The organism is Actinoplanes sp. NPDC023801 (genome assembly GCF_040639655.1).
GTDB lineage: Bacteria > Actinomycetota > Actinomycetes > Mycobacteriales > Micromonosporaceae > Actinoplanes.
In genome coordinates this window covers 1-53,271 of the sequence record NZ_JBFAAI010000024.1, presented here as the reverse complement: position 1 = coordinate 53,271, position 53,271 = coordinate 1, and the positions used below count along the sequence as shown (strand labels likewise).

General features: G+C 69.9%; 63 protein-coding genes and 1 pseudogene (1 of these 64 only partly in view). 27 read left to right on the top strand and 37 right to left on the bottom strand.

Annotated features, from left to right (window positions below; genetic code table 11):
• From AB0G04_RS32635 to AB0G04_RS32625, 3 genes are all read right to left on the bottom strand, one after another.
• Positions 1-569: the 5' portion of an anti-sigma factor gene (locus AB0G04_RS32635; RefSeq protein ID WP_360990644.1), read on the bottom strand. It extends 166 nt beyond the left edge of the window; 569 of the gene's 735 nt are visible here — the first part of the coding sequence; the start codon lies at positions 567-569; the stop codon falls past the left edge of the window.
• Positions 569-1,183 (bottom strand): ECF RNA polymerase sigma factor SigK, encoded by a 615-nt coding sequence (sigK, locus tag AB0G04_RS32630; RefSeq protein WP_360990641.1) that lies wholly within the window; start codon positions 1,181-1,183, stop codon positions 569-571. Before sigK ends, AB0G04_RS32635 begins: the two co-directional genes overlap by 1 nt.
• Before the next feature lie 121 nt (positions 1,184-1,304).
• Entirely contained in the window at positions 1,305-1,574 is a 270-nt protein-coding gene (locus tag AB0G04_RS32625; RefSeq protein WP_360990638.1) for a hypothetical protein, read from the bottom strand.
• Here AB0G04_RS32625 and AB0G04_RS32620 point away from each other — a divergent pair.
• Positions 1,564-1,863, top strand: coding sequence for a hypothetical protein (locus AB0G04_RS32620; protein WP_360990635.1), 300 nt, complete (start codon positions 1,564-1,566; stop codon positions 1,861-1,863). The genes AB0G04_RS32625 and AB0G04_RS32620 overlap by 11 nt on opposite strands.
• Positions 1,864-1,872: 9 nt before the next feature.
• Here the strand turns inward: AB0G04_RS32620 and rph are convergent, their stop codons facing one another.
• Positions 1,873-4,413: a rifamycin-inactivating phosphotransferase gene (gene rph, locus AB0G04_RS32615; RefSeq protein ID WP_360990632.1), complete on the bottom strand. Its 2,541-nt coding sequence runs from the start codon at positions 4,411-4,413 to the stop codon at positions 1,873-1,875.
• Positions 4,414-4,646: 233 nt separating this feature from the next.
• Here rph and AB0G04_RS32610 point away from each other — a divergent pair, with 233 nt between their 5' ends.
• Both AB0G04_RS32610 and AB0G04_RS32605 read left to right on the top strand, forming a co-directional pair.
• On the top strand, positions 4,647-5,006 hold the full coding sequence (locus AB0G04_RS32610; RefSeq protein WP_360990811.1) for an ankyrin repeat domain-containing protein: 360 nt from the start codon (positions 4,647-4,649) through the stop codon (positions 5,004-5,006).
• Positions 5,007-5,061: 55 nt separating this feature from the next.
• On the top strand, positions 5,062-6,549 hold the full coding sequence (locus tag AB0G04_RS32605; RefSeq protein ID WP_360990629.1) for a M1 family metallopeptidase: 1,488 nt from the start codon (positions 5,062-5,064) through the stop codon (positions 6,547-6,549).
• Between the two features lie 51 nt (positions 6,550-6,600).
• Here AB0G04_RS32605 and AB0G04_RS32600 read toward each other — a convergent pair whose 3' ends face one another.
• Positions 6,601-7,800 carry a CU044_5270 family protein gene (locus AB0G04_RS32600; protein ID WP_360990626.1) on the bottom strand — a complete coding sequence of 400 codons (1,200 nt, stop codon included), beginning with the start codon at positions 7,798-7,800 and terminating at the stop codon, positions 6,601-6,603.
• A complete protein-coding gene (locus AB0G04_RS32595) occupies positions 7,793-8,392 on the bottom strand; it encodes an RNA polymerase sigma factor (protein WP_360990623.1) in 600 nt (199 codons plus the stop codon). The genes AB0G04_RS32600 and AB0G04_RS32595 overlap by 8 nt, the downstream gene beginning before the upstream one ends.
• 113 nt (positions 8,393-8,505) lie before the next feature.
• Between AB0G04_RS32595 and AB0G04_RS32590 the strand changes: the two genes are divergently transcribed.
• Positions 8,506-9,426: an alpha/beta fold hydrolase gene (locus AB0G04_RS32590; RefSeq protein WP_360990621.1), complete on the top strand. Its 921-nt coding sequence runs from the start codon at positions 8,506-8,508 to the stop codon at positions 9,424-9,426.
• A gap of 16 nt (positions 9,427-9,442) precedes the next feature.
• Here AB0G04_RS32590 and AB0G04_RS32585 read toward each other — a convergent pair whose 3' ends face one another.
• Positions 9,443-9,595: a hypothetical protein gene (locus AB0G04_RS32585; protein WP_360990619.1), complete on the bottom strand. Its 153-nt coding sequence runs from the start codon at positions 9,593-9,595 to the stop codon at positions 9,443-9,445.
• A 205-nt stretch (positions 9,596-9,800) separates the two neighbouring features.
• On the opposite strand from AB0G04_RS32585, the gene AB0G04_RS32580 reads away from it, so the two are divergent.
• A complete protein-coding gene (locus tag AB0G04_RS32580) occupies positions 9,801-10,772 on the top strand; it encodes a carboxypeptidase-like regulatory domain-containing protein (RefSeq protein WP_360990616.1) in 972 nt (323 codons plus the stop codon).
• A gap of 69 nt (positions 10,773-10,841) precedes the next feature.
• Entirely contained in the window at positions 10,842-11,129 is a 288-nt protein-coding gene (locus AB0G04_RS32575; protein WP_360990613.1) for a YciI family protein, read from the top strand.
• 6 nt (positions 11,130-11,135) lie between these two features.
• On the opposite strand, the gene AB0G04_RS32570 is transcribed toward AB0G04_RS32575, so the two are convergent.
• The 7 genes from AB0G04_RS32570 to AB0G04_RS32540 all read right to left on the bottom strand — a co-directional run bounded on the left by AB0G04_RS32570 (position 11,136) and on the right by AB0G04_RS32540 (position 17,690).
• Positions 11,136-12,227 carry a hypothetical protein gene (locus AB0G04_RS32570; RefSeq protein WP_360990611.1) on the bottom strand — a complete coding sequence of 364 codons (1,092 nt, stop codon included), beginning with the start codon at positions 12,225-12,227 and terminating at the stop codon, positions 11,136-11,138.
• Positions 12,227-12,724 carry a sigma factor-like helix-turn-helix DNA-binding protein gene (locus AB0G04_RS32565; protein ID WP_360990608.1) on the bottom strand — a complete coding sequence of 166 codons (498 nt, stop codon included), beginning with the start codon at positions 12,722-12,724 and terminating at the stop codon, positions 12,227-12,229. Before AB0G04_RS32565 ends, AB0G04_RS32570 begins: the two co-directional genes overlap by 1 nt.
• A 51-nt stretch (positions 12,725-12,775) precedes the next feature.
• Positions 12,776-13,141 carry a hypothetical protein gene (locus AB0G04_RS32560; protein ID WP_360990605.1) on the bottom strand — a complete coding sequence of 122 codons (366 nt, stop codon included), beginning with the start codon at positions 13,139-13,141 and terminating at the stop codon, positions 12,776-12,778.
• A gap of 52 nt (positions 13,142-13,193) precedes the next feature.
• Complete coding sequence (locus AB0G04_RS32555) at positions 13,194-14,759, bottom strand: polysaccharide deacetylase family protein (protein WP_360990602.1); 1,566 nt, start codon at positions 14,757-14,759, stop codon at positions 13,194-13,196.
• A gap of 221 nt (positions 14,760-14,980) precedes the next feature.
• The gene (locus AB0G04_RS32550; protein WP_360990599.1) at positions 14,981-16,858 is read right to left on the bottom strand and encodes a PAS domain S-box protein; all 1,878 of its coding nucleotides are present in this window, start codon (positions 16,856-16,858) and stop codon (positions 14,981-14,983) included.
• A gap of 115 nt (positions 16,859-16,973) precedes the next feature.
• Positions 16,974-17,507 carry a hypothetical protein gene (locus AB0G04_RS32545; protein WP_360990597.1) on the bottom strand — a complete coding sequence of 178 codons (534 nt, stop codon included), beginning with the start codon at positions 17,505-17,507 and terminating at the stop codon, positions 16,974-16,976.
• Positions 17,508-17,516: 9 nt separating this feature from the next.
• Complete coding sequence (locus AB0G04_RS32540) at positions 17,517-17,690, bottom strand: hypothetical protein (RefSeq protein WP_360990594.1); 174 nt, start codon at positions 17,688-17,690, stop codon at positions 17,517-17,519.
• A 107-nt stretch (positions 17,691-17,797) separates the two neighbouring features.
• Here AB0G04_RS32540 and AB0G04_RS32535 point away from each other — a divergent pair, with 107 nt between their 5' ends.
• Positions 17,798-18,688: a S41 family peptidase gene (locus AB0G04_RS32535; RefSeq protein ID WP_360990592.1), complete on the top strand. Its 891-nt coding sequence runs from the start codon at positions 17,798-17,800 to the stop codon at positions 18,686-18,688.
• On the opposite strand, the gene AB0G04_RS32530 is transcribed toward AB0G04_RS32535, so the two are convergent.
• Together AB0G04_RS32530 and AB0G04_RS32525 are read right to left on the bottom strand one after the other, a co-directional pair.
• Positions 18,678-19,121, bottom strand: coding sequence for a VOC family protein (locus AB0G04_RS32530; RefSeq protein WP_360990589.1), 444 nt, complete (start codon positions 19,119-19,121; stop codon positions 18,678-18,680). The genes AB0G04_RS32535 and AB0G04_RS32530 overlap by 11 nt on opposite strands.
• 168 nt (positions 19,122-19,289) lie before the next feature.
• A complete protein-coding gene (locus AB0G04_RS32525) occupies positions 19,290-20,126 on the bottom strand; it encodes a DUF6209 family protein (protein ID WP_360990586.1) in 837 nt (278 codons plus the stop codon).
• Between the two features lie 459 nt (positions 20,127-20,585).
• Here AB0G04_RS32525 and AB0G04_RS32520 point away from each other — a divergent pair, with 459 nt between their 5' ends.
• On the top strand, positions 20,586-21,656 hold the full coding sequence (locus AB0G04_RS32520; RefSeq protein WP_360990584.1) for a DUF6209 family protein: 1,071 nt from the start codon (positions 20,586-20,588) through the stop codon (positions 21,654-21,656).
• An 86-nt stretch (positions 21,657-21,742) separates the two neighbouring features.
• Here AB0G04_RS32520 and AB0G04_RS32515 read toward each other — a convergent pair whose 3' ends face one another.
• The 3 genes from AB0G04_RS32515 to AB0G04_RS32505 form a co-directional block, all read right to left on the bottom strand.
• Complete coding sequence (locus AB0G04_RS32515; protein ID WP_360990581.1) at positions 21,743-22,315, bottom strand: hypothetical protein; 573 nt, start codon at positions 22,313-22,315, stop codon at positions 21,743-21,745.
• An 11-nt stretch (positions 22,316-22,326) separates the two neighbouring features.
• Entirely contained in the window at positions 22,327-23,475 is a 1,149-nt protein-coding gene (locus AB0G04_RS32510; RefSeq protein ID WP_360990578.1) for a zinc-dependent alcohol dehydrogenase, read from the bottom strand.
• Positions 23,476-23,574: 99 nt separating this feature from the next.
• Entirely contained in the window at positions 23,575-23,886 is a 312-nt protein-coding gene (locus AB0G04_RS32505) for a ribosomal protein L7/L12 (RefSeq protein ID WP_360990576.1), read from the bottom strand.
• A gap of 597 nt (positions 23,887-24,483) precedes the next feature.
• Here AB0G04_RS32505 and AB0G04_RS32500 point away from each other — a divergent pair.
• Positions 24,484-24,633, top strand: coding sequence for a hypothetical protein (locus AB0G04_RS32500; RefSeq protein WP_360990574.1), 150 nt, complete (start codon positions 24,484-24,486; stop codon positions 24,631-24,633).
• Positions 24,634-24,689: 56 nt separating this feature from the next.
• Here AB0G04_RS32500 and AB0G04_RS32495 read toward each other — a convergent pair whose 3' ends face one another.
• The 3 genes from AB0G04_RS32495 to AB0G04_RS32485 all read right to left on the bottom strand — a co-directional run bounded on the left by AB0G04_RS32495 (position 24,690) and on the right by AB0G04_RS32485 (position 27,498).
• On the bottom strand, positions 24,690-25,553 hold the full coding sequence (locus tag AB0G04_RS32495; protein ID WP_360990571.1) for a hypothetical protein: 864 nt from the start codon (positions 25,551-25,553) through the stop codon (positions 24,690-24,692).
• A gap of 185 nt (positions 25,554-25,738) precedes the next feature.
• Positions 25,739-26,278 carry an NUDIX domain-containing protein gene (locus tag AB0G04_RS32490; RefSeq protein WP_360990569.1) on the bottom strand — a complete coding sequence of 180 codons (540 nt, stop codon included), beginning with the start codon at positions 26,276-26,278 and terminating at the stop codon, positions 25,739-25,741.
• A 662-nt stretch (positions 26,279-26,940) separates the two neighbouring features.
• Positions 26,941-27,498 (bottom strand): SUKH-4 family immunity protein, encoded by a 558-nt coding sequence (locus tag AB0G04_RS32485; RefSeq protein WP_360990567.1) that lies wholly within the window; start codon positions 27,496-27,498, stop codon positions 26,941-26,943.
• Between the two features lie 278 nt (positions 27,499-27,776).
• Here AB0G04_RS32485 and AB0G04_RS32480 point away from each other — a divergent pair, with 278 nt between their 5' ends.
• Both AB0G04_RS32480 and AB0G04_RS32475 read left to right on the top strand, forming a co-directional pair.
• Positions 27,777-28,229 carry a hypothetical protein gene (locus tag AB0G04_RS32480; protein WP_360990564.1) on the top strand — a complete coding sequence of 151 codons (453 nt, stop codon included), beginning with the start codon at positions 27,777-27,779 and terminating at the stop codon, positions 28,227-28,229.
• 429 nt (positions 28,230-28,658) lie between these two features.
• On the top strand, positions 28,659-29,429 hold the full coding sequence (locus tag AB0G04_RS32475) for a transposase (protein WP_360990561.1): 771 nt from the start codon (positions 28,659-28,661) through the stop codon (positions 29,427-29,429).
• Between the two features lie 162 nt (positions 29,430-29,591).
• Here the strand turns inward: AB0G04_RS32475 and AB0G04_RS32470 are convergent, their stop codons facing one another.
• Positions 29,592-30,188, bottom strand: a complete 597-nt coding sequence (locus tag AB0G04_RS32470; protein ID WP_360990558.1) for a TetR family transcriptional regulator — start codon at positions 30,186-30,188, stop codon at positions 29,592-29,594.
• 84 nt (positions 30,189-30,272) lie between these two features.
• Between AB0G04_RS32470 and AB0G04_RS32465 the strand changes: the two genes are divergently transcribed.
• Entirely contained in the window at positions 30,273-30,749 is a 477-nt protein-coding gene (locus tag AB0G04_RS32465) for a RidA family protein (RefSeq protein WP_360990555.1), read from the top strand.
• 146 nt (positions 30,750-30,895) lie between these two features.
• Positions 30,896-31,498, top strand: a complete 603-nt coding sequence (locus AB0G04_RS32460) for a hypothetical protein (protein WP_360990552.1) — start codon at positions 30,896-30,898, stop codon at positions 31,496-31,498.
• A gap of 114 nt (positions 31,499-31,612) precedes the next feature.
• Here the strand turns inward: AB0G04_RS32460 and AB0G04_RS32455 are convergent, their stop codons facing one another.
• The 3 genes from AB0G04_RS32455 to AB0G04_RS32445 form a co-directional block, all read right to left on the bottom strand.
• Positions 31,613-31,942: a DHCW motif cupin fold protein gene (locus tag AB0G04_RS32455; RefSeq protein WP_360990550.1), complete on the bottom strand. Its 330-nt coding sequence runs from the start codon at positions 31,940-31,942 to the stop codon at positions 31,613-31,615.
• Between the two features lie 400 nt (positions 31,943-32,342).
• Complete coding sequence (locus AB0G04_RS32450; protein WP_360990809.1) at positions 32,343-32,681, bottom strand: carboxymuconolactone decarboxylase family protein; 339 nt, start codon at positions 32,679-32,681, stop codon at positions 32,343-32,345.
• Between the two features lie 64 nt (positions 32,682-32,745).
• The gene (locus AB0G04_RS32445) at positions 32,746-32,961 is read right to left on the bottom strand and encodes a hypothetical protein (protein ID WP_360990548.1); all 216 of its coding nucleotides are present in this window, start codon (positions 32,959-32,961) and stop codon (positions 32,746-32,748) included.
• A gap of 56 nt (positions 32,962-33,017) precedes the next feature.
• On the opposite strand from AB0G04_RS32445, the gene AB0G04_RS32440 reads away from it, so the two are divergent.
• Positions 33,018-33,776 (top strand): NAD(P)-dependent oxidoreductase, encoded by a 759-nt coding sequence (locus AB0G04_RS32440; RefSeq protein WP_360990545.1) that lies wholly within the window; start codon positions 33,018-33,020, stop codon positions 33,774-33,776.
• A gap of 7 nt (positions 33,777-33,783) precedes the next feature.
• Here AB0G04_RS32440 and AB0G04_RS32435 read toward each other — a convergent pair whose 3' ends face one another.
• Both AB0G04_RS32435 and AB0G04_RS32430 read right to left on the bottom strand, forming a co-directional pair.
• Positions 33,784-34,221 (bottom strand): GNAT family N-acetyltransferase, encoded by a 438-nt coding sequence (locus tag AB0G04_RS32435; protein ID WP_360990543.1) that lies wholly within the window; start codon positions 34,219-34,221, stop codon positions 33,784-33,786.
• Entirely contained in the window at positions 34,190-35,434 is a 1,245-nt protein-coding gene (locus AB0G04_RS32430; protein WP_360990541.1) for an MFS transporter, read from the bottom strand. The genes AB0G04_RS32435 and AB0G04_RS32430 overlap by 32 nt, the downstream gene beginning before the upstream one ends.
• 275 nt (positions 35,435-35,709) lie before the next feature.
• Between AB0G04_RS32430 and AB0G04_RS32425 the strand changes: the two genes are divergently transcribed.
• The gene (locus tag AB0G04_RS32425) at positions 35,710-36,597 is read left to right on the top strand and encodes a GNAT family N-acetyltransferase (protein ID WP_360990538.1); all 888 of its coding nucleotides are present in this window, start codon (positions 35,710-35,712) and stop codon (positions 36,595-36,597) included.
• 148 nt (positions 36,598-36,745) lie between these two features.
• Here AB0G04_RS32425 and AB0G04_RS32420 read toward each other — a convergent pair whose 3' ends face one another.
• Both AB0G04_RS32420 and AB0G04_RS32415 read right to left on the bottom strand, forming a co-directional pair.
• Entirely contained in the window at positions 36,746-37,348 is a 603-nt protein-coding gene (locus tag AB0G04_RS32420; protein ID WP_360990535.1) for a MarR family winged helix-turn-helix transcriptional regulator, read from the bottom strand.
• A gap of 127 nt (positions 37,349-37,475) precedes the next feature.
• A complete protein-coding gene (locus AB0G04_RS32415) occupies positions 37,476-38,024 on the bottom strand; it encodes a carboxymuconolactone decarboxylase family protein (protein ID WP_360990533.1) in 549 nt (182 codons plus the stop codon).
• Between the two features lie 111 nt (positions 38,025-38,135).
• On the opposite strand from AB0G04_RS32415, the gene AB0G04_RS32410 reads away from it, so the two are divergent.
• Positions 38,136-38,876, top strand: a complete 741-nt coding sequence (locus AB0G04_RS32410; protein ID WP_360990531.1) for an MBL fold metallo-hydrolase — start codon at positions 38,136-38,138, stop codon at positions 38,874-38,876.
• A gap of 230 nt (positions 38,877-39,106) precedes the next feature.
• Here the strand turns inward: AB0G04_RS32410 and AB0G04_RS32405 are convergent, their stop codons facing one another.
• Positions 39,107-39,412 carry a hypothetical protein gene (locus AB0G04_RS32405; protein WP_360990528.1) on the bottom strand — a complete coding sequence of 102 codons (306 nt, stop codon included), beginning with the start codon at positions 39,410-39,412 and terminating at the stop codon, positions 39,107-39,109.
• Positions 39,413-39,469: 57 nt separating this feature from the next.
• Between AB0G04_RS32405 and AB0G04_RS32400 the strand changes: the two genes are divergently transcribed.
• The gene (locus tag AB0G04_RS32400; protein WP_360990526.1) at positions 39,470-40,090 is read left to right on the top strand and encodes a hypothetical protein; all 621 of its coding nucleotides are present in this window, start codon (positions 39,470-39,472) and stop codon (positions 40,088-40,090) included.
• Positions 40,091-40,229: 139 nt separating this feature from the next.
• Positions 40,230-40,745 (top strand): hypothetical protein, encoded by a 516-nt coding sequence (locus AB0G04_RS32395; RefSeq protein WP_360990524.1) that lies wholly within the window; start codon positions 40,230-40,232, stop codon positions 40,743-40,745.
• 103 nt (positions 40,746-40,848) lie between these two features.
• On the opposite strand, the gene AB0G04_RS32390 is transcribed toward AB0G04_RS32395, so the two are convergent.
• Entirely contained in the window at positions 40,849-41,157 is a 309-nt protein-coding gene (locus AB0G04_RS32390; protein ID WP_360990521.1) for an STAS domain-containing protein, read from the bottom strand.
• Between the two features lie 184 nt (positions 41,158-41,341).
• Between AB0G04_RS32390 and AB0G04_RS32385 the strand changes: the two genes are divergently transcribed.
• Together AB0G04_RS32385 and AB0G04_RS32380 are read left to right on the top strand one after the other, a co-directional pair.
• The gene (locus AB0G04_RS32385) at positions 41,342-41,920 is read left to right on the top strand and encodes an RNA polymerase sigma factor (RefSeq protein WP_360990518.1); all 579 of its coding nucleotides are present in this window, start codon (positions 41,342-41,344) and stop codon (positions 41,918-41,920) included.
• A gap of 55 nt (positions 41,921-41,975) precedes the next feature.
• Positions 41,976-42,773, top strand: a complete 798-nt coding sequence (locus tag AB0G04_RS32380; protein ID WP_360990515.1) for a hypothetical protein — start codon at positions 41,976-41,978, stop codon at positions 42,771-42,773.
• Between the two features lie 5 nt (positions 42,774-42,778).
• On the opposite strand, the gene manD is transcribed toward AB0G04_RS32380, so the two are convergent.
• Both manD and AB0G04_RS32370 read right to left on the bottom strand, forming a co-directional pair.
• The gene (manD, locus tag AB0G04_RS32375) at positions 42,779-43,987 is read right to left on the bottom strand and encodes a D-mannonate dehydratase ManD (protein WP_360990512.1); all 1,209 of its coding nucleotides are present in this window, start codon (positions 43,985-43,987) and stop codon (positions 42,779-42,781) included.
• A gap of 13 nt (positions 43,988-44,000) precedes the next feature.
• Positions 44,001-45,005 carry a LacI family DNA-binding transcriptional regulator gene (locus AB0G04_RS32370; protein WP_360990509.1) on the bottom strand — a complete coding sequence of 335 codons (1,005 nt, stop codon included), beginning with the start codon at positions 45,003-45,005 and terminating at the stop codon, positions 44,001-44,003.
• Positions 45,006-45,133: 128 nt separating this feature from the next.
• Between AB0G04_RS32370 and AB0G04_RS32365 the strand changes: the two genes are divergently transcribed.
• Complete coding sequence (locus tag AB0G04_RS32365) at positions 45,134-45,619, top strand: SigE family RNA polymerase sigma factor (protein WP_360990506.1); 486 nt, start codon at positions 45,134-45,136, stop codon at positions 45,617-45,619.
• A gap of 2 nt (positions 45,620-45,621) precedes the next feature.
• On the top strand, positions 45,622-46,854 hold the full coding sequence (locus AB0G04_RS32360; protein WP_360990503.1) for a hypothetical protein: 1,233 nt from the start codon (positions 45,622-45,624) through the stop codon (positions 46,852-46,854).
• Positions 46,855-46,873: 19 nt separating this feature from the next.
• On the opposite strand, the gene AB0G04_RS32355 is transcribed toward AB0G04_RS32360, so the two are convergent.
• Positions 46,874-47,845 carry a 2-dehydropantoate 2-reductase gene (locus AB0G04_RS32355; protein WP_360990500.1) on the bottom strand — a complete coding sequence of 324 codons (972 nt, stop codon included), beginning with the start codon at positions 47,843-47,845 and terminating at the stop codon, positions 46,874-46,876.
• A 120-nt stretch (positions 47,846-47,965) separates the two neighbouring features.
• Here AB0G04_RS32355 and AB0G04_RS32350 point away from each other — a divergent pair, with 120 nt between their 5' ends.
• Together AB0G04_RS32350 and AB0G04_RS32345 are read left to right on the top strand one after the other, a co-directional pair.
• Positions 47,966-48,580 (top strand): TetR/AcrR family transcriptional regulator, encoded by a 615-nt coding sequence (locus AB0G04_RS32350; protein ID WP_360990498.1) that lies wholly within the window; start codon positions 47,966-47,968, stop codon positions 48,578-48,580.
• Positions 48,581-48,616: 36 nt separating this feature from the next.
• Positions 48,617-48,781: pseudogene (locus AB0G04_RS32345) on the top strand (XRE family transcriptional regulator); the annotation flags it as partial.
• Between the two features lie 37 nt (positions 48,782-48,818).
• On the opposite strand, the gene AB0G04_RS32340 reads toward AB0G04_RS32345, so the two are convergent.
• On the bottom strand, positions 48,819-49,223 hold the full coding sequence (locus AB0G04_RS32340) for a VOC family protein (RefSeq protein ID WP_360990495.1): 405 nt from the start codon (positions 49,221-49,223) through the stop codon (positions 48,819-48,821).
• 217 nt (positions 49,224-49,440) lie between these two features.
• Between AB0G04_RS32340 and AB0G04_RS32335 the strand changes: the two genes are divergently transcribed.
• The 3 genes from AB0G04_RS32335 to AB0G04_RS32325 all read left to right on the top strand — a co-directional run bounded on the left by AB0G04_RS32335 (position 49,441) and on the right by AB0G04_RS32325 (position 52,388).
• Positions 49,441-50,805: a hypothetical protein gene (locus AB0G04_RS32335; RefSeq protein ID WP_360990492.1), complete on the top strand. Its 1,365-nt coding sequence runs from the start codon at positions 49,441-49,443 to the stop codon at positions 50,803-50,805.
• A 96-nt stretch (positions 50,806-50,901) separates the two neighbouring features.
• Positions 50,902-51,726 carry a MerR family transcriptional regulator gene (locus tag AB0G04_RS32330; protein ID WP_360990489.1) on the top strand — a complete coding sequence of 275 codons (825 nt, stop codon included), beginning with the start codon at positions 50,902-50,904 and terminating at the stop codon, positions 51,724-51,726.
• 71 nt (positions 51,727-51,797) lie between these two features.
• Positions 51,798-52,388: a GyrI-like domain-containing protein gene (locus AB0G04_RS32325; protein ID WP_360990487.1), complete on the top strand. Its 591-nt coding sequence runs from the start codon at positions 51,798-51,800 to the stop codon at positions 52,386-52,388.
• Here the strand turns inward: AB0G04_RS32325 and AB0G04_RS32320 are convergent.
• Complete coding sequence (locus AB0G04_RS32320) at positions 52,381-53,169, bottom strand: aminotransferase class IV (RefSeq protein WP_360990484.1); 789 nt, start codon at positions 53,167-53,169, stop codon at positions 52,381-52,383. The genes AB0G04_RS32325 and AB0G04_RS32320 overlap by 8 nt on opposite strands.
• Positions 53,170-53,271: the final 102 nt, after the last annotated feature.

The following is a 53,271-nucleotide window of genomic DNA, read 5'->3' as shown; positions in this document are numbered from 1 at the left end:
TGGATGGTCCACATCTGATAGACCCGTCCGGTGCCGGGCGCGCTGTCGGCTGCCAGCAGGATCACACCGGCGTTCTGCAGGCGCGAACTGGCGACGGTGACCCGGCCGCCGCTCTTCAGCTGCTCGGAGCGGGTCTGCACGTCCGGCGCGCCGAGGATCGACCGGACCCGGGCCTCGCTCGCCCGAGCGGCTTCGAGGCGGGACTGCGTCTCGCGTACGCGCTGGTCCTGGATCTGATAGACGGCGGTGACCGCTCCGGTCGCGACGACCACCGCGGCGGCCGCGGCGACCAGGCGCAGCCCGCGACGGGACCTCGGCTGTGACCGGGGCGGGACCACCGGCGGCAGCTGGCGGGTGCCGGTTATCTCGGCCAGGACATTGTCCCGCAACCGGGGCGGCGGCACCGACCAGGCACCGTCAGCGAGCCGGGCGGTCACCTCGAACAGCTCGTCCGCCTCCTGCCGGCAGACCTCACAGTCGCGCAGATGCCTGTCGAACGCGGCCCGGTCGATGTCGTCGAGCGCGTCGAGCACGTAGGCGCCGATCAGGGAGTGCACATCGTCGGTCATCAGGCCGCCACCTCCGGCGTGAGGCAGTCGCGCAGGCGGATCAACCCGTCCCTCATCCGGCTCTTGACCGTGGGTAACGGGACCCGGAGCAGCTCGGAGACCTGCGGGTAGGAGTGCCCCTGACAGAACGCGAGCGTCACGGCCTGGCGTTGCACCTCGGTCAGCACCTCCAGGCAGTGCCGCACCTGCTGGCGTTCCAGGCGGGCCGCCACCTCGTCGGCGACCTCGTCGTACGGGGTGTCGACCGAGGCGGCGCCGACGCGCGCGGTGCGGTCCCCGGCGGCCTGCTCGGCGCGGACCCGGTCGACCGCCCGCCGATGCGCGATCGTGAAGATCCAGGCGGTCGCCGAACCCCGCTGCGCGTCCCAGCGTGCCGCCGTCCGCCACACCTCGACCAGGACCTCCTGCGCGACCTCCTCGGCCTGCGCGGGATCCCGCAACACCCGGCGGGCCAAGCCGTAGACACGGGGGGCGACCAGGTCGTACAGCCGCCCGAAGGCCTTCTCCTCGCCGCGGGCCACCGCCGCCAGCAGCGAACCGGCATCCGGCACCGTCTCCGGGTCCGGCACCGGGGTCAGGTACTCCGGCCGGTCACCGGTGCCACGCTCCGCCATCGTTCTCCATCCACCGCGCGTCGATATCGTCCGGCTGGGGTTCGGAGCCGTTCCGGTCGCGGATGGGTGACTCCCGCGGTTCATCTTTCACCGCTGCCGGTGACGTGGCCAGCGTCATTCATCAAGCCGCATCGCCCGCCGCCCGCGATGTGCCGGCCGTCTCATGATCAAAAATAAGTTCGCGGTGGTGCGCGCCCCGGCTACCCTCATGGGCTGTTGAACAGCGGAAAGGCGCAATGATGTCGAAGAAGTGGCCGGTTGTGGCACTGGTGGCGGTTCTGTGCGGATCGGCGGGCTGCACGTCGTCCGGTTCGTCCGCCAAGCCCGGAAAGACGTCCACGACGAGGAAGGCAGCGCCCGCCGCGGCCAAGACCACGAAGGTGACGGTCAAGCCCACCGCGACCGCGACCGCGACGCGGGTGAGCGAGTTCCCCCGCGTCGTCCGCGACCGGCTGCCGGAGATCGCCGAGGGCCGGCAGGACCCCGAACTGCAGGCGATCGCCGATACCGCCTGCGACGATCTGGCCGCCGGGAAGAGCGCCGGCGCGATCATCGTCGTCACCCGCACCCTGGGCACCCTCGACGCCGAGGCCACCGACCACGCCACCGCCCGTGAGCTGGTCAAGCTGGCGATCGACACCACCTGTTTCGAGCAGCGCGGCCGCGTCGACGAGTTCTGAGCCGCACCGTCAGGACAGCAGTTCGACGTAACCGTCGGTGGCGTTCACCCGGATCCGCCGGCCGTCAGCGATGAGGCCGGTGGCGCCGGCCACCCCGACCACGGCCGGCAGGCCGTACTCGCGGGCGATCACGGCGCCGTGCGTCATCAGGCCGCCGACCTCGGTGACCAGGCCCGCGATCGCGACGAACAGCGGTGACCAGCTCGGATCGGTGTAGGCGGTGACGAGGATGTCACCGGCTTCCAGGTCGGCGTCGGCCATGTCGAGGATGACGCGGGCCCGGCCCTCGACGGTTCCGGCCGACACCGGCAACCCGACCAGCGCCCCGGCCGGCGCGTCGTCACGCCGGTACGCACCGGTGAGGGTCTCGCCCTCGGAGGTGAGCACCCGCGGCGGCGTGAGGGCCTGGTACGCCCGGAACTCCGCACGGCGCCGCGGGAGCAGACCCTTGTCGAGCCGTCCGGTCCGTACGACATCGTGAAGTTCCGCGAAGGTGAGGAAGAAGGCGTCCTCCACCGCGTCGAGCACACCGGCCCGGACGAGTCGCCCCGCCTCGGCCGTCAAGGCCTGCTTGTAGAGAAAGTATCGGCAGATGATGGCGTACTTGGGATACTCGCGGTAGCCGATGAAGGTCCGGACCCGGTCGATCATCCGCTCGGTCTCGGCGGCCCGCTCCTCGCCGTCCGGCAGCTCCCGCAGACGCCGCAGCACTTCACGCCGCTTCTCCTCGGCCGTCCGCAACCCCTGAGCGAAGCGGCGCTCCGCGGCGCCCGGTGGGAACAGTCGCACGTTGTCGAGGATCAGCGGTACGAGCGTGGCCGGCTGCTCGCTCCACCGCGGCCGGGTGATGTCGATCTCGCCGGCGCAGCGCATGCCGTACCGGCCGAGGTAGCCGGTGATGGCGTCGCGGGCCTCGGTCCCGCCGGGGATCTCCGGCAGCCGGCCGAGGAGATCGCCGGAGCCGGGGTTTCGCAGGAACTCGACGACCTCGGGGTGGGGCCGGATCGCGTCGGCGACATCGAGCAGCGCGAGCCCCATCTCCGAGGTGATGTTGCCGGGCGCGGAGAGGGTGAGCGTGTCCGCCGCGTTCTTCTCGCCCAGCCAGTCGAGCAGTTTCTCGTTGAGCCACCAGCTGGCGTCCATCCCCGCCATGATCACCTGAATGCTCAGCGGGTCCCGGAGCATGCGTTTGTGTTCCTCGAACGCCTCGAGCAGGAAGTCGAACAGTGCCGTCCCGGTCTTCCCGCCGATGTCCCGCCGCAGCTCCTCGATCGACGCCCGGCTGCGTTCGACCAGTTCCGTGACGGTGGCCGGGTCGGTCTCGATCGGGGTGGGCGGGTGCCCGGCCGGCGTCCGGCCCGGACCGGCGTCCGGAGCGGGCGGGAGGAAGCCGTCGCGGTCCAGCACGGTCTGCAGGGCGTCGCGGACCAGCGGCTCGGACCTGCCGAGCATCTCCAGGAACCCGTCCCGGACCGCCGGGTCGGACAGGTGGCGGGTGGCGTCGACGAACAGCCGGCCGCCGGCCTCGTGCATCGGTGCCATGGCGGTCAGCTGCCACATCGACCAGCCGAGCGGTTTCATGGCGTCGGTCATCATCTGCTGGTGGCCGACCGAGACGTAGACGTGGGCGGCGCCGTCGCCGGCGGTCGCCGGGATCGGGTACAGGGTGGTGATCGGCCGGCTCTGGACGATCCGGAATTCGTCGCCGGTCAGGCACCACTCGATGTCCTGCGGCCGGCCGAAGTGCTCCTCGATCCGCCGGCCGAGTGCCACGAGCCGTAGTACCTGGTCGTCGGAGAGGGCGGGCTGTTCGCGCCGTACCGGCTCGATCGGCAGCGTCCGCGTCCCGCCGCCGGGCACGGCACGGACCGCGACCGTCTTCACGGCGATCGACCGGTCGGCGACGACGCCGTCGCGGACCTTGAACACGTCCGGGTTCACCAGGCCGGACACCAGCGCCTCGCCGAGGCCGAAACCGGCGTCGACGGCGGACACCCGGCGGTTGCCGGTGACCGGGTCGGCGGTGAACAGGATGCCGGACGCCTCCGGGAATACCATCTCCTGCACCACGACGGCCATGTGGACCCGGTGACTGCCGAACCCGTTGCGCCGGCGGTAGATGACGGCCCGGTCGGTGAACAGCGAGGCCCAGCATCGGCTGACGTGCCGCAGGACCGACTCGGCGCCGACCACGTTGAGGTAGGTGTCCTGCTGCCCGGCGAAGGACGCGGCCGGCAAGTCCTCGGCGGTCGCGCTCGAGCGGACGGCGTAGGGCGTGTGCTCGCCGACCGCCGCGGTGATCGCCGCGGCCACCTCCGCGGGCAGGGGAAGGTCCTCGATCGTCTGCCGGATCCGGGCCGGGTCGAGAGTGTCGTCGATCGGTACGCCGGCCAGGGCCCGCTGGAACGCCTCCGTGGTCACGCAGAATCCGGCCGGTACCGCGATGCCGTCGATCCGGGACAGTTCTCCCAGGTGGACGCCCTTGCCGCCGCCGAGCGCGACCTGGTCTGCGCCGATGTCGCGGAGATCCAGCACGTACTGGTCAGTCATTCTCAGATTCCTCCGCGGCGGCGTTTCCGTCGAATTTGCGATTGACCGGCCTCCGCATTGTCTCCGCGGTTCCGGCCCACGGCCGACGATTCTGCGCCGGTACCCCGGCCTTGCCGCAAGCCCCCCGCCCCGCGATAGGTTGGAGAAGGGCAGGCAAACCCACGCGTGAAATCGAACGATAGGCTTCGGGCGTGGCAGAACTGGATGAAGAGACGATTCGATTCGCGCATCGCATGTTCGACCTGGCACGCTCCGGCGGCACCGAGGAGCTGATCGTCAACGTCGTTGCGGGCCTGCCGGCCAACCTGACCAACGACAAGGGCGACACGCTCCTGATCCTGGCGGCCTACCACAACCATGTCGACACCGTGACGGCCCTGCTGGAGCAGGGCGCCGATCCCGACCGGGTCAACGACCGCGGCCAGACCGCGCTGGCCGCGGCGGTCTTCCGGCAGAACCACGAGACGGTGAAGTCGCTGCTCGCGGCGGGTGCCGATCCGCACGGCGGCTCCCCGTCGGCGGTGGCCACGGCCGAGTTCTTCAAGCTCCCGGAGATGGCGGCGCTGCTGACCGAGGGCCCACTTAATCGATAGTTATAAATAAATTGGTAGGTTTCCCGGCAACGGCAACCCCGTGAAGGGAGACTCCATGCTCCGCAGAACCATCACCGTGACCGCGGCCGTCCTCGCCGTCGTCCTCACCGTCCAGACCGGCTCCCGGGCCGCACCGGCGCCCGGAAGTCCGGGCGCCGGTGACGTCTACTACCCCGAGTACGGCAACGGGGGGTACGACGTCGGGCACTACGACATACGCCTGCGCTACCACCCGGACACCGACCGCCTGACCGGCGCCACCACCATCCTGGCCACCGCGACCCAGGACCTCTCCCGCTTCAATCTCGACTTCGCCCTGAGGACCACGTCGGTACGGGTCAACAACCGTCCCGCCACGTTCGCCAGGCAGGGCGATCACGAGCTGGTCGTCACCCCGGCCCGGCCGATCACCAAGGGCACCCCGCTGACCGTCGTCGTCGAGTACGACGACATCCCGTCCACGGTTGTGGCGGCCGGCTTCACGTCGTGGAACCGCACCGACGACGGCGCGCTCGCCGTCGGCGAGCCGGAGATCGCCTGGTGGTGGTACCCGAGCAACGACCATCCCACCGACAAGGCCAGCTTCGACGTGTCGGTCCTCGTCCCGGACGGCGTCGAGGTGATCTCCAACGGCACGCCCACCCGATGGGCCACGCCCGCGTTCGCCGGCTGGGACCGCTGGTCGTGGCGCCAGGAGAAACCGCAGGCCACTTACCTGGCGTTCCTGGCGATCGGCGACTTCGACACCTACCAGGACACCTCGGCCGACGGCAGCCCGATCGTCACCGCCTACAACACCCGCCTGGACCCGGTCACCGCCGCGGCGGCGCGCGCCAGCGTGGAACGCAGCGACGAGATCACCGACTGGGCAGCGGGGCTGTTCGGGCCGTACCCGTTCGGAGCGCGCGGTGGCGTGGTCACCGGCGCCGGGGACCAGGGCTTCGCCCTCGAGACCCAGACCCGCCCGGTGTACGACGGACGCTCGTTCCTCCGCGGCACGAACAACTCCCTCGTCGTCCACGAACTCGCGCACCAGTGGTTCGGCGACTCCGTCGCGCTCGGCCAGTGGAAGGACATCTGGCTCAACGAGGGCTTCGCGACGTACGCCCAGTGGCTCTGGTCCGAGGAACAGGGTGAGGGCACCGCCGCCGAACTCGCCCACTACGTCTGGTCCGAGGTGCACCCGGCCGGCGACCCGTTCTGGCAGGTGCTCCCCGGCGACCCCGGCCCGGACCGCCTGTTCCACAGCGCCGTCTACGACCGGGGCGCGCTCACCGTGCACCATCTGCGCGAACTCGTCGGTGACGAGAAGTTCTTCGCGATCCTGCGGGCCTGGACCGAGACCAACGAACACGGCGACGGTACGACACCCGAGTTCCAGGCCCTCGCCGAGCAGATCTCCGGCCAGGACCTGGACGCGTTCCTGCAGACCTGGCTCTACACCCCCGGCCGCCCGGAGATCGGCCTGTCCACCCTGGCCGCACCCGCCGAGCCGAAGTCCTGGCAGCGGATCGTGGCCGCGCACGAGGCCGCCCATCCCTGACGGCGCCGATGCCGTCCACCGCGCGGGTCACGGTGGACGGCATCCCCTCGATCAGCAGGTGGCCGGCTCCTGCACGTCCTCCGGCAGCGCCCCGGTCGTGTCCGGCGGGACGTCGTCGGTCCACCGGGAGCGCAGGACGGCCTCGTAGTCGAACACCGCACCGGCCGGAACCCAGGACAGGTAGTCGGCCGGGCGCAGCACCCGGGTCTCCCATGCCAGCGGCTGCCCGGACGCCGGGTCGAAGACCAGACGGACCTCGCGTGCACCACCGGTGTCGGCCTGCCGTACGCCCGGCTGCTCCTCGTTCGTGACCAGGGTGACCGCGTTGCCGGGCCGGCCCTTCGGATCGGTGACCGGCCCGAGGTCACGCAGGCCGGGCAGCACCGCCAGCAGGCGGTAGGCGGCGGCCCGGACCGCCGGGGTGCCGGGCGCCTGGTACAGCAGGTTGATCATGGAGTCGAAGATGCCCTGTGACAGCTCGGCGGCGGTCAGATCCGGGTTCCCGCGACGCAGCGAACCGACCAGCCACGCCTCCAGCCGTACCGGATCCGTCGGCAGTTCCCGCACCTGGGCCGCGGTGAGGTAGCCCCCGCCGATCAGGAAGGTGCTCGCCTCCGGCTTGCCCACCACCGTGCGCGTCGAGCCGGCCCCGGCCGTGTATTCGCCGGAGGTCTCCGGGCACGCTTCGTCGATCGGCCAGCCGGCCGGCGAACCGGCTCGCCGCCATGCGGCCCGGTCGGCGTCCGAGGCGGGCGCGGCCCCGGCCCATCGCAGGTAGTGCACGGCCCGGTCGTCACGGCGGACCGAGTACCAGGTCGTCTCCTCGGTACGGCCCATGATCGCGTAACGGTTGCCGTCCCGGCCGACCTGCAGCAGCGTCCCCGACTCGACCTCGGAGACCCAGTAGCGGCCGCCCGCCGGGTTCTCGCCCATCGTCCGGTCCGCGGCGGCCAGCAGCAGATTCCGCAGTCTCTGCGGCGGACGTGGCCCCGCCTCGGCGAGGTCGACGTCACCGCGACCCGGGTCGGCCGGGCGCCCCCACGACGACGACAGCACCATGAGCAGCGCGAACGCCGCGGCCACCGCCGGGATCAGACCCCAGCGGAACACCCGGCGCGCCGGGGCGGCGGTCCTCCCGGCGGGCATGCCGGAGTCCATCAGGTGGAACAGCCGCGCCCGGGCAGCCGCCGTCGTCTCGGCGGCCGGCGGCGTCACCGGCCGTGCGGTGGCCAGCAGGTCGAGCTCATCCATGGTTGGCTGTCCTCTCGGCCGGTCGGGTCGGGTCGACGTCGTCCAATGCGGCACGGATCTTGCGGCGGGCCCGGTTGAGGCGTGACCCCACCGTCCCCACCGGCACGCCGAGGGCGGCGGCGGTCTCCTCGTGCGACAGTTCGCCCCACACCACGAGCAGCAGGGCGTCCCGGTCCCGCGCCGGCAGGCCGGCGAGCGCAGCGACGATCCGGCCACGGGCGGCAGCCGCCGCGACCCGATCAGTCGTCTGCTCCTCGTGCCGCGGATCGGCGGGCGGACGGGCCGCTGCCCGCGCGTACGCCAGATATCCCTGAGCCTCTTCCCGCCGCCGCGCCCGGATCAGGTTCGTGGCGATCCCGTACAGCCACGCCCGCACCGAACCCCGGTCCGGATCGAACCGGTCCCGCTGCCGGAACGCGATCAGGAACGTCTCGGCGGCCACATCGTCGCCGCCGGCCCCGTCCAGCCGCCGCGAGGCGTACCCGTGCAGGGCGGCGAAATAGCGCTCGAACAACTCCGCGAAGCAGTCCGGCTCACCCCGCGACCGCAGCAGCACAGCGACATCGTCGCCGCCGGTCCTAACTCCACCCATCGTTACCTCTCGTAGGCCGGTGTCCTTCCTGATTGGCGAATCCCGATGTTGATCTTCACGCCTGCGGGCAGTTTCAGCCTTACCATGAACGTCGATCCGGATGGGGAGGTACGGTGCCTGGACGACAAGGGCGGACGGCTCGCGCAGTGATCGCCGCGGCGGCGGCCATGGCGATGACGTCCTGCGGTTCGGCGGATGCTCCCGCGCCGTCACCCAGCGCTTCAGCGGGCCTGCCGACCGGCGGCACCGGCACCGTCGAGATCGGTGGCCGGCCCGTCACGGTGCACGTGCCGGACTCGATCGATCCGGGCCGCGCCGCACCGCTGGTCGTCCTGCTGCACGGATACTCGTCCGACGCGAGGGAACAGGAGTCGTATCTGGGGCTCACCGCCGAATCGGACCGGCGGGGATTCGTCTACGCCTATCCGGACGGATCCGTCGACGGCCGGGGCAACCGGTTCTGGAACGCCACCGACGCCTGCTGTGCGTTCGACAGTCCGCAGCCCGACGACTCGCGGTACCTCAGCGAGCTCATCTCCGCGCTGAAAGCCTCGTACCGGATCGACCGGGTCTATCTGATCGGGCACTCCAACGGCGGCTTCATGGCGTTCCGGATGGCCTGCGACCACGCCGACCAGATCACCGCCATCGCGTCACTCAACGGCGCGAGCTGGAACGACCCGGCCCGGTGCCGGCCGTCCGAGCCGGTGAGCGTCCTCGCCGTGCACAGCAGCGCCGACGAGACCATCGCGTTCACCGGAGGCGCTCTCGGCAACAACGCCTACCCGTCGGCGGCCGCCACGGTCAGCCAGTGGCGCGACTACAACGGCTGCACCGACGCGGGCCGCGACGCCCCGGCACTCGACCTCGTCACCGTCCTGCCGGCGGCCGAGACGTCGGTGCGTACCTTTGAGCGGGGCTGTGCCGGCGGGTCGGCCGTCCAGGCCTGGACGATCAACGGTGGCCGGCACATTCCCGCGTTCAGTTCCGCCTTCGCCGCGGCAGTGACGGACTTCCTGCTCGCCCGGACCTGACCGGGCCGCGCCGGTCTCAGTCGGGCGGGCCGACCGGGCTGCCCTGTACGGCGGGGCTGTCGGCGGCGCGGCCGGGCACACCGGGTCCGCTGCCGCCGGCGTGGTGCTGACGGTCGTCCCGTTCGCCCGGATCCTCGTGGCCGGCTTCGGTCATGGCCTCGGGATCCATGGAGCCAGGATCAGCGACGGTGCTCAGATCATGATTCGGAAGTGTCATGCCCACCGGCATACCCGCCACCGGCGGTGGCCTCCCGCGATCCCGGAATGTTCTCGAAGCCTTCACCTCCACGCCCGGGTCGCGCGATTCGCCCCGGCAGGGCATAGTGGCCCGCGGTGTCATCGACCGATGCTGCCTGTCCCGGAGAGGGTGGGAAATGACGACGCGCTTACGTGCCCGATGGACTCGGGCCGCCGCGTTGATCACGCTGGCCGGGGCGATGCTCACGGTGACAGCGACACCGGTGGCGGGCGCGCCGGCACCCGTTCGCATCCTCAGCGTGTCGGCGGAGAACGTGAAGCCCGGCGACACGGTGCGCGTGCGCTTCCGCGTCACGAACACCGGGAAGACAGCCGAGTCGGCCGTCGTGGTGGTCGGCGGCGGCCTGAAGTGCAACACCGGATGCCGGGCGGAGCCGAACCTCGGACCCGGCAGGAGCCGCGACTTCGAGGCCACACTCGTCGCGCCCCGGGCGAGCGCGGGTGAGGTGAGCGGCCTCAACATCTCGGTCGCCGTACGACTCGGCGGGCAGAACACCTTCGACCACAGGACGGTGTACGTCCACGGCCCCGGCACCTCCACGCCAGGCGCGGACAAGCCGCCGGCCCAGGTGGAACGGGTCTCCGGCCGGGTCCGCGACGCCGGCGGAGAAGCGATCGGCGGCGCGGCCCTGACCGTCCGGGACAGCGCCGGGCACGAGTACCGTACGACGAGCAACCGGGACGGCCGGTTCTCGATCAGGCCGAACGCCGGTAAGCCAATCGCTGAGGGCCCGATCACGGTCGCGGCGGCCATGGACGGCTACCGCACCGCCCGGAAAACCGTCAAGGGTTCCGCCGGCGACGCCGCGAGCGTGCAACTGACCCTGAAAGCGGTGGCCGTGCCCGCCCGGACATCGTCGTCACCGGACGCGACGGCCGGCTCCGTCGCGGTGGCGGACGAGGCGTCCGAGCCGGGGGCGAGCGTGGCCGCGGTGGCGGCGCCCGACCTCGAGGCCGCGAGCGGCGAGAGCAGCGGTCTGCTGCTGGGCACCGTCCTCGGCGGCCTGCTGGTCGCCCTGGGCCTGAGCGCCCTCGCGTTGCTGGTGGTCCGCCGCCGGAGAACGACCCCGGCGACACCTGCCCGATGACCACATGGTCCGAGCAGTACGGTGCGGTCACGGAACCGGCCTCGGAGCCGGGTGCCATACGATCATGAAATGTTCGTGATCACGCTGACCTACCGTGCGGGCCTCGATCAGATCGACGCGGCGCTGCAGGACCATGTCGCCTGGCTGGATCAGCAGTACGCGGACGGCGTTTTCCTCGCGTCGGGCCGCCGCGTTCCCCGCGTCGGTGGTGTCATCCTCGCGACGGGCGTCACGCCGGCGGAGTTGGAGTGCCGCCTCGACCTGGACCCGTTCCGGCGGCAGGGCCTCGCCGAGTACACGGTGACGGAATTCGTCGCGTCCCGGACCGCGCCGGGCCTCGAGTCACTCCTGACGTGAGCGGCCTTACAGCTTCATCGTCAGCACCAGTGGGGGGCCGGCGTTCAGGTCGCCCCGGGCATACCGGATGGCTGTCTCGTCGACCCAGGCCAAGCCGGACAGGCTCGCCGTCACCGGCCCCGGCGTGTCGAAGGTCTTGACGGCCTTGCCGGTCTGCGCGTCGAGCACCACGACCCGCTGGGTGCGCTCTCCGCCGGAGCGGGTGGTGACGAGTGCGGCAACGTGCCGGTTACCGGGGGAGAGCGCGAAATAGACGTCGTCGCAGCCGGTGATGCCAGGCCGGAACTGCGCGATGCGCTCACCCGTGAACGCGTCAAGGATCTCGAACGAGCAGGTACGGCCGAACTCGGACGGCCATTCGACGATCCGGTTCTCGGTGGCCTGCATGCCGACGTACGGCAACTCCCAGCCGGTGACGGCGGTGCTGGGTGTGCGTTCGCTCAGGGTCCCGTGCCCGATGTCGTACGTGACGAGCACCGGCCGCGTCTCCACGTCGGTCTCGCGCAGGATGTGCCACCAGAACAGGGAGGTGCTGTTGCCGGTCATCGGCATCGACCGGTTCGCATGCGACTTCATCTCGGGCAGGGGCCGGTTGCTCGCCGGCCGGCCGTCCGCGTCGGTCACGAGGGCCACCCGGGAGTCGAGACGGCCGGGCGCGAAACCGATGGTGGCGAGCCCGCCGCCGGGCAGGGGCGCCGGGCCGAGATAGGTGGCCTCGCTCAAGCCGGGCTGTGGCTCGGCGACCTCGACCACGGCCGGCTCACCGTCGACCGTGCGCAACTGGGCGGTGATCTCACCGGACGATCCGGGAACGTGGATGCCGGACGGTACGCCTTGCGTGACCGGCGGTGCCTCACGGTCGAGCCAGAGCCCGATCGGTGGGCCACCGAAGGGGTCGCCGACGATCACGTCACGGCGCGGGATGAGCTGCGGGACCGTGGCCGTCACGGCTGCCACCGTGACGACGGCCGCGGCGGCGGCGAGGAACGTACGGCGGCGCCTGATCCGTCGAGCCCTGGACCGGATCGTGAGGAGATCGTGCGGGACGGACGGGACGCGGGCCGCCGTGGTCCGGACGGCACGCTCGAGATCGTTCATCACTTCTCCTCCAGAGTGTCGCGCAGCGCCGACATCGCGCGGGACAGGCGGCTGCGTACGGTGCCCTCGGGAATCTGCAGGACCGTCGCGGTCTCCGCGGTGGACATCCCGAGAAGCACCCGGCAGACGACGACCGCGCGGGTGGGGATCGGCAGACGGGCCAGGGCGGCTTCGGCGTCGCCGTCCGGCAGGCCGGGCTCGAGGGCCGGCAGTCCGCGCTCGGTTTCGGGGAACGCGCGTTCGCGGCGGAGTTTGCGCCGCCACGAGGTGGCCCAGTTCAGTCCGACCCGGAAGACCCACCCGGCCGGGTTCTGGGTGACCGACACCTGCCCCCACCGGACGAAGGCTCGTGCCATCGCCTCGTCGGCGGCGTCGCGGGCCAGGTGGATGTCACCGAGCGCGACCGCGAGCGCGCGGTAGACCCGGTCCACAGCGGACGCGTAGAAGCTCTCGAACGAGGCGTCCTCCGCCGGTGGATCGTCGCGCGTCTCCGCCACGATGTCAGTGTCCATGCGGGTAGACGCGCGAGCAGCCTCGTACGCTCCCGATCAAGCCCGGTCTCTCGCTGCCGCGCCGGTCACGCGGGACCGCCCTGCCGGATCACGGCTACGACACCGGTCGGCACCGGTCGGCACCGCGAGGTCCGCCTCCACGACGTGCCCGGCATCAGCGAGCAACGGCGGACGGGCACGATGCACCCGCAGGGCCGTCTCGACATGGTCGCTGCGAGCTGTGCCGATCGCGATGGAACATGGGCCGTCCAGGCCGATGCGCCACACGTCGACCGCCTCGTCCGACCATGCCTCCGGCCAGTCGTAGTCCTCGTCCTCCTCGTCCGCGGCCTGCCCCTCGGCATCCTGGACGTAGAACTGGGCATGATCCGCGAGAACGACAGCCCGGCGTACGTGATCCACCACAGGAGCCTATTCCGGTCCACACGACTGCTGCGGCGGACGGGCCCGGCGGTCACATGAGGGCGACGAACTTGAGGCCCTTCGCCTGCAGGGCCGGGATGACGGTCTTCAGGGAGGCCAGCGTCTGGGAGCGGTCACCGCCTCCGTCGTGGCAGAGCAGGATCTGGCCGGGACCGGCGGCGAGCAGGCGCTTGGTGATGTGGGCGACGCCCGGGCGCGCCCAGTCGCGCGGATCGGTGGTCCAGTCCATCGGGATCACGTTGCTCTGGGAGACCGCCTCTGACAGCCCTTTGGACCAGGCGCCGCCGGGGGAGCGGAACAGGCTCGGGGTGATCCCGGTGGTGCTGTAGATCTTGTCCTGAGCCCGGTGGATCTGCTTGATCGCCGCGTGGGACGGCAGCTCGGCCAGATCGAGCGGGTGGCTCCAGGTGTGGTTGGCGATCCGGTGACCGTCGGCGGCGACGTCACGGGCGGTGGTTTCGTGCCCGAGGACCTGATTGCCGATCATGCAGAACAGCGCCGGGACGTGGTGCTTCTCCAGAAGGCGCAGAATCTGGGGCGTCCAGACCGGATGCGGGCCGTCGTCGATGGTGAGCGCGATGGCGTCGGTGGGGAACGGGTCGCCCGGGACCATCTTGCGGAAGTCCTGCAGGGTGTGCACCGGCACCTTCATGACCGGGGTCGTGGGCTGGGGTACGGCGGGGGCCGGCGTAGGGATCTCCGAGGGGGCAGGCTCGGTGACGACCAGGTTGGGGGTCTTGGCGGCTTGCGGTTCGTCGCGGCCGGCCAGGGCGGCGATCGTGCCACCGAGCAGGGCGGTGCCGGCGGCGGCCGGGATCGCCCAGAGCAGGCGCCGGCGGGAGAGAGGCTTCGCACGCTGGGGTACGACGGCAGGCGCCGGCGGTGCGACCGGCAGGGCGATCGTCGGCTCGGAGGGCGGCGGTGCGACGGTCGGCGCGGACCGGGGGGCAGGTATGGACGGCCGCGTGACCGTCGGCTCCGGCGCGGGCCGGGGCGCCGGCGGGGAGGGGATCAGCATGGCGACCGTAGGCTCCGCCTCGGCCGAGGACTCCCGGCCGACCGGCAGCGCCACCGTCGATTCCGGCGAGATCCGGGGCTTGGGCAACGAGATCGTCGGCTCGGACTCGGCGGTGATCACGGTGGTCGGCTCGGATTCGGTGGAGAGGACCGTGGTCGGCTCGGATTCGGTGGAGAGGACCGTGGTCGGCTCCGACTCGGCGTAGAGCACCGTGGTCGGCTCGGACTCATCGTCGGCGGGCACCGCCGGGGTGTCGGCAGCCTCGGCTGCCGGCAGGGTCACTGTCGGCTCGGACTCATCGCCATCCGAGGCGGAATCCGCATCCGGCGAGACCGCCGTCAGGTGAGCCGTCGGTTCGGAGCCGGGCGAAGACGCCAGGTCGGCGGTCGGTTCGGAGCCGGGCGAAGATGCCAGGTCCACCGTCGCGTCGGAGATCTCGGCGGCCGGCAAGGTGACCGTCGCCTCACCGTCACCGGAGTCGACGGGTTCACTCAAGGCGACCGTGGGTTCGGCCGACTCATCGACCTCGGCGGCTTCCGCGGACGTGCTGTCCCGGGGTGCAGGGCTGGGCTTGTTCATCGGTGGGATTGTCGCGCCCGCGGTCAAATCGGTCTTGATCTGTGTCTTCCCTGTGAACCACCCGCGCGGCCCTGATGCTGCGTGCCCCTCGGCCGCGTAACCAGCGACAGAAACGGCAGGTGATCATGCGATCACCGGCGGGTGGGAGCACCGCTCGAGGGTCGCGCCAAATCTGCTCTTCAGTGGCGTCTGTCACATCCGGGTGGCCGGAGCCATGAATGTCAGTTGCTGGCCGCGCGATGGGTGACCGGAGCGGTGTTCAGTGCCTCCCCGACACCCGCGAGCAACTCGACGGCGGTGAACGGTTTCTGCAGGATCGGAACGTCGATGTCGATGCCGTGCTCGCGACGTACCTCCGCGTCGCTGTAACCGGACATGAACAACACCGGCAGGTCGGGGCGACGGGCCCGCAGGCGTGACGCGAGCATCGGACCGGACCGGCCCCGCAGTACGACGTCGGTGAGCAGCAGGGCGACGTCCTGCATGTCCAGGGCGGCGAGCGAGTCGTCGCCGAAGGCCGTGGCGCGGTAGCCGTTCTCCCGCAGGACACGGATCACCAGGTCGCTGACGAAGTCGTCGTCCTCGACCACCATGATCAACTCGCCGTGACCGTGGCCGTGGTCACTTGCCGCCGGGCCGGCCGGCGATGTGACCGCCGCGGCGGCCGACGGAAGCAGGATGCGGAACGTGGTGCCGACTCCCGGTGCCGACTCGACACCGATGGTGCCGCCGGCGTCGCCCACGATGCCGTACACGGTGGCGAGCCCCAGGCCCGTACCGCGATCGGCGGGTTTGGTGGTGAAGAACGGCTCGAAGAGACGGTCCCGGACCTCGGCGGTCATCCCGCAGCCGGTGTCAGAGACCGTGAGCTGCACGTAGCTTCCCGCCGGCGGTGCGGTGGACGGGCCCTCGCCCAGTTCGACGAGGTCGGTCTCCATCGACACGACGCCACCTTCCGGCATCGCGTCCCGCGCGTTGATCACCAGATTGAGCAGGATCTGATCGAGCCGCCCGCGGTTGGCCCGGACCGGCATGGCCTCCGGGGCCGGCCGGCTGACCAGCCGGATGTTCTCGCCGATGGAGCGGCTGAGCAGTGCGACGGCCTCGGTGACCACCTGGTTCAGGTCGATGACCTCCACCTGGGTGGGCTCGCTCTTGGCGAACAGAAGCAACTGATTGGTGAGTGATCGGGCCCGGTCGGCGGCGTTGCGGATCCGCGCCAGGTCCTCGGCAGCGTCCCCGGTGACCTCGTCGGCCAGGAAGTCGGCGTAGTTGAGGATGATCGCGAGCAGATTGTTGAAGTCATGGGCCACTCCACCGGCGAGCTGGCCCAGGCTCTCCATCCGGTCGGCTCGCGCGGTGCGTTCCCGTACCGTCGTCTCCTCGGTGATGTCGCGTTCGGTGGCGGCCGCGGCGACCACGACACCGTGCTCGTCACGGACGGGCCAGATGGTGACCGCCGCCAGGAAGGTCGTGCCGTCCTTGCGGACCCGACTCGTCTCGCTGAGGGTGATCTGTTCTCCGGCCGCGAGCCTGGCCGGCGTCTCCTGGACGATGTCCCGGCTGCCGTCCGGCAGGATCAGGTCCGCGAACGGCCGGCCGATCACCTCGTCCGCCCGCCAGCCGTACATGCGCTCCGCACCGCCGTTCCAGGCGGTGACGATGCCGTCCAGGGTGGTCGCGATGATGGCGTCGCTGGACTGCTCGGCGACCGCGGCCAGCCGCTCCCGTTCCCGGGCCGCGTCGCGGGAGATCCGCAGCATCCGCTGGTGGTGAAGGGCCAGGAACCAGCAGATGACGATGGCGACGGCCACGAACAGCAGCCGGAAGATCTGTCCGGCGGAGCCCAGCAGCCCCTGCCAGGTGGAAACGGCGAAGCTGGTGGCGAGCGCATATCCGCCGATGGCGAGCACGGCCACCGGGCAAGCCGAGGGGGCCGCCAATGCGGGACCCAGCGCGACCATGCCGAACGTCAGCGACTCTCTCGGCAGGATCGCGGAGATCGTGGCCAGGGCGGTCACCGAAGCCCAGCCGGCCAGGATGTACGACGACGCCAGGCGGCCCCGCACGCGAGGCCCGGAGGAGAATATCGTTTCCATCGGGCAACCTTTCCGAGAAACAAATCCCCATTTGCCCTTGTACGGTAGTCGTCGGCGTGCACAGAATCCGGCAGTCGGAGACCGTCGCGCGGGCCACGGATCGCCGTTTCGCGGGCTACCTGCTCGCCGTGGCGTGGCGGGGCAGCGGGCCGGCGTCCGGCCGGCGGCCCGGGCGCTTCGCGGCGTGGCGCTGACCGGGTCCACGGCCGTCGCGCGCCGCGAGCAGATCGGCGATCATGCCGGTGGCGAACCCGTAGACGGCCTTGTGCAGGACGTCCACCGCCAGTTCCCGGCGAGGCCAGCTCTGTGGTGGCGCGCCCACCCCGGTGGCGTTCTCCAGGATCTGGTCATTTGTCAGCCGCACCACGGTGAACATGCCGGACGCCCACGGACCACGTAACCCGGCCTGCGCCATGATCCCGCGGACCGCGCCCAGCAGGACGGCCTGCCCGTAGTGCATGGTGAGATTCAGCCCGCGTGCCTCGGCCGGCGGCCGCTCCGGGAGACCCGTCAGACGGGCCAGCACCCGGGCCGGTACGTACGAGTCCGGCCGCCCGGTGAACCGCTGCTCCAGCTTCTCCGCCGCGGTCATCACCGCGGCCGCGGCCAGGCCGGCCACCATTCCCTGCCATACGCCTCGTTTCAACATGCCGGCCGACTACCCGCTGGACCGCTGCCTACTCGGGGCCGCCTGCATCCGGCTCTTGTACTCGGTGTGGCCGTTCGGGCAGGGCGGGATCGTGGCCCCGGCCTGCACCAGCACCCGCTCGGCGCAGCGCGCGCACTGGAAATGCCGGGTCTTCTCCGCCAGGTCTCCCGCGTGTGCCGCCATGGTGACGGGATTCCCCCGGCCCGCGCGCCCATGCCTCCCGCGGCGGCTCTGCCGAGGGCAGAGCGGGGAACGATGCCGGTGGCCCGGCCGCCCCCTACCGTTTGATCATGGCGATCGACGAGCTCACCGGCATCACCGGATTCACCCATCACCTGACCGGCTGGCTGCGCCGGCTGATGCCGCCCGGTCCGCGTCTCGACCGGCTCACCGCCGATCTCGAGGACACCTTCGCCGACCGGCCCGAGCCGCTGACCGCAGCCGGCTGCCGCGCCGTCGAGGCCTGCGCGCGGATGCACACCCGCCACCTCGAACTGCACTTCGACGCCGGCGGTACGGCCGAGCCGGACACCCGGTCGCACGGCTGGCCCCCGGTCGATCCGGAGCAGGTGCGGGCCCGGGCGGCCGGGGTCCGGGAGGTGCGGCGCCTGGCGGACGGCACCTTCGCGCTGACCCTCGACACCCTCGATCCGGTGGAGTACGCCGGGCCGTACCTGGAAGCGGCCTTCGCCCTGGCCCGCGGTGCCGGGCGACTGGTGCTCGACCTGCGTGGCAACGGGGGCGGCGACCCGGGCACCCTCGCACTGATCGCCGAACATCTGCTCGGCGACGGCGCGGAGGCGCTGTCCGAGGTGATCTACCGCGACCGGCGCCGCCAGTGGTGGACCCGCACCCGCCCGCCGGGTTCGGCGCTGACCCAGGACCTGGCCGTGCTGGTGAGCTCGCACACCTATTCGTCGGCGGAAGCGCTGGCCTATCACCTGCAGGTACGCGGCCGGGCCGTGATCGTCGGCGAGACCACCCGCGGCGCCGCCGACCATGTCACCCCGGTCCGGCTGACCGGCCAGGTGGTGGGCCTCCTGCCGGAAGGCACCGTGATCGACGCCGTTACCGGCTCGAACTGGGAGGGCTCGGGCGTGCGCCCCGATGTCGCGTGCACGGCGGAGGAGGCCTGGGAGGTGGCCCTGGCCCGGCCGGTCCGCCAGTCCGCTAGTCGGTGATGTCGTACTGATCGCCGACACGATCGCGGAGCTGTTCCACGGGCACCTGTGGCGCCGGGGTCTGCACGCTCCATCGATGCCCGAACGGGTCGATGATCCAGCCGGCGCGTGCCCCGTCATCCTGCGTCGTGACGGGGCGCTCGGATGTGGCGCCCGCACGGAGCGCCCCGGCCACGGTCACGTCCGCGTCCGGCACGGTGAGCACCAACGACACCGCCGTGCCGCCGAGGGCACGTGGCCCTTGCACGCCGATCTCCGGATGCTCGTCGGCAAGATACAGCGGCTCGCCGCCGAAATGCAGCTCGGCGTGCCCGATCCGGCCGTCGTCGCCGGTCCAGCGCTGAACCTCGACAGCGCCGAACACGGACGTGTAGAAGTCGACAGCCGCCGCGGCGTCAGCGCAGCACAGATATGGCACCAGGCCGTTTCCCATGTTCAGAACTCTACTGACCAGGGCAGACCTCCCGCCCCGGCCATTGCCGCCTTGTCACCTGGTGAGGATTCGCCATGCGGGCACATATGCCGTGATTCGAGAACGCACTCTCGCGGGCCAGAGGCCGGCAGTGGGCCAGGCAGTCGCGCTGCCTGGCCCACGCTCGTGTCAGTTGATGGAGAAGGTGTAGTTCTTGCCGTAGTCCGAGTCGTACGCCGAGCACTGCGAGTAGTAGTTGGAGATCGTGAACCACGTGTCGATCTTCTGGGCGTTCGCCGGGACGTCGATGCGGAACGGGATGGCCTCGGCTCCCTGGTTCACCGGCGTGGACTGCACGGCACCACCGTCGAAGCGGTAGAAAGCGGTGATCGTCCAGGCGGGGTAGCCACGGTAGGTGGTACGGCACTGCGGGAGCCGGGCCGGGTTGTAGTCGACCACCAGGGCGCCGCCCTTGCGCAGCGACCCGGTCAGGGTCTCGGACCAGTCGGCGTTGTAGGTGGCGCGGGCCAGTACCGGCGGCTGGTTGATGTCGAACCGGTAGTTCGCGCCGTGGTTGGTGTCCTCCTCGTGGCAGCCGGAGCGGTCCTCGCCGACGAACCACATCTCGAGGTGCCGGGTGTCCGGGCGCAGCTGCAGGGTGGCCAGGCCCCGGATGGTGGTGTCTTTGCCGTCTGCCGTCACTCTCTCGGTCACCGGGTACAGCCGCACCTCGCCACCGTCGATGCGGTACCGGACGGAGATACCCCAGGAGTCTCCGTACTGGTCCTCGCCGCGGCAGAGGGGCAGGCGAGCCGGGTCGAAGTCGATGGTGACCGGATGGCCGGACTCGATGGTCCCCTCGACCGACGTGCTTCCGTCGGCGTTGAAGTGCAGCACCGGGGTACCGGTGGCGGCCGGGTTCGGGCCGGCGTTGGCCGGAGCGGCGAAGACTCCGAGAGCGGCGATGAGCGCCGGGGCCATCATCAGCACACTGCGGAGCATGCGGGGCATGCGGGGCATGGTCATGACTTCCTTCCTGGTGGGGAGCACATACGAGACGCGCCGGTCGACCATAGTGGAGTTGGCCCGCTGTACCGCAAGTTCTTTCATTTCCTGCAAATGAACGTCATGTAGCGGCATTGACGAGTGGCGATTAATCGAGTCGGTCGACGCTGCCGTGGCCAGTGCTTCCCCTATCGACTTCGCCTCGATGAGACGGTCGACACTCGCCATCCTCGCGCTGGGGCGAGGTGAAAACCCACGTCAACTGCTGAGAAGCGGCGTGACCACCGACACAGGCGGCGACCCGGCAGTCGCATGAGCAGGCGGCATGCGTCGGGAGGGGATCGCATTGAGGGGTTGAGCCGTTGCTTTCGGTGACGAAATTCTTGACGCCGACTGTAAGAACTTGCAGGATTTCGAGGTCGCTTGCCTCCGTCCTGCTCGACGGGGAAGCGTGCCTCCTCCATCTCCGTAAGGGAAACGATGCAGCACATCTCGACCCCCACCACGGCGTCGGTCGCCCGGCGAGTGAGTGTTCTCCTGCTCGCCGCGTCGGCCGCCCTGTTCGGCGCCGCGACGCCGGCCGCCGCCGCCGACACCACAGCACCCGCCGCCCCGGACGCCTCGGCGGAAGGGGACGGCCCGCTCAGCGTCTATTGGACCCCCGCTCCGGACGACGACGTCACCGCCTACCGGGTGCTTCGCAACGGCCGGCAGATCGCTACCGTGCCCGCCCCGGCCGACAGCTACCACGACCACGCACTGACCGGCAGCACCTGGTACACCTACGGTGTGCAGGCGGTGGACGCGGCGGGCAACACCTCGCCGGTCACCACCCTCCGGCCGCTCAAGTCCGCGCCACTGCTGCGGTTCCCCGCCGACCGCAACGACACGGTCGAAGGCGTCCTCGAAGCGAACAAGCCGGTGCTCGTCGACTTCGCCACCGACCGGCTGCCGAAGTGCCGCGGTCAGCACAACGGCATGGACGCCTGGACCATCAACGTCGAATACCGGGTCGACGGAGGCCCGGTTCGCAGCGAGCTCGCCACGCGGCTGAACGACGACTGGAAGCAGGTCACGGCACTGGCCCCGCTGCGCCTGCCGCTCGGCGCCCGCAACCTGGAGCTGTGGTTCCGCTCCAGTGACACCACCGACTGCACCGAGTACGACTCCCGGTCCGGCGCGAATTACCACTACACCATCCGGCAGCCCTCGGTCGTCTCGTTCAACGCCGACTGGTCCGAGTCACTGACCGGGCAGATCCGCAAGGACAGTTCCCTCGCCGTACGGTACGACGCCTCCCGCCTGCCCCAGTGCCGCGAGACGCTCAGGGGCATGCCGGGCTGGCACATCGATGTCTTCTACCGTCTCGACGACGGTCCCGCGCTCGCCAAGCGGCTGACCAACTATGACGGCGAGGCTCTGCCGGCGACCATCGACCTGCAGCCCACCACCAGCCGGGTGGAGATCTGGTTCCGGGTCTACGGTCACGTCAGCCGCTGCACCGCGTACGACTCCGACCACGGCCGTAACTACGTCTACCAGGTGGCGTGACGAGAACACCGGCGGCTCACGGCATGCGATGAGCACCAACGGCCCGTCACCGCCGGGGCGATGACGGGCCGTTTCATGGCCGGCGGCTATCCCTTGCGGCGGACGAGGCGGCGGACCAGTGCGTACGCTAGCCCGGCGCCCGCGATCCACGGGGCGGCGACGATGATGGGGTCGAGCGGATGGTGCACCACGTCCGCCCGGTTCTGACCCAGGCGGGAACGCAGCCCGTGATGGGACCGTTCGGCGCGTACACCGGTCTGGGTGAACGGGTTGTCCGGGCGCAGAGTCGCGAAGGAACGCAGCACGCTCTCCGCCACGTCGACCCGGTCGGCCGCGAGCAGCAGCAGCCAGTGCGCGGCCCGCCCCTCGCTGTACTTGGCGTACGAGTAGCGGCGGATCGCGCCGGACAGTCCGCGCGGCGGGCAGGACGTGCCGAAGACCGGGGTGACGAACTTGTGCTCGATCGACTTCTCCCGCGGCCACCGCTCCGGCTGACGCTCCGGGAACTCCCAGTGGGCGCCACTGAAAGTCGGGTCGAAGATCTCCTGCGGCACCGACGGCCGGTCCCTCGGGTCCAGGTCGGCACCCCAGCCGGGGATGCGGGCACGCAGTTCGTCGCTGGACTCGGCGAGCTTGGGCTTGTCCGGGGTGTACGCCATGATGTGCTCCCCTACGCGGCGTTCGGGACGATGAGCGGCTTGATGCAGTCGTCGAGTTTCGCCGAGAAGATGTGGTACCCCTCGGCGATGTGCTCCAGCGGGATCCGGTGCGTGACGATGTCGCTGGGCTTGAGGTAGCCGTTGCGGATGTGCTCGAACAGCCGCGGCCACTGCCGCTTCACCGGGCACTGGTTCATCCGCAGGGTCAGGCCCTTGTTGACCGCGTCACCGAACTTGACGGCGCTGAACATCGGGCCGTACGCGCCCATCACCGAGACAGTGCCACCTTTGCGTACGGAATCGATCGCCCAGTTCAACGCGACCGGCGAGCCGCCCTGCAACTTCAGTTTCGCGCTCGTCACATGCTGCAGCAGGTTGCCGTCGGCCTCGGCACCGACCGCGTCGATCGCCACGTCGGCGCCCAGATGCTCGGTGATCTTCTTCATGTGCACGACGATGTCGTCGTACTCGGTGAAGTTGTACGTCTCGGCGTGGGCGAAGGAACGCGCCTTGTCCAGCCGGTAGTTCAGGTGGTCGATGACGATCACCCGGCCGGCGCCCATCAGCCACGCCGACTTCGCCGCGTAGAGCCCCACCGGCCCGGCACCGAAGACCACCACCACGTCGCCCTCGACGATGCCGCCGAGCTGCGCCCCGAAGTACCCGGTGGCCAGCGCGTCGGTCAGGAGCACCGCGTCGTCGTCGTCCATCCAGTCCGGAATCGGGCTCGGCCCGACGTCGGCGAACGGCACCCGGACGAACTCGGACTGCCCGCCGTCATAGCCGCCCGAGGTGTGGGAGTACCCGTAGATGCCGCCCACCGCGGTGGCGTTCGGGTTGACGTTGTGGCAGTTGGAGTAGAGGCCACGGGCGCAGAAGAAACAGGTGCCGCAGAAAATGTTGAACGGCACCATCACCCGGTCGCCGGCCTTCAGCCGCTGCACCGACGAACCCACCTCGTCGACCACGCCGACGAACTCGTGGCCGAACGTCATGCCGACCCTGGTGTCCGGCATCATCCCGTGGTAAAGGTGCAGATCGGAACCGCAAATCGCGGCACGCGTCACCCGTACGATCGCGTCGTTGGGATGTTCGATCGCCGGCCGGTCCTTCTCCTCCACCCGGACGCGGTACGGACCGCGGTAGACCATCGCTTGCATCAGCGCCTCCTGCACCGGCGGGCCTGTCCCTACCGGAGCATTCGCTACCCGCGCCGGTGCACCGCAAACGAGCAGTGGCCGATCGAGCCGCCGCGATTGCTATTCCAGGCCACGCTGCCGGGCGAGGAGCTCTACGGCGTCTTTGGCTTCTTTCAGGCCGGCACCCGTCGCATCCCGGTACTCCTTGATCGCATGGATCTTGCGGCCGGCAAGCAGTTGCTGCAGTACCGCCCCGGGAACGTCGGGCTCGAGTTCGCGGATGTCCAGGTGCGCCATGATCAGGTTCAGCTTGCGTTCCACTGCCGCCAGCCTCTGCGCCTGACGATCGGCAGCGCCGCGGCGACCGCCGGCGATCACCAGAGCGCCCAGCACCAACGGCAACACCACGGCGAACGGCACGACCCACTCCATGCCCACCATTCAACACCGGGGATGCAAAGGTTCCGGCTCGGACTCGACCGGTGCGGTGGCCTGCACATGACGTGCGGCGTCCGGCGGGGAGAGCGGCTGGTCGCGCCGGATCTCCGCACCGGACGCCCGGATGCGACGGCCCGGCGCCCTGCAAGCCGCAGCTCCGAGGCCGGCGGCTCAGACGCTGGACCCGTGGTCGGTGTACCAGCGTCGTGGAGATGAACCGCAGGACAAGTGGGAGATCGAGCACTACGTCGAGGCATTCCTGGGGTCCGGCGAGGTACCTCGAGCACTCGAACAGCTGGCCGGGCCGGTCACCGGCAATGACGTGCAGCGGTGGACCTATGAGACCTTGCTGGCTGATCCACCGCTGGCCGATCGTGCCTTCAGCGGATCCGAGTACCTCGTCGGCACCAGCAGGTGGCAGACCTGGCCTGAGGTGCAGCTGGTCTTGCTGCCCACGGAATCGCAGTGGCTGGCTCCCGCTTGGCTGTCCTACCACGGGGCAACCCGCCAAGACGGCCATCTGGCATGGGCCGCCGCCATGTTCCGATGGCATCAGCGGTGGGGCGCCGCTCTGGTTGCCGGCTGGGGACGGTGCTGCAGTTCATCGCAGAACGCCGACCGCAGCCCGGCCAGCAGGCATGGGAGCTTGCCGGGCAGTTGATGGCACTGGAGTGTGAACAGTGGCAACTCGCCATCGCACTGACCCGCAGCGGCGAATGGTTCCTGCATGACCGCCCCTGACCAAGGCATCAGCGCTCATTTCGGCAGACGTGCCCGGCGACTGCGGCGGTGAGGATTCAGCCTTGGTGGATGCTGGCGGTGTGTGGCGGGGCGAGCAGGTTGTCGATTGCGGCATGAAAGTCGTTCAACGTGTGGATCTGGCCGACGAGGTTCAGGTAACGGCGGAACGCTTGGCTGAAGTGGTCGGCGAGCTGATCAACCTGTGGGGTTACATCGGGCGCTTTGACGGTGAAATAGCTCGCGGGGAAGGCGCCTCCTTCGCGGTCCACCGCCATGTCGACGAAGATGTCGCCGGGTTCGAGGATGGCGGCCAGATCAGGGCGGTCGCTCTGGTTGAGCGCGGCAGCCAAACTGTCTCGCCTTCCAGCACGGCGCAGGGCGAACACCGTGAGTTCGGAGCAGGTATCGCCGGCGAGCACGCGATCGATGTCGGTGAGCTGCCGGAAGGTGTTCACCTCGAACAGGCCAGCGAATCCGACGTGATCTATGTCCCAGGTATCCTCGGATGGGCGCAGGAAGCTGTTGGTGCGAGCGGGGACGAACCCGTAGTCGGCGGTTTCCCAGTCCGGCAGCTCGATGTCAACCTCGTACTCCCACCGAACCAGCTGTATGGCCTTGTGGTCGACGCCCAGACATTGCGCCACCTCGTCACGGAGATAACAGGGAATGACATACCGGCTCCGGCCTGCGGTCAACGCCCAGGTCAGCGCACGCCAGACCGCGAGCGATTCCCCATCACAGCTGTTGATTCCGTGTCGGTGCCACGGATTCAGGACCGGATCTTCCGGGTAGTGGCCATGCTTTTGCAAACCTGGCCATACCGGGCTAGGAAGATCCGACTGATCGACGGCGACCCTGTAGTAATGCAACCCATCCCGGTACCCGTGCTCGAACTTGAGAAACCGCTCCGGATCTGCCACGTCCCCAGGATGCCGGACCACCCCGCGGCCAAAGCCAGCGGAGGGTCGCGTTTCGCAGGTGAGCCGGTGGCAGGAACACTGCCCGGGCCGTCGGGCGGTCCGTCAGCGGGTCGCGCTGGTCGTGCATCACCTCGCCTCCGACGATGCCGGCGCCATTCTGAACCGATTCACGGCTGATTCAGGCGCTACCGTTCGTCAGACACGTTCGCCGGTGTGCCGTCACGTTGAGGGCGGCCGAGTGCGGGATGGCGTTCACCGGGCTTGGCGAACCACGCTGGAGCGTCGGCGGTCAGTGTCGTGTCGATCCGAAGCCGGGACAGCGGGTCGAGTTCAGGCAAGGCATCCGGCTCGAACCAGGCGACTTCGGTGGATTCGTCGTCGTTCACTCGCGGGTCCCCACTGACCGCGTGGCAGCGGAACCATACGTTGAGGTACTCGCAGACGTCACCGTTCGGGTAGATGGCCCGGTTCAGAGCGACGCCGCCGATCCGGTCGATCTCGGCGAGCACGCCCGTCTCCTCGTAGATTTCCCGGACCACAGCATCGGCTGGCTGTTCGCCGGGGTCGATGGCGCCGGCCGGAAGTCCCCAGGATCCATCGTCGCTGCGTCGGCCGAGCAGGATTTGCCCTCGGTCGTTGCGGACGACGGCGCTAACGCCGGGCAGCATCAACAAATCGTGGCCGACATGAGCACGAAGGCTGGCGATGTAGGACGAAATCGGCATGCGGCCGACAGTAGTGATCAGGATCCACCAGGCGATGCACGCGGACGGCGGCAGATCCGTGCATGCCGGTATCCCGGTGAAACACAGCTCCGCCCATCGTCAAGCGGTATCGTCGCGGATCATGCAGGACTCAGGGCCACGTCTCTTCACGGGCGGAAATCCGCGCGACAGACAAACGGGTGGTCACAGAAGCGGCGTCGCTGCGGTCCTGATACTCGCGCTCGGAGGCGGAGCCGCAGCGCTGTACAGCTTGCTCGTTCTCCCGTATGCCAGCGACAAGTGTGGCGACTCGGATAGCGAACTGATCTGCACATCGACAGGGCAGCAGCTCGTCGCCGTCGGTCCCTTGCTGACAGTTGCGATCGGCTTCGCCATATCCTTCTGCTCGCTGTCGTTGCGCCCTGGACGTCGATACCTTGGGATTGTCCTAGGCTACGCAGTCGGCTTCGGCGGCTTCCTTGGTGCTCTCGTCATTGCCTTTCAGGTTTAGAAGCCAGGGCTCATCCCACGCGTGCACGACCACTGCCCGGCAGCCCATCCTGGCCTATCTTGACCTTCGTCAGCGCGGCACAACCGAACGACCGGAGCCCGGCATTGCGTGACAGCCGGTCTAGCAACCGCGCGCACGCTCGGCGGCAAATCAGTGCGTTGCTGAGGCTCGCTCAACCCCACGGGCGCTCAAAAAGATAACCCCAGAAGGAGTCAGCCCCGCTCGTTAGTATGGGGTCTTTTTTGACTAGGCGTCGCATTACCGCCTCGGCCCGCCGTACAGCGATTCGTTCGGAAATCTCACTTTCACTTCGGTGCCAGGCTCCGCCCACCTTATGAAGAAAATAGTAAAAAAGCGGCAGAGTCGAGTTGACCGGAAGTATCTCGCCGTCAGGGAACAGTTGAGAGACGGTGCCATCGGCGGCACTGACTCCAAAGTATCCACACCCACAGGCAGAATCCGTGGAGAGTACGTGCGGATGCCTTCCGACAGCTTCCATCCCCAGGATGTAGTAAGGGGGAGCTAGTGGCTCCTCTTTATCTTGAGGACAACGAGTGAAGATCGATCCGAATGCCGGCAGGCCAACTTCCGAGAGGAGCACTCGAGATTCGGCGCTCACCTGCCAGTTGCTTACAGTGGCGTCATTGAGCGGCTCGACGAGACCATCGGTCGACCAGCGTGCCATTTCGGTGCGCCAGTCAGAGACAGCCTTACCAAGAATCCTCACCATGTGAATGATCCTAGATCCGGGACGTTATGCGCTCGCGAGGGTCGTCGGCACATTCGCACTCTCGTCGGCACGATCGTGCTTCGACCACGGCTATGTTCCAGAGGCCATGAAGGCGGCGAGGATGTAGTTGGGGTGGTGGTCGAGGTTCTTGCGGGCGCGGTCGTAGCGGATGGTGGTGCTTCAGTCGGCGGGCCGCGGCGTGCCGCATCCGGAGGGCCACCGTGGCCACGTTAGGTGTCACCGGCCCGGATTAGAGTGCGATCATGACTGACGCATCCGTGCACCTCGTCGCCCAGCCTCGTCTCGACACGCTCGTGACGGAGTTCCGCTCCGACGCCCAGCGGCTGCGCACCGACTTCGCAGGGACGGCCTGGATCGGTGACATCCCCGACCCGGCATCCGGGATGATGGGACCGAACTACCAGCGGCGTGTTGTCGACTCGCAGTTGTTTCTGCCTGACACCCACTGGTACACCGTCCGCGAGCTCGACGACGCCGAGATCCAGATTGCCGTCGGCCTGCTCCAGGTGCCGGGCACCACGCAGGGCTCACAAGGGTTGGTCGGCGCAATCGCGGACCCACGTGCGGATTTCTTCGAGCACCCGGAACACGAAGACCGGGTCGGCATCTGCCTCACGCTGCGGGGCCGGATCTGGTCCAACGTCGGCCTGTCATATCGGATCACCGTACTGTGCCGGCCGGAGGCCTTCATCAGTAGCACACCCGCGTGATGCGAGGGCCGCACTGATCTCGGCACCAGCGTGCGTGTCGGCTCGCCGCCTGGCCACCACGAGCGCTCGGCGGCAGATCAGTGCATATGATCTGCCTCTACTGGTGGCACGACCGCTGCCCGGCCAGGCATGGTCGAGGTGACCGGCGGAGACGCTCCCACATCGGCCGCCCACCGTAGGTTTTGGTGTGGCTCTCAATTGGCATGCGCCCTGCCGGTCACCGCGGCGCGGAGCGGCTCCAGAGGAGGTATGCCCAGCTCAAAGTAGCGCTGCCCTCCCGCCGACACCACAGGTCGGAGCAGGAAGGGACAGGCAGATGTCCAGCGTCGTCATCGGAGTGGACCCGCACAAACGATCGGCCACCATCGAGGTCATCGACCAGCGTGAACGTGTCCTCGGCAAGGGCAGGTCCAGGCCGATGACACCACGGTGGCGTTGCGGCTGCTGGCCGACCGCCGGGACCAGCTCGGCCGGACCCGCACCGAAGTCGTGTCCCGGCTGCATCACCTGCTGCTCGAGCTCATCCCGGGTGGGGCGAAGAAGTTCCTGTCCGCCCAGCAGCCCCGCGCTCTGCTCAACACTGTCCGGCCGCGGGATCTCGTCGGCAAGACCCGCCGCTGGCTGGCGTCCGAGTTGATCCACGAGCTTGTCACGATCGACAAGAAGATCAAGCTCGCCAACGCCGAGCTGCCCGATCTGGTTGCCTCCACCGGCAGTACGCTGCAGGAACCCACCGGGATCGGCCCGTCCGGCGCCGTCCGGCTGATCGGCGACATCGCCCGGTTTGCCAGCCGTGCCCACTTCGCGTCCTGGAACGGCACCGCACCCATCGACGCTTCCTCCGGCGACCAGAACCGCCACCGGCTTTCGCAGGCCGGGAACCGGCGCATCAACCGCGCCCTGCACATCATGGCCGTCGTCCAGCTCCGTCGTGACACCGAAGGCCGTCGCTACTACCGGCGCAAACTCGCCGACGGCAAGACCCCGATGGAAGCGATGCGAGCGTTGAAACGCCGCCTGTCCGACATCGAAGCAAGCCGTCCACTCCACCCGGCTTTGGCGGTCGCGACGACGTTGCCACTGTCACCACGCACGGCCATATTGATCATCCGCCGAGCCTATCCGGGTCCACGGCGACCCACGAAGGATTACCGGCCGTGCCGCGTTCTGCACGCTCACGGCGGTAGATCAGTGCGTTGACCAACTTGGAAACTGTGTGCGACGCCGACATCGATCCCGGCACAAAGGAGGCAAACGGGTGACCGTGCTGCCGGTTCCCGGTACCGCGAATCCGTGCGACCATCTCGACGCGGGACTCTGAGCTCGGCGGCCCGCCCGCACCCTGAGCCGTCGGCGGCTGGGTCAACGGTCAGCAGGCTTGGTCAGTCGATCGACCAGGCGGACCAACTCGTCACGCTGCGCGCGGGGGTCGTCCGCGAGCGGGCCAAGCATCATGCGCGCGACCTGCGGGACCGCGTGCCACCATGCTGCGAGAGCGACCACCGCGTAGAGCAGCAGAGCGCCGTCCGGGGATTCGGGGAGGCGACCGGTCCGCTGAGCCTCGCGCAGTGCCGCCACCTTCTCGGAGTACCCGCGCCGGCGATCTTCGTCGTTGGCGGCTGTCCCCTCGGAAGCCTCCAGCGCCTCCCAGTGCAGCAGGCGCAGCAGGTGCGGATGGGTGCGGTGGTAGTCGAAGACGTCCGCCGCGTAGTTCCCGAGCGAATAGGTGCCCTCGGGCACCGAGAGCGGCACGGCGGCCGCCAGTCGAGCCAGCTCCACGCTGAGGACCTCGGCGAAGAGGCCTTCCTTGTCGCCGAAGTTGCTGTAGATCCGCTCCTTGTTGACGCCGGCCCGCCGGGCCACCCGGTCCACACGGGCGCCGGCCAAGCCGAACTCGGCGAACTCGTGCACAGCGGCGTCCAGTAGAGCCTTCCTCGTCGCAGCGCTGTCACGTGCCATGGCGTGGACATTACCAACTGTCTAGTTGACTTCCTCGCGAGCATGCCTTAGAAACCAACTAGTTAGTTGGACGAGGGGAGCGACATGCACATCAGGTCGGATCCAGCAGGAGCCACAGATGCGAACAGCGTCGAGGGAAATCCGCCCAGCGGTCGGGTGGTAACCCGGTTGCCTGGTGCGGTACCCGGAATCTCGGACGTCGTCCATGTCGCCGGAGGTCTCCTCTTCGTGTCCGGGCAGACGGCGCTGAACGACGCTGCGGATGTTCCAGAGGACTTCGACGTTGAACTCGACCAAGCCTTCGCCGCCTTGGTGGCAGCGCTCGCCGCGGCCGGCGCGGCACCGGCAGACCTGGCGCGCGTGACGATCTACGTACGAGATCTCCCGAACCGATCGCTGGAGACCATCCGCGCGGTGCGCGACCGCTGGATAGCGCCAGGCTCCCGGCCCGCCAGCGCTCTCATCGGAGTCGCCGCCTTGTTCGACCCACGCGTCCAGGTGGAGATCGACGCGGTAGCCGTTGCCCCGGCAGGCAACGCCCCAGCAGGGGGCGCAGCATGAAGAGCGGTGCCCTGCTGCCGGCGATCGGTCTCGTCCTTGTCGGCACACTAGCTGGTTGCGCCGATGCGCACGTTGCCCCACCGCCGCCGGCGCGGAGCACCTCTGCTCCCGATACCCCCACCACCCCTCAACCGTCCGGAGGCGCCATGTCGTCCACCGCCGAACAACCGACTACGGACCGGGCGCAACGCGCCCTGGCCGCCGCAGGACTCGCCGTTCCTGCCGACCTCCCCGTCGCCCGCACCAGACGCGAGCGGCACGACACCTCCGCCGTTTCCGTGGTCCGCTTCCAGCGAGCCGGCTACCGGCTCGGTGGACCGCATGCCACGACCGTCGTCAGCGACGACGGCACGCTCCTGGGATTCACCAACCTGACGGTCACCGCGCCCGGAGACCTGCCCAACAAGGACGACGCCGAACGCGTCGCCTTCGCGTTCCTGCGACGCGTCGACCGTGTGCACGCCGACGCACTCGCAGTGCAGTGGGTCGACCGGCACGACGAGACGATCACCGACGCCGCAGGCACCACTCGAACCATTGCCGGCATCAAGGTCAAGACGCGGCACGCCGACGGCCGGTACACCTGGGTCATTGTCGGTCCAGACGCCCGCATCGTGACGTACGAGCGTGGCGTCACCTGGGACCGCGACGAGGGCCGCCGCGGCACGTACATGTGGCTGCACGACGCGTGGGTCGCTGCGCACGACGGCTCGGCGGCGCCGCCACCACCGCCCTACGCACGGACCTGAGTTCTACGGTGGCCCCGATCACGGCAAACCAGGCGGCGGGCATGCGCAACAGCGCTATCGAGCTCGAGTTGAAGGGTCCCTTGGATACGCCGTAGCTGTTGCGAACGCTCCGAATCAGTCGACGATGAAGATCCGAGCGCCCGAACTCGTGGACGACCGGTGCGGCTCGGCGTCGTCAGCGACCTGGTAGCTGACACCGGGAGTGAGTCTGAAGTGTCGGCCGTCGGCCAGCTCGGTGTCGAGCTCGCCCTCGAGGCAGAGCAGGATATGGCCCTTCGTGCACCAGTGATCTGCAAGATACCCCGGGCTGTACTCGACCATCCGCACCCGCATGTCGCCGAACCGGCGGGTGCGCCACGACGCGGTCCCCGAGACGCCCGCATGCTCGCTCGACTCGACCGTGTTCCAGTCGGTGGTGCCGAACGGAAGGCCGGCGATGTTCATGCGCGACTGCCGTCGTCGGCGACCTCGAGGCAGGCCGGCGACGAGCGATAAACGGTCTCAAAGCCCATTGCGCCATGATCAAGTAGCCAGCCGGGTCGAGTCAACAGCCACTTCCCCGACTGTGGCTCGCGTACCGGCGGCGCGCCTTCGGCGAATTGCATGTGGTTCTTCATGGGGCCGCACTCACATCGGCTACGAGAATGATTTCGTGTTCGCGGTGGCGGCGATGGCCGCGGATCGCGAATGCGTGCTCGTGGCCGTACCGGGGAAAGGTTTGTGGCCCGGTTCCGGCATGGGATCCGGACCGGGCCGCAAGGATCTGAGGCGCGCCTGGCCAGGAATTCCTCCAGGTCGGCCGGATCGACGCGGTACGTGTGGGCGCGAACTGCGTTCATCGGGGTCACCACGTCCCGGCGGTCTGGCGGATCGGGGCGTTGAGCCGGTTGAACAGGTTCGTCACCGCGATCCACAGCAGGATCGAGGCCAGCTGCTCCTCGTTGAAGTGGTCGGCGGCCGCGTCCCACACGTCGTCGGGGACCGCGTCGGTACGGTCGGCGAGCCGGGTCACCGACTCGGCCAGCGCGAGCGCGGCCCGTTCCTCCTCGCTGTAGTACGGGGTCTCCCGCCAGGCCGGTACGAGACCGATCCGCTCGTCGCTGGTGCCGGCCTTGCGCAGGCTCTTCACGCCGCCGTCGACGCAGGGGCTGCAGCTGTTGATCTGGCTGATCCGCAGGTGCACCAGGTCCAACGACTACAGCTACCTGGTGGGCAGCGATCTGCCGCATTTCCTGCGGTTCCTGCTGTCAGAGGAGCGGGGCTGGCCCTTCGACGGCCGGTTCGTCGCCGAACGGGACCCCCGCGATTCTCCGGGCGGGTGTTCCCGAGTTGCTGCCCTGGTGCGCCGGATAGAAGCCTGAGCAGCAGGCCAGCGCCTCGGCCGGCTCGTGCTCGTGCTCGTGCTCGTGAATGCGTACCCGTACCCGCGGATGATCTTTGGTCAGGCGGGCCGTGACCGGCATCTCGCGGGCCGGAAACCGGGTGTTGATCGAGCCCGGGCCGGGGGAATCAGCGGGACATGGCAACGATTCTGATGACCGGGGCGTCCGGGCGGATCGGCGGGATGCTCCGCAACCGGCTGGGCGATCATGAACTGCGACTCACCGATCTGGATCCGGGCGACGGTGTGCAGCGGCTCGACGTCACCGACGTCGCCGCGGTGGAGCGGGCCGCGCGGGGCGCCGACGCGATCCTGCATCTCGGCGGCATCCCGCGTGAGGCGCCGTTCGACGACCTGCTTGCGGTCAACGTGCGCGGTACCGAGCAGGTGCTCACCGCCGCGCACCGGGCGGGCGTGCCGCGCGTGATCCTCGCGTCGAGCAATCACGCGGCCGGTCTCCAGTCCCGCGACGAGGCCGGACCCGGCGGGCTGCCGGACGACGTGGCGGCCCGGCCGGACACGTACTACGGCTGGAGCAAGGCCGCGATCGAGTCGCTCGGGCGCCTGCACCACGACCGGTACGGTCTGCACGTCATCTGCCTGCGCATCGGCAAGTGCGCCGAGCGGCCGTCCGCCCCGCGTGACCTGTCGGTCTGGCTGTCCCCGGACGACATGGCCAGGCTCGTCGAGGCCGCCCTGACGGCCACCGGCTGGCGGCTGGTCTGGGGCGTCTCGGCGAACACCCGCCGGTGGTGGTCGGAGGCGGGCGGCCGGGCGATCGGTTACCGGCCGCTTGACGACGCGGAGAAGTGGGCCGACGCGGTGGGGGAGGCGGATCCGGACGACGAGGCTCAGCGGTTCGTCGGCGGCTCCTGGTCCGGGCGGGCGCTCGGCTGACGTACCGTCAAAGGCCTTTGAGGAATCTCGCGCTCGCCGGGCACCGGTCCTCGTAGCCGAGGCGCTGGTAGAAGTCGTGCGTCCGGACCCGGTGACGGCTGGAGGTGATCTCCATCCGGACACACCCGGCGGTACGCGCCAGCGCCTCCGCGGCCGTGACCAGCGATTCCCCGATGCCCCGGCCACGGTGATCCTCGTCGACGACCAGCGCCAGCAGCCGCCCCAGCCGTCCGTCCACCTCCAGCATCGGCATGGTGTGCAGCGCCGCCACCCCGACCAGGACACCGTCCGCCTCGGCACCGATCAGATGGCCCGCCGGATCGTCCGCCCAGTCGCGGAGGCGCTCACGCACGGTGTCCTCGCCGGTGGGATAGCCGAGGTGCCCGAGCAGCACCGCAAGACGCTTCGCGTCATCAGGGACGATCTTTCGCAGCTGTACGGACATGCGGGCACTCCTCAGGGACTCGACTGCCGTGGCGACCGGCCGGCCGCAGGCAGAGCACCGAGGTCACCGCGCCGACGGCCGCCGCGGCGCCGAGCATGTGACGGTAGTCGGCCACCGCCAGCAGCGTCGCGCCGAGCGCCTGCCCGACCGCGCCCGGCGCGAAGGTGAGCAGCTGAACAGTTCCGGACACCCGCCCGAGATACCGGGCCGGAACATCCTGCTGCATTACGGTCGCGATCGCGATGAGGACCCACGGCAGGGCCACCCCGGCGAGTACGGAGGAGGCAGCCACCGCGGGAAGCGACGGCATGGCCCGCAGCACCATGCCGGCGGCGAACAGCGCGATGCCCACCCCGACGAACAGGTGCGGCCGGACCCGGCGCTGGAGCGGGCCGGCGAGGAAGCCCGCGGCCAGCGATCCGGCACCCTGCACCGCGGACAGCACCCCGGCGAACGCCGGTGCCCGGTGCAGGCCCTCGTCCACGACGGCGAACACCGTGGTGCCGGTCAGGCCGGCGAGGAACATCACCGATGTCCCGGAGAACACGATCCGGCGCAGCACCGGCCGTTGCCACAGCTGCCGGCCGCCCTCCGCGACCCGTTGCCGCCAGGGCGTTACCTCGGGTTCACGGGCGATCGGGCCGGGCCGGACGAGCAGGAACAACGCGGCGGCCGCGAAGAACGTCAGCGCGTCGAGGATCGCCACGCCGGCGCCACCGATCCGGACGAACAGTCCCGCCCCGATGAGCGGGGCCGCCAGTTTCATCCCCTCGGAGGCCGACATCCGCAGACCGTTGACGTCGCCGAGCAGGCCCGCGGGGATCGCCGCGGGCAGCACCGCCGTCTCGGCGGCGTCGAGAACCACGAAGCTGATGCCGTAGACCGCCATCACCGCGAAGATCAGCCAGACGTCGGTGTCGTCGCGCACCAGCAACAGGAGCAGAAGCAGCAGGCCCATCGCGAGATTGGCGCCGACCATCACCCGGCGCCGCTGCGGCACCCGGTCCACCATGGCGCCGATGACCGGCCCGGCCAGCGTCGGGGCCCACATCAGGAAGCCGACCCAGGCCGCGAGACTGCTGGAGCCGGTCAGCGTCATCACCCAGATCCCGGCTACCAGCATCATGGCGCTGGTGCCGAACCCGGACACGACGACGGCGCCGAGGTACGCCCTCGCGTTCCGGCTGCTCATCGCCCGCGTCAACCCGCTCACCGGCAGCCTCCCAGACTTGAGTCGGTGCGACTCAGGCTAGAAGCGGACGTTTCCCCAGGGCAAGGGCGTAGAAGTCAATCTTTCGTTGACATTCTTGGTGCTCGATAAATCGGTGGCGGATCACGCAGCACTCTGGTGAACTCGGCGACCGACTCATCGACACAGGAAGGAGGGCTGAGCGATGTACCGCACCCACACCGCGCTCGCCTCCTCCCGGGCAGACGGCTGACCTGCCGGCCCGGAGCGGAGCGGGCGCCTCTCTCCCGGAGAACGCCTTGACACCGTTGACCATCCGCCCGGCGGTCATGCCCGGCGAGCTGGACCTCTTCAACTCCTTCCCGTACACCCTCAACGCAGAGATCGCCGGCGACCTCGCCGCCGGCCGCCGGCGCCCCGAGTGGCTGTGGCTGGCCCTGCGCGGCGACCGGGTCACCGCCCGGGCCGCCTGGTGGTCCCGTCCCGGCGACGACCATCCGCTGGTCATGGACATTCTCGACGTCGCCGACGGCCACCTCGACGACGCCGTCCGCCTCGTCGAGACCGCACTGCCGGATCCCGCGCCGGAATACACCCGGTTCCTGCCGGCCGACTGGCGGCGTTCCGGCACCGACACCTGGATGACCGTGCTCGAACGATGCGGTGCCAAGCCGTTCGTCGAGCGCCTGCGCCTTCAATGGGATCCCGGAACACCCGTCCCCGGCCCGTCGGGGCGGCTCACGTTCCGGGCGCCACGGGACGCCGGCGAACTGATCGACCTCATGGAGCTCGTGCTGGACGGCACTCTCGACGCGCACAGCCGCGACGAGCTGACCAGGATGACACCGCGCGAGGCAGCCGCGGAGCAGTACCGTACCGAGCTGACCGGATACACCAGCCCGCGGGAATGGTGGCGGGTCGCGACCCTCCCCGGAGGTGAGCCCGTCGGTTTCGTCATCCCCGCGCACAACGGCTACAACCCGATCATCGCCTACATCGCGGTGGTTCCCGCGCACCGGGGACAGGGCCACATCGACGACCTGCTCGCCGAGGGCACCCGTGTGCTCGCGGCGCAGGACGTGCCGCGGATCCGGGCCGCCACCGACGTCGGCAACGTGCCGATGGCAGCGGCCTTCGCCCGCGCCGGATACCGCGTATTCCAGCGGCAGCTCGACATGACCTGGTGACGCCACGGGCAGCCGTCACCGTCCGGCGGCGGCTGCCCGTACGGCGTGATCCCGTTCCGGGAGCGTTGGAACCGGCCGTGGCCACCGACGCTTGCGGTACCTACCGGAGCGCTCAGGCCGGCGGACTCGCGAAGCGGAGCGGCGCGGGTTATCGGCCGGCGGCCTCATGATCGGGGCAGCTGACCCGCAGCTCCGCGTCGCCGAAGGGCGCATCGACGAAGTTGCAGTGATGCGGGCGCACCGGGTCCGGATGGGCGCGCGGCACGAAGAAGCGGCAGGTCAGGCACATCTGGGAGACCGGGATGGCACGGCGGTCCTGCAGTTCGCGCATCAGCGTCGTCATGCCGCGCAGCATCGCGGCGAAGTCGTCGGGCGCGAGCGTCGACACGGCGTCGCTCAGCTTCGCCGACTGGACGTTCAGCCGGCCGGCTTCCTCGTGGCCGGCCGCGGTCAGGCCGAGCAGGAGTGCCCGGGCGTCGCCGGGGTCACGGGTGGCGTCGAGCAGTTCCTTCTTGCGCAGGACCTTCACCGCGTCCGACACGGTGGGCGGCGTGGACGCGAGGGCCGCGACGATCTCGCCCTGCCGGAGGGGGCGGTCCCGGCCGTGCAGCAGGACGACGATGTCGGCCTGCAGCGGGGACAGGTTGTGCGGCCCGGCGTTGCGCCACGCCTCCATCCGCACGGCTTGGCCGAGCCGGGCCAGTCCGACCAGGAACTGGCCGGTCGGCGGCATTCCGGGCACGTCCGCCATGGGAACCGTCCTCTCGCTCGTCCCGCCCATCGTACGTTCGTTGGCACTGACAAGTATTCGCCCCGGCCATCTGCGGCCGGGGCGAACTTGGCACTGCCTAGTATTTAGGTCACGAAGAAGTGGCTGATCAGTCGCGCGTGGCGACGCCCTCGACGGCCGGGAAGTCGAGCGTGGTCTGCCCGACTGAGTTGAAGTAGTTCGTGAAGGTGTTGAGCGCCACCGCGGCGACGATCTCACCGATCTCCCCGTCGCCGTAACCGGCCCGGCGAACCGCCGCGAGATCCTCGTCGCTGACGAAGCCCTTGCTCGCGATGATCTGCTTGGCGAAGGTCAGTGCGGCCTCCACCTTGGGGTCGGAGGCGCGGGCGTCACGGCCGGCGACCAGATCGTCGTCGGAGACACCGGCCCTGGCGCCGAGCACGGTGTGCGCGGCGAGGCAGTAGCCGCACTCGTTCTGCACCGCGGCGACCAGGGCAATCTGCTCCTGCACAGGGGCCGGCAGCAGGCCCTTGGACAGGGCGCCGGAGAACTGCAGGTAGGCGTCGAGCACGGCGGGCGAGTTCGCCATGGCCCGCATCATGTTGGGCGTGACTCCGAGGGCGCGCTCGACCCGGCTGAGCAGGGTGCGTGCCTGGCCCTCGGCGGTGGTGGGGTCGACGGTGGCGAGACGGGACATCGGAACTCCTTGAATCCGTAACTATTTGGCAGTGCCAACTTATCAGGAGCGGGTCACCACTGGGCAAGAAGTTGTGGCCGCGACCACATTCGACTGCTTCAATCGACGGTCATGGGGGATCTGTGGCTCTCGCGCAGGCGGCTGCTGTTCACGGCCGGGGCCGGCGCGATCGGGGTGACCGTGTTCGGTTCCTGCTCGTCATCAGGACCGTCATCGCCACCGGCCGGTTCACCGGAGCCACCCGTACCGGCGGCCAGCGGGGCGGTGGCCGGCGACTGGCGACGGGTGCAGATGGGCGTGGCCGCGTACATCCTGGTCCGGGGCAACGAGGCGGCGATCGTCGACCTGGGCACCGTGGGCTCGGAATCCAGGATCGAGGAAGCGCTCAAGGCGGCCGGCGCCGGATGGCGGTCGGTGAAGCACATCGTGCTCACCCACCTGCACGACGACCACGTCGGCGGCCTCGCCGAGGTGGCCCCGCTCGTCAAGGCCACCATCCACGCCGGAGCCGGCGACCTCGGCTCGATCCTCTCGCCCCGGGAACTCAAACCCCTGGCCGACGGCGACGAGATCTTCGGGATGCGCATCATCGACACACCGGGCCACACGCTGGGCCACATCTCGGTCTTCGAACCGGCCACCGGCGTCCTCGTGGCCGGCGACGCACTCCGTACGACCGGAGGCCTCGAAGGCTCCGACCCTCAGTACACCGCCAACGAGGAACTGGCCAACACCTCGATCCGCAAGCTGGCCGCCATGGACATCAAAGCGATCCTGCCCGGCCACGGCGAACCGTTGACCGCGGGCGCGTCCAAAGCCCTGAAGGAACTGGCGGCCGGCCTGCCCGCCTGACGCGGCACCGGGCCGGCGGGTAAGAATGAACACCGGGGGCGATAGCGCTGAAATGCCCACGGACGGGACGCCACGGGCGGATCGCCGGGTGAATCGGGCCGCGGGTGACTGACGTCGCCCCATTCGGTGCGGGACCACCACGGCAGCCGTCGGTAGGATCCACCGACAGTTCGAATACTGGAGCGTCGATGACATACCCCCCGCCGCCCGGGCAACCGCCCTACCCGCCGTCATCCGGCGAACCGCTCCCGCCGCCTGTCGACCCGTACGACTCGCCGCAACACACGCCCCCGTCCTACGGCTCGCCCGACTACGGCCAGCCAGGCGCCGGCCAGCCGGCCGGTGGTCAGGCCGCAGGTGGTCAGGCCGCCTACGGCCAGCCCGCCAGTGGCCAGCCCGCCTACGGCCAGCCGGTCAGCGGTCAGCCCGGTTACGGCCAGCCGGTCAGCGGTCAGCCGGGTTACGGCCAGCCGGGTTACGGCCAGCCCGGCTATGGGCATGGGCAGCCCGGCTACGGCCATGGGCAGCCTGGCCATGGGCAGCCCCATTTCCCGGTGGCCGCACCTCCGCAGCCGGCGCGCGGGTCCCGGACAGTGGCGATCACCCTGCTGTCGGCGGCCATCGCGCTGGTTCTGCTCGTGGGCGGCGGCACCGTCTTCTACCTGGTCAGCGAGAACCTCGCCGATACCGGCGGCAACGGCTCCCGGCAGGGCAACGGTGCGACGCCCAGCCCGTCCCCGACGGTGCAGCCGGCCGGGGACGAGATCACCATCCGTGAGCCGGACACGCTGAACGGCCAGCCCAAGATCGAGGCCGACGAGTTGTCCTCGCTCACCACGGACCTGGAGAAGGAGCTGGAAGGCTATCCCGGCGCGGCCAACGCGTTCGGAGCCGTCTACGGCAAACTGGCCGACAAGAAGCTGACTGCGGCGCTCGCGGCCGAGGTCGACATCGACGACCCGCAGCGGATGCTCGACACGGTGTTCCAGTCGTTCAGCGGCGAGAGCCAGCTCACCAACGTCACCCCCGCGAGCACCGGCGACCTGGGCGGCGTGGCCCAGTGCGGCAGCACCGTGGTCGGCAAGGAGGACGTGGCACTCTGCGGCTGGGCCGACGAGGGCAGTGTCGGCATGATCCTCTACTTCTACGAGACCGCCGTGGACGTAAAGGGCGACTTCCCCGACATGCGCGCCGAGATCGAAACGAAGAATTGACGGTACGCGCGTCTATTGTGGTGGACTCCGGCGATTTGCAGAAATTGGAGTTTCCATGGCTGGTGCGCGTGGCCGGGCGGGCTGCCTGTGGTGGGTCCTGGTGGGAATCGGATTCACGATCTGTGTGATCGTTCCGTCGGTGCTCACGCGCATCGGCGAAGGAATGAACAATGCCCGAGCGGCGAAGCTCGAGCCCCTTCCCGAGGGCTATTACCGGATCGGCATGGTGAACAAGGTGCGATCGCGGCACGGTGGCGTTCCCGTGGATTTCTACATGGGCTACGACCACCTGCGTGTCACCGGTGACGAGGTGATCATCCATGCGTTCGCGACAAACGTCACCGGCGGGAGTGTCACCTACGACTGCGATCGTGTCGACGGCCCGGCTTCCGGACGGCGAACCGGGGCCACTCTGACATTCGGGAAGCACAATCCTCCGCACAGCGGGAAGCTGATCGAGACCCGGTGCGAGGACGGCCGGGAGGGAACCGTCTCGGTGAAACCGAACCGGAAGCTCTCCATGAGCGCCGTCTATCGGAACAGTAACGAGTTCAGCTCGCCCGACGGCATCTCCTTCGTGTGGGGACCGTATTCCGAAGGATTCCGTATCGATCTGTCGGAACAGGTCCCGACGCCCGGGCCGCCGGTGTTCTGACGGCGGCACCGGAGGATTCCGGTGTCGGGTCAGCACGACCGGCACTTCACCGGCGATCACCTGGCGGGCGTACGCGGGACGGGGTGTCAGGAAGTATTCCGGCTCAGTCCGTGCCGCTCAAGAAGTCGAGCATCCCGGTTATCTCCAGGGTGCGCCGGGTCAGACCGGTCGCATTGATCGCCCGCAGCGTCGCGGCGTGTTCGGTGGCGGCGATCCGGGCGGCCAGCAGCGCCTCGATGCCGGCCGAATCACAGAAGGTCACCTCCGCCAGGTCCACCATCAGGCGCTGGACCTGGCGGGCGGCGAGCTCGCGGTCGACGTGCTCGGCCAGCAGCGGCGCCGAGGCGAGGTCGAGTTCCCCGTCCAGGAGCAGCCGGGTGGTCGTGCCCTCGTGCCGGCATCTGATGTCCACTGCATCCCCTCGCCCGGAGTCGTCGGCGCCGGCGAGACCCGTTGGCCCCACTGACGTGTCGGCGCCGGCATCCGGCCGGCGCCCCGGGAAGAAGAGCGTCACGTGTCCTCGTAGCGTTACCCCCGGGCGAATCGGGGAGCCGTGTAGCGTGTGCTCCCCTGTTGACCGGGGGAGTTCTGTGGGAATGACCGATGACGAGTTGGGCGGTGCGCTGGCCGCCGCCCGGGACGGTGACGAGACCGCGTTCGCCGTCCTCTGGTCGGCCCTGCATCCGGCCGTGCTGCGATACCTGCGGGTCGTGGTCGGTGACCTCGCCGAGGACGTCGCCTCCGAGACGTGGTTGCAGGTCGCCCGGGGCCTGAGGCGCTTCTCCGGTGGTCCCGGTGAGTTCCGCGGCTGGCTGTTCCGGGTCGCCCGGCACCGCGGTGTCGACCATCTGCGTCGCGCCGGGCGCCGGCGGGAGGACTCCGCCGGGACGATCGAGGCCAGAGGTCACGCCCCCGACGCCGCCCTGCAGACCGAGGAGCGGTTCAGCACCAGCTGGGCACTGGACGTCATCGCCGGCCTGCCGCGGGACCAGGCCGAGGCCGTCATGCTCCGCGTCGTCATCGGTCTCGACGTCGCCACCACCGCCGAGGTGCTCGGCAAACGCCCCGGTGCGGTACGCATCGCCACCATGCGCGGATTACGCCGCCTCGCCATCCATCCCGATGTCCGGGCCCGCAACGAGGCGAAGGCCACCTTCGTGGCCGAGGAGGTGTAACGCGATGCGGCTGCTCGACGCTCTCCGTCACGCGATGCGTATGCGGCGATCCCCCATGGTTGATGCGGACCAGGCCGGCCGATGGGCGGCCGGGGAACAGCCCGGTCCCGCCCACCGGGGCCTGGCCGAACTGCTGGCGGCCGCGAACGCCCCCGCCACCGAGGACGAACTGGCCGGCCGCGAAGCCGTGGTCGCCGCCTTCGCCGCCGAGGTCCGGAAAGCCGGAGCCGCCGAGGCCCGGAAAGCCGGAACCGCCGGGTCGCGCCGGAAAGCCGGAACCACCGGGCTGCGCCGGGAAGTCGAAATCGCCGCCGCTCACGGTGCGGCCGTACCGCAGCCGGCCGGCCGGGCACGGCGGTCACGGACCGCGCGGCCGGTCGTCGTGAACGTCGCCGCCGTGCTGCTGCTGGCGGGCACGGGAACCGCGGTGGCGGCGCGCGGAGGTCACCTGCCCCAGGCCGCGCAACAGCGGGCGCACGACGTGTTCTCCGGGCTCGGCGTCCCGGCGCCGGTCCGGAGCCCGCAACCCACCGATGCCGTACCGCGGGCCAGTGCGACCCCGGCCCCGAGAAGGTCCGCCACGAAGTCCGCCACGACGAGACCTTCCGCGTCGCCGTCGGCCGCGGCGGTTCCCGCGGGATGGTGTCGTGCCTGGGCGGCCGCACCACGGCCGAGCGACGCCCCCTGGTACGCGGAGCTGGCCGAAGCAGCCGGCTCCGAGGAGGACATCGCCGCCTACTGCAGGGCACTCGACGACACCGGCACGCCCTCGGCCTCGCCCGATCGCAGCCGCAAGCCGCCGGGCCGGCCGTCCAGCCTGCCCACGCCCTCCCACCGGGGAAAGAAGAAGTAGACCGGTCACCAGTTGTGCATGGTTCCGTCCTGGAGACGGTTCACCGGGAGGGAGGCCGGGCGGTACGGATACCGCGCGGCCAGCTCCTCGTCGATGTCGACACCGAGCCCCGGCTCCTCGGACGGGTGCAGATACCCGTCGGCGAAGTGGTAGCCGTGCGGGAACACGGCGTCGGTGGCCGGGGTGTGCCGCATGTACTCCTGCAGCCCGAAGTTGGGAATGGCCAGGTCGAGGTGGAGTGCCGCGGCCATGCAGACGGGGGAGAGGTCGGTGGCCCCGTGTGAGCCGCTGCGGACGTGGTGCAGCGCCGCGAGGTCGAAGATCCGGCGCAGGTGGGTGATGCCCCCGGCGTGCACGACGGTGGCCCGGATGTAGTCGATGAGCTGCTCGGTGATCAGTTGCTGACAGTCCCAGATCGTGTTGAACACCTCGCCGACGGCGATCGGGGTGGTGGTGTGCTGCCGGATGAGCCGGAACCCCTCCTGCAGTTCGGCCGGCACCGGGTCCTCCATCCACGTGAGGTGGTACGGCTCCAGGCTCTTGCCCAGCCGGGCCGCCTCGATGGGGGTCAGCCGGTGATGCACGTCGTGCAGCAGCCGCAGGGTGGGCCCGAACTCCTCGCGGACGGCGGCGAACACGGTCGGCACATGCTCCAGGTAGTGCGGGGTCGACCAGGTGTTCTCCGTCGGCAGAGCGGCGTCGGCCGGCTCGTAGAACATCCGGTCCTTGCCGACGCCGTAGGTGCTCTCCAGCCCCGGAACCCCGGTCTGCACCCGGACGGCCTTGTACCCGAGCGCCACATAGTCCGCGACCTCCATCAGGACGTCGTCGACGGACGAGGCGTTGGCGTGGCCGTAGACGGTCACGCCCTCCCGGGAACGGCCACCGAGCAGCTGGTAGACCGGCAGCCCGGCCACCTTGCCCTTGATGTCCCACAGCGCGGTGTCCACGGCGGCGATCGCCGACATCGTCACCGGCCCGCGACGCCAGTACGCCCCGCGGTACAGGTACTGCCAGGTGTCCTCGATCCGCGAGGCGTCGCGCCCGATGAGGGCGGGCACGACGTGCTCGGTGAGGTAGGCGGCCACGGCCAGTTCCCGCCCGTTCAGGGTGGCGTCGCCCACCCCGTACACGCCGGACGAAGTGATGATCTTGAGGGTGACGAAGTTGCGGTCCGGGCAGGTCACGATCACCCGTGCGTCGACGATCTTCACTCCGGGTCCTCCTTCACGCGAGCGACGGGCTGGGTCGGATCGACGAACGCGGGCCGGTGGAGCCGCGGACGATGAGCTGGGTCGGCAGTACCCGCCGGGCGGCGGCCGGACGCCCCGACATCAGGTCGAGCAACAGATCCACACCGGCACGGCCGATCTGTTCCTTGGCGATCGCGACGGTGGTGAGAGCCGGGCTGACCAGCCCGGCGAGCAGGATGTCGTCGAAGCCGACCACGCTGATCCGTTCCGGGACCGCGACACCCCGGGCCCGGAACCGGTTCAGCAGACCCATGGCGATCAGGTCGTTGTAGGCGAGCACGGCGGTCGCCGCCGAGGCGACGACCGGGTCGGCCGCGGCGATCCCACCCTCCACGGTGGGCGCGGCGCTGCCGATCTCGATCAATTCCATGTCGTACGAGGAGACGGCAGCCCGCAGGCCGCGGAGCCGTTGCCGGTGGGACCAGGAGGCGCGCGGTCCCGCCACGTACGCCACCCGCCGGTGTCCCAGCGCATGCAGATGTGCCGTGGCCTGCCGCATGCCGCCGGCACCGTCCGCGGTCACCGACGGGAACGGCGTGACCCGCCGGTTGAGCACCACGATCGGCCGCTCCCCGGCGAACGACCGCAGCTCCTCGTCACCGGCCCGCGGCGAGCACAGCAGGAACCCGTCCACCTGTGGCGTCATCGCCCGGATCAGCGGCACCTCGAGGTCCGCGTCCTCGTCGGTGTCGCTCAGGAACACCGCGTAGTCGAAGCGGCGTGCCTGTGTCTGTATCGCCTTGACCACGGTGGGGAAGAACGGGTTCGCCAGGTCGGGCAGCACCACGCCGATGTTCGCGGTCCGCCCGGTGATCAGGCTGCGGGCCACCCGGTTCGGCAGATAGTCCAGCTCGCGGACCGCACGCTCGACGCGTTCCCGGGTCTCCGGCCGCACCTGGCCGGGGTGTGCGAGTGCCCGGCACACCGACGAGGCGGAGACGCCGGCCGCTCGGGCCACGTCCTTTATCGTCACCGCCATGGCGGCCGCCCCCTGATCTTCGATGTCGATCGATCGGCGGGGTCAGTCTGGAATCGATTTCAGCACATTGTCAATGCCGGTTTCGTCAGTCGCCCAACCATCCAGAGGTCCCCATGCGTTCGATACACGTGGACACAGACTTCGCCGCCTTCGTCGAGAGCCGGCAGCATCGGCTGCTGCGCTCGGCGTACCTGGTCTGCGGTGACCACCACCTCGCCGAGGATCTGTTGCAGGGGGCGCTCGTGAAGCTGGCCCTGCGTTGGAACCGGGTGCGGGAGGGTGACCCGGAGGCGTTCCTGCGCACCGTGATGTACCGCGACGCCGTCTCCTGGTGGCGCCGCTTCCGGCGTGAGGACCTCAGTGCCGCCCCGCCCGACCGCACCGGTGACCGCGACGACCTGCCGAACCGGCTCGTCTTCGAGGCGGCGCTGCGCCGGCTGCCGCCCCGGCAGCGGGCGGTGCTGGTGCTCAGGTACTTCGACGACCTCACCGAGGCCCGCACCGCGGAGATCCTCGGCGTCACGGTCGGCACGGTGAAAAGTCAGGCGAACGCCGCTCTGCGCAAACTGCGTGAGCTGGCGCCGGAACTCGGGGAAATGGTCGGGAAGGGCTGACGATGACGACCAACCGGCTCACAGAGCTTTTCGAGGAGACCTCCGCGGGCGTCGCGCCGCCGTCACTCGCCGCGACGGCCTGGGCAAGATCGCGGCGGGTACGCCGTACGCGTCAACTGCTCACCGGAGCAGCCGTCGCCGTCGTGATCGCCGCGGTGGCGATCCCGCTGAACGCCGGGCGCCCGGAGACTCCGCCGATGCTGTCCAGCACCGTGTCGCCGTCCACGCCGCCGCTCACGACAGTCACCTCGATCGCGGCGAACCCGTCCCGGCGGACGATCGCCCCGCTGCCGGCGGCCTTCGCGATCCCGGCCGGCGCCCGCACCCTGTCCGAGCACCCCGTGCAGCAGGCGGTCATGGTGGCCCAGGAGCGTGCCGGGGAGACCGACCGCACCTTGCGCCCGCTGCACGTGCTCGACAGTGCGGGGGAGTGGACCCGCATCGACGTGGGCGACATCGTTCGTACCCGCGACGCCGGAGGCAACGAGGCGGACCCGTTGCGCGTCGCCTCGCTCTCGCCGGACCGGCGTCGCGTCGCGGTCGCCCAGCCGCAGGCTCTCGTCGTCGTCGACCTGCCCACGGCGAAGGCCCGCCGGTTCCCGGTGCCGGGTCTGAACGAGCAGGTCATGTGGTGGGGCGCCGACACCGTGCTGGTCGGCGCCGACGGCCCGGGAGTGACCCGGGTCGATCTGGCCACCGGCGCCATCAGCGGGGAGCCGGCCGCCGTCTCGGGGTGGAACAGCGCCGGCAACTCGGTCCTCGGCGGGGAACTGGCCGAGATCGTCAAGATCGACGGCCGGAACGTGCTCCGGGTGTGGGAGATGGGCTCGGCGAAACCGGTCCGGGAGATGCCGGTCGACCAGAGCGGCCTGCCCCCCGGCTTCGCCGTCACCGAGTTCTACGGCCAGGCCGTCCCCGACGGCAACGGGCGCATCGCCGTCGCGGCCTGGGGCGACCGGATCGACGACCAGGGCCGGGAGTTCCGGGGCGGCGCCCAGATGCTGATCGTGGTCGACACCCGCAACGGTGCGCTGCGGACGGTCCTGGACCTGGGGGACCCCCTCGAGTCGCCGCGCAGCAAGGCCTGCTGCGCGGTGCTCGACTGGATCGACGACCAGACCGTGCTGGCGCGGACCGACCTCGAGGGCCTGGTCGCCTGGACTCCTCGCAACGGCGAGGTCGTCCGGGTCATGGCCGGCCCGGTCGACGCCGCCGTCTCGGTGCGGATGCGGTGAACGGCCGCCGGTCACCGGACTACTTGTGGTTGACCCCGTGCATCAGCGCGAGGATGGCCCGGTTGAGCGGCACGGGCACGCCGTGCTGCTCGCCGAGCCGGACCACGGCACCGGTGATCAGCTCGTGCTCGGTGGCGCGGCCGGCGATCCGGTCGTAGAGCATCGACGTGCCGTCGTCGCCGGCGAACCCGTCGTAGATGTCCATGGTGTGCTCCAGGTCGGCGTCGGAGAGCCGGGCGCCGGCCGCCTTCCCCACCGCGATGGCCTCGTCGAGCAGGGCCCGGGTCAGATCGCGGACGGCGGGCTCGTGCTGGATCACCGACATCCGCTTCATGGTGAGCGAGGTGACCGGGTTCGCGCCGACGTTGGTGAGCAGCTTGCGCCACGCCGCCGTGGGGAAGTCGGCCACCCGCTCGACGTGCAGCCACGATCCGGTCAGCAGTGCGGCGAACCGGTCGGCCGGGTCGGTGGCCCGCGGGTTCGCCCGCACGGCCGTGGGCGCCGGCTCGTCGAACGACGGCCGCGCACCGGTGTCGGCCGTGCCCGGCGCGCCGGGCACGGTGATCCGCGCACCCATCCGGTGCAGCACGTGCCCGGAGCCGAGCGACTCGGCGGCGACGTAGACCAGGGCGGGCAGCACCCGCGTCCCGCGCGGCACGAGCGGGCTGATCCGCTCGGCGTGGTCGACGCCGTTCTGCAGCACGACGACCGTGGTGTTCGGCCCGGTCAGCGGGCCGAACCAGGCCGCCGCGCCGGCCGCGTCCTGCGCCTTGGTGGCCAGCAGCACCCAGTCCACCTCGGTGGCGTCGCCGGGGTCGGTCAGGACCGGCACGTCGATCTCGCGGACGCTGTCGGCCCGCTCGACGATCAGCCGGTCCAGCGGCCGCCGCGCGCACACCACCACGTCGTGCCCAGCGTCCACCGCTGCCGCCGCGACCACCGTGCCGACCGCGCCGGCGCCGATCACCGCGACGCGGGTCCTTGTGGTCATGATGCTGCCTCCCCGTTAACTGAGAATGTTTTCTCACTTCCCAGTGTGCGGGCGATCCTTTTCGGCCCTGTTACATGCCCGCGAATCCTCGGTGATCCGTCCCACTCCTAAGATCGGCCCATGTCGGCGGCAGGCACACGAGCGGAACGGCAGCCACGGCGCGGCGACGCGCGGCTGCGACGGGCGGCACTGCTGGCCGCCGTGGGAGAACTGCTTGCCGAACGGGGAACCGCGTTCTCCCTGGCGGAGGCCGCCGGACTCGCCGGGGTGTCGACCGCCACGGCGTACCGCAACTTCGCCGACACCGACAGCGCGATCGACGCCTTCTGGGCCGACCTGACCGCCGACCTGCTCGATGCCTTCGACCGGCTGCCGGCCACCTCCGACCCGGTCGCCGACATCCGGGCGATCTGCCGCGAATGGGTCGCCCAGGCCTCACGCTGGGGCGCCGCGGCCGTCCACGTGCGCTCCCCGCGCGGTGTCCTGGCCCGGCGGGGAGCCGCCGACCCGTTCGTCGGCGGCCTCTACGAACGGCTGGCCCGCCGGGTGGAGGCGGCGATCACCGCCGGCCGGGTGCCGGAGCAGGACGTGCGGTTCGCCGTCCTGATGTGGATCACCGTCTTCGACGAGCGCGCGGTCGTCGACCTCACCCACACTCTGGGCTGGCCCGCCGACCGGACCACCGAGCACCTCACCGAGGCGCTGCTGCGGGTCCTCGCCGTGCGAGATAGCTGACGCCGGTCAGCTCCTCGGCCGCCGCCCAGGGCCGGCGACATCGTCCTCGACTGGGACACCTACCCGCTGCCCGGCAGTCCCGAGCCGGTGCTGGTGGTCTGCACCGCCGAGCCGGGCAGTCCCGACGCCGACCGTCTCGAACTGCTGGCGTCCCTGCACGCCACCCGCTCGCCGCGCGCCTGCGACGCCCGCCGGCCGTAGCCGGCGCACGGAGAACCCGCTGCGGAACCGGCGTGGGCTACGGCTCGCGGTCTGCCGGTGGCTGGAGCACGCAGAACTCGTTGCCGTCCGGATCGGCCAGCACGTGCCACGTCCAGCCGTGCTCCACGACGGGGTCCTCGGTCAGGCGGCGGGCGCCCAGCGCCTCCACCCGGGCCACCTCGGCTGCCAGGTCGGGCACCCGCAGGTCCAGGTGCATCCGGTTCTTGCCGGAGTGCGGCTCGTCGACCTTCTGCAGCAGCAGCTCGATGCCGTTGCCGTCGGCCGGCAGCACCTGCCGGTAGATGCCGGGCGAGCTCGGCCCGGGATCGTAGCCGAGCACACCGGCCCAGAACGTCGCCGACCGTTCCAGATCAGCGACGTCCAGAACCACAGCCAGTACCACGTCGTCACGCCCGCCGAATCGGGCCGGTCCACCGGTCATCGGAGCACGCTATCGCGGCGGCCCGGCCGGCCGTGGGCGAGATCGGGTGAACCGGTGGCCGCACCTGTCCGGCGGGATCCTGCAGACGTCGGGCAGGTGACGCCGGGTCCGGTCCGCGACTCGCTTTGGGATGGTTCTTGGACACTCACGTTGACTTCCGGGCGGTGGAGGAATCGTCTTGAGACCTCAATGGAATCAACGGCGGCCGGAGGCTCCCATGTCCCTCGAACTGGATCGCAGGCTTGCGGATGTCGGCACCCGCTTCCGGATCTTCCCGCAACCCCGGTTCCTCCGGAAGGCCGACGGCTCCGGCCCGCTCTTCGCCGGGCCGGAGACCGTGACGGTCTCGGTGGAACCTTCCGCGATGCAGGCGGGACCGGGTGACGACCGGATGTTCGTGGTCGACGCGATCGGCAAGCTGCCGTACAACAACTTCTTCCGGCCGCCGTTCCGTGGCTCCGCGCGGCCGCCCGTCCAGCCGGGCGAGGACGGCCATTTCGATCACCTCGACCCGGCGAGCCGGGAATTCTCGGCCGCCACCATGTACGCGACGGTCCGCCGGGTCCTCGACATCTGGGAGGACTACTTCGGACGTACGATCCAATGGCATTTCGAATCCGATTTTGACCGTCTCGAGCTGATTCCCCTGATCGAATGGGACAACGCGCAGTCCGGCTACGGATTCCTGGAGTTCGGGTTCGGCCGGAAACCGAACGGGACGATCGACCACGACCGGCCGTTCTGCGAGAACTTCGACGTGCTGGCCCACGAGCTGGGCCACAGCATCATCTTCGCCGAGGTCGGCGTGCCGGGCAGCCCCACCGACGAGGGGATCGACTACGGCGGCATGCACGAATCGGCCGGTGACCTGGTCGCGATCGTCGCGTCGCTGCACTTCCACTCACTCGTCGACCATCTGCTCGACACCACGAAGGGCAACCTGCTCACCATCAACGGCCTGGACCGGGTCGGTGAGCTGTCGGACAGCCGGGAGATCCGGGTGGCGCTGAACTCGCGGCGCATGTCCGACGTCGGCGACCAGCCGCACGAGCGGTCGCTGCCGCTGACCGGCGCGATCTTCGACACCATGGTCGAGGTGTTCCAGCAGGATCTGGTGGCGAAGAAACTGATCAGCGAGGACCTGCGGACCCGGTCGACGAACCTGCCCGGCACCACGCACGATCTCGCCGACATCCAGGCCGGGTTCGCGGACGCCTACGCCGGTAACGAGGCCGCGTTCAAGGATGCGCTGCTGCGCGCCCGCGACTACCTCGGCCGGCTGCTCGCCGTCACCTGGAGTGCCGTCTCGCCGGACTTCCTCACCTACCACGGCATCCTGCGGGCGATCCTGTCAGCCGACCGGGAGATCAGCGGTGGGGCGCACGCCGAGGTCATCCGCGCCTGCTTCGCCTGGCGGGAGATCGCGCCGGTGCCGACGTCGATGCTGCTGCGCCAGCACACCGTGGCCGCGTGCGGGTTCATGGCCGGCAAGGGCGTGACCTTCGCGGCGGACGACAACCCGGCCGGCAGCCTGATCCCGTCGCCGCGGGCCAACGGCTCGGCGACCGTCATCCGTTCCTGATCGTCTCCCGGGCCGGTTCCGCCGAATCTTCGGCAGGATGAGTTGACTCTCCCGTCCGGGGAGACCTCAACCTGGGACGCGAAGGAGGAACCGAGCATGGACGATCTGATCGGAATCGGTCGCTTCGCCCGGATGAGCCGGCTGTCGATCAAGGCCCTGCGCTTCTACGACGAGCAGGGCCTGCTGACCCCCGCGTGGGTCGACCCGGCGACCGGCTACCGGTACTACCGGCGGGCGCAGGCCGGACCGGCCGAGGCGATCCGGGTGCTGCGCGCCATCGACATGCCGGTCGGGGAGATTCGCGACCTGCTCGCCGACGACGATCCCGGGCTCACCGGCAAGCGGCTGGCGGCACACCGGGAACGCCTGCGGTCCCGGCTCACCGAGCAGGAGCGGATGCTGCGGTTCCTCGAACGTCTCATCGATCGAGGAGGAAACATCATGCCGTACGAGGTCACCGTCAAACAGTCCCTCGCCGTTCCGGTGGCGGGCCTGACCCTGCACGCCGGGCCGGCCACCATCGGCGCCGCAATCCATCAGGGGTTCGGCGCGGTCGTCGGCGCCCTCGGCGCGGCCGGTGTCCAGCCCGCGGGTGCGCCGTTCGTCGTCTACCACGACATCATCGACGAGAAGAGCGAGGGCGACGTCGAGATCTGCATCCCGGTGCCGGCCGGCACGACACTTCCCGACGGCCCGGTCCGCTACCACGAGATCCCCGGCGGTCCGGTCGCCTCGACCGTCCATCGCGGCCCATACCAGGAGATCTCCCCGGCGTACCACGTGATCACCGGGTGGATCGAGGAAAACGGCGCGAAATCGCACGGCGCCCCGCGGGAGATCTACCTCAACGATCCGCAGACGGTCACCCCGGACGAACTGCTCACCGAGGTGCAGTTCCCCATCGACCGGACTCCGGCATAGGCGGGCTTCGGCGGCAGCGAATACGAGTACGCCCCGACCATGAGCCCCGCCTCCACCGAGGAGTCCCTCAGTTGACGCTCAAGACCGACTTCAAGAAGGAGATCGCGGCCTACTCCGCGAGAAGCGGACGCTTCGACATCATCGACGTCCCGGACCTGAAATACCTGATGATCGACGGCCACGGTGATCCCAACACCGGGGTGATGACCGAGGCCACCGAGGCGCTCTACCCGCTGGCGTACCGCCTCAAGTTCGCGGCCAAGAAGCAGGGCCGCGACTACGTCGTCATGCCGCTGGAGGGCCTGTGGTGGTCCGGCGACATGGCGGCGTTCACGTCCGCCCGGGACAAGAGCCGCTGGGACTGGACCATGATGATCATGGTGCCGGACTGGATCGACGAGGAGATGTTCGCCGCCGCGGGCGGGCACTCCTTCGGCGTGCGCCTCGCGACGCTCGCCGAAGGACGCTGTGTGCAGACGTTGCACATCGGGTCCTATGACGACGAGACGGAGACCCTGGCCCGGATGCACGACGAGTTCATCCCCGCCAGCGGTCTGCGGATGACCGGGAGGCATCACGAGATCTACCTGAGCGACGCCCGCCGGGTCCCGCCCGCCAGGCTGCGCACGATCCTCCGTCAGCCGGTGCAGCCCGTCAGCTGAGCGGTTCCCACGCGGTTTCCTTCCACGCCCGGCTCAGCAGGCCGGTCAGCACCTCGCCGCCGCGGAACTCGACATCGTCGATCGCTCCGATCGGCTGGGCCGGGCAGTGCGAGTTGGTCGCCGCGGCCGCCGTCATCTCGCGCAGCGACTCGCGGGTCAGGCGGCGCGTCGTGTCGGGGATGCCGAGGACCCGCAGCCCGTCGCGCAGCACCTGCATGACAATGCCGTCCAGCAGGGGCGCCTCGGGCCACACGATGCGGTCGCCGTCCCAGAAAGCGATGTTCCAGACCGATCCCTCGGCGTGCGAGCCGTCGCGGGCGACCAGGAGTACGTCGTCGAAACCGGCCCGCTGTGCCTCCAGCCGATGGAAGGTCTGCGCGAGGGTGCCCGTGTGCTTGACTGCGGCCAGGTCCCGTTCGCAGGCCACGGTCCGGACCCGCAGCGGTGGGCGCGGGATGTCGCTGACCGGCTCGGAGACGGACACCATCACGTCGGTACGGGCCCGGTCAGCCGGGCGCGGAAGCACGGTGACCCGGACGGAGGCGTCGTCCAGGTCGCCGAGCGCCCGGTCGACGAGTGCCCGCACCCGGTCGCCGACGAGCGGTTCGGCGCCGGGGAACAGCACGGCCGAGCCGGTACGCAGCCGGTCGAGGTGCCGGGACAGGCCGGGCACCGCGCGTCCGCGTACCTGCATCGAGGTGTAGTTGCCGTAACCCCAGGTGGCCGCTCGATGCAGTGCCTCGATCGTCGCCGGCTCGCCGTTGATCTCCACCCGCGTCACCGGGGCATCGCCTCGCCGCGGCCCGCAGTTTCTCCACCGCCTCCGGCTTCGGCGACGGCATGGTCCGCAGCAGGCCGATCCCGCCGTCCAGCATGATCCGCG

Coding starts and splice junctions, on each gene's coding strand:
- sigK (WP_360990641.1), bottom strand. CDS start 1,183: ATGGCGGAGCGTGGCACCGGTGACCGGCCGGAGTACCTGACCCCGGTG.
- rph (WP_360990632.1), bottom strand. CDS start 4,413: ATGACTGACCAGTACGTGCTGGATCTCCGCGACATCGGCGCAGACCAG.
- AB0G04_RS32610 (WP_360990811.1), top strand. CDS start 4,647: ATGTTCGACCTGGCACGCTCCGGCGGCACCGAGGAGCTGATCGTCAAC.
- AB0G04_RS32605 (WP_360990629.1), top strand. CDS start 5,062: ATGCTCCGCAGAACCATCACCGTGACCGCGGCCGTCCTCGCCGTCGTC.
- AB0G04_RS32600 (WP_360990626.1), bottom strand. CDS start 7,800: ATGGATGAGCTCGACCTGCTGGCCACCGCACGGCCGGTGACGCCGCCG.
- AB0G04_RS32595 (WP_360990623.1), bottom strand. CDS start 8,392: ATGGGTGGAGTTAGGACCGGCGGCGACGATGTCGCTGTGCTGCTGCGG.
- AB0G04_RS32585 (WP_360990619.1), bottom strand. CDS start 9,595: ATGGATCCCGAGGCCATGACCGAAGCCGGCCACGAGGATCCGGGCGAA.
- AB0G04_RS32580 (WP_360990616.1), top strand. CDS start 9,801: ATGACGACGCGCTTACGTGCCCGATGGACTCGGGCCGCCGCGTTGATC.
- AB0G04_RS32575 (WP_360990613.1), top strand. CDS start 10,842: ATGTTCGTGATCACGCTGACCTACCGTGCGGGCCTCGATCAGATCGAC.
- AB0G04_RS32570 (WP_360990611.1), bottom strand. CDS start 12,227: ATGAACGATCTCGAGCGTGCCGTCCGGACCACGGCGGCCCGCGTCCCG.
- AB0G04_RS32555 (WP_360990602.1), bottom strand. CDS start 14,759: ATGAACAAGCCCAGCCCTGCACCCCGGGACAGCACGTCCGCGGAAGCC.
- AB0G04_RS32550 (WP_360990599.1), bottom strand. CDS start 16,858: ATGGAAACGATATTCTCCTCCGGGCCTCGCGTGCGGGGCCGCCTGGCG.
- AB0G04_RS32545 (WP_360990597.1), bottom strand. CDS start 17,507: ATGTTGAAACGAGGCGTATGGCAGGGAATGGTGGCCGGCCTGGCCGCG.
- AB0G04_RS32540 (WP_360990594.1), bottom strand. CDS start 17,690: ATGGCGGCACACGCGGGAGACCTGGCGGAGAAGACCCGGCATTTCCAG.
- AB0G04_RS32535 (WP_360990592.1), top strand. CDS start 17,798: ATGGCGATCGACGAGCTCACCGGCATCACCGGATTCACCCATCACCTG.
- AB0G04_RS32530 (WP_360990589.1), bottom strand. CDS start 19,121: ATGGGAAACGGCCTGGTGCCATATCTGTGCTGCGCTGACGCCGCGGCG.
- AB0G04_RS32525 (WP_360990586.1), bottom strand. CDS start 20,126: ATGACCATGCCCCGCATGCCCCGCATGCTCCGCAGTGTGCTGATGATG.
- AB0G04_RS32520 (WP_360990584.1), top strand. CDS start 20,586: ATGCAGCACATCTCGACCCCCACCACGGCGTCGGTCGCCCGGCGAGTG.
- AB0G04_RS32515 (WP_360990581.1), bottom strand. CDS start 22,315: ATGGCGTACACCCCGGACAAGCCCAAGCTCGCCGAGTCCAGCGACGAA.
- AB0G04_RS32510 (WP_360990578.1), bottom strand. CDS start 23,475: ATGCAAGCGATGGTCTACCGCGGTCCGTACCGCGTCCGGGTGGAGGAG.
- AB0G04_RS32505 (WP_360990576.1), bottom strand. CDS start 23,886: ATGGAGTGGGTCGTGCCGTTCGCCGTGGTGTTGCCGTTGGTGCTGGGC.
- AB0G04_RS32490 (WP_360990569.1), bottom strand. CDS start 26,278: ATGCCGATTTCGTCCTACATCGCCAGCCTTCGTGCTCATGTCGGCCAC.
- AB0G04_RS32485 (WP_360990567.1), bottom strand. CDS start 27,498: ATGGTGAGGATTCTTGGTAAGGCTGTCTCTGACTGGCGCACCGAAATG.
- AB0G04_RS32470 (WP_360990558.1), bottom strand. CDS start 30,188: ATGGCACGTGACAGCGCTGCGACGAGGAAGGCTCTACTGGACGCCGCT.
- AB0G04_RS32465 (WP_360990555.1), top strand. CDS start 30,273: ATGCACATCAGGTCGGATCCAGCAGGAGCCACAGATGCGAACAGCGTC.
- AB0G04_RS32460 (WP_360990552.1), top strand. CDS start 30,896: ATGTCGTCCACCGCCGAACAACCGACTACGGACCGGGCGCAACGCGCC.
- AB0G04_RS32455 (WP_360990550.1), bottom strand. CDS start 31,942: ATGAACATCGCCGGCCTTCCGTTCGGCACCACCGACTGGAACACGGTC.
- AB0G04_RS32445 (WP_360990548.1), bottom strand. CDS start 32,961: ATGCCGGTCACGGCCCGCCTGACCAAAGATCATCCGCGGGTACGGGTA.
- AB0G04_RS32440 (WP_360990545.1), top strand. CDS start 33,018: ATGGCAACGATTCTGATGACCGGGGCGTCCGGGCGGATCGGCGGGATG.
- AB0G04_RS32435 (WP_360990543.1), bottom strand. CDS start 34,221: ATGTCCGTACAGCTGCGAAAGATCGTCCCTGATGACGCGAAGCGTCTT.
- AB0G04_RS32420 (WP_360990535.1), bottom strand. CDS start 37,348: ATGGCGGACGTGCCCGGAATGCCGCCGACCGGCCAGTTCCTGGTCGGA.
- AB0G04_RS32415 (WP_360990533.1), bottom strand. CDS start 38,024: ATGTCCCGTCTCGCCACCGTCGACCCCACCACCGCCGAGGGCCAGGCA.
- AB0G04_RS32410 (WP_360990531.1), top strand. CDS start 38,136: ATGGGGGATCTGTGGCTCTCGCGCAGGCGGCTGCTGTTCACGGCCGGG.
- AB0G04_RS32405 (WP_360990528.1), bottom strand. CDS start 39,412: ATGGCCAGGCTGCCCATGGCCGTAGCCGGGCTGCCCATGCCCATAGCC.
- AB0G04_RS32385 (WP_360990518.1), top strand. CDS start 41,342: ATGACCGATGACGAGTTGGGCGGTGCGCTGGCCGCCGCCCGGGACGGT.
- AB0G04_RS32380 (WP_360990515.1), top strand. CDS start 41,976: ATGGTTGATGCGGACCAGGCCGGCCGATGGGCGGCCGGGGAACAGCCC.
- AB0G04_RS32370 (WP_360990509.1), bottom strand. CDS start 45,005: ATGGCGGTGACGATAAAGGACGTGGCCCGAGCGGCCGGCGTCTCCGCC.
- AB0G04_RS32360 (WP_360990503.1), top strand. CDS start 45,622: ATGACGACCAACCGGCTCACAGAGCTTTTCGAGGAGACCTCCGCGGGC.
- AB0G04_RS32355 (WP_360990500.1), bottom strand. CDS start 47,845: ATGACCACAAGGACCCGCGTCGCGGTGATCGGCGCCGGCGCGGTCGGC.
- AB0G04_RS32350 (WP_360990498.1), top strand. CDS start 47,966: ATGTCGGCGGCAGGCACACGAGCGGAACGGCAGCCACGGCGCGGCGAC.
- AB0G04_RS32340 (WP_360990495.1), bottom strand. CDS start 49,223: ATGACCGGTGGACCGGCCCGATTCGGCGGGCGTGACGACGTGGTACTG.
- AB0G04_RS32335 (WP_360990492.1), top strand. CDS start 49,441: ATGTCCCTCGAACTGGATCGCAGGCTTGCGGATGTCGGCACCCGCTTC.
- AB0G04_RS32330 (WP_360990489.1), top strand. CDS start 50,902: ATGGACGATCTGATCGGAATCGGTCGCTTCGCCCGGATGAGCCGGCTG.